This window comes from Fischerella thermalis PCC 7521 (assembly GCF_000317225.1).
GTDB classification, from domain to species: Bacteria; Cyanobacteriota; Cyanobacteriia; order Cyanobacteriales; family Nostocaceae; genus Fischerella; species Fischerella thermalis.
Window position 1 is genome coordinate 1 of the sequence record NZ_AJLL01000034.1, and the last position, 55480, is coordinate 55480.

General features: G+C 41.3%; 54 protein-coding genes and 2 pseudogenes. 33 read left to right on the top strand and 23 right to left on the bottom strand.

What is annotated here, in order from left to right; genetic code table 11:
• Positions 1-25 precede the first annotated feature (25 nt).
• The gene (locus UYK_RS0107905; RefSeq protein WP_009460263.1) at positions 26-688 is read left to right on the top strand and encodes an HD domain-containing protein; all 663 of its coding nucleotides are present in this window, start codon (positions 26-28) and stop codon (positions 686-688) included.
• On the opposite strand, the gene UYK_RS0107910 is transcribed toward UYK_RS0107905, so the two are convergent.
• Positions 648-1271, bottom strand: coding sequence for a TetR/AcrR family transcriptional regulator (locus UYK_RS0107910; protein WP_016871220.1), 624 nt, complete (start codon positions 1269-1271; stop codon positions 648-650). The genes UYK_RS0107905 and UYK_RS0107910 overlap by 41 nt on opposite strands.
• 472 nt (positions 1272-1743) lie before the next feature.
• On the opposite strand from UYK_RS0107910, the gene UYK_RS0107915 reads away from it, so the two are divergent.
• The 3 genes from UYK_RS0107915 to UYK_RS0107925 all read left to right on the top strand — a co-directional run bounded on the left by UYK_RS0107915 (position 1744) and on the right by UYK_RS0107925 (position 5104).
• Positions 1744-3048, top strand: coding sequence for an ABC exporter membrane fusion protein (locus UYK_RS0107915; RefSeq protein ID WP_009460267.1), 1305 nt, complete (start codon positions 1744-1746; stop codon positions 3046-3048).
• 96 nt (positions 3049-3144) lie between these two features.
• Positions 3145-4326 carry an ABC transporter permease DevC gene (gene devC / locus UYK_RS0107920; protein WP_009460268.1) on the top strand — a complete coding sequence of 394 codons (1182 nt, stop codon included), beginning with the start codon at positions 3145-3147 and terminating at the stop codon, positions 4324-4326.
• Between the two features lie 94 nt (positions 4327-4420).
• On the top strand, positions 4421-5104 hold the full coding sequence (locus tag UYK_RS0107925) for a DevA family ABC transporter ATP-binding protein (protein WP_009460269.1): 684 nt from the start codon (positions 4421-4423) through the stop codon (positions 5102-5104).
• A gap of 249 nt (positions 5105-5353) precedes the next feature.
• On the opposite strand, the gene UYK_RS0107935 is transcribed toward UYK_RS0107925, so the two are convergent.
• A complete protein-coding gene (locus UYK_RS0107935; protein ID WP_026086400.1) occupies positions 5354-5848 on the bottom strand; it encodes an ureidoglycolate lyase in 495 nt (164 codons plus the stop codon).
• Positions 5849-6031: 183 nt separating this feature from the next.
• On the bottom strand, positions 6032-6157 hold the full coding sequence (locus UYK_RS27545; RefSeq protein WP_009460272.1) for a hypothetical protein: 126 nt from the start codon (positions 6155-6157) through the stop codon (positions 6032-6034).
• Between the two features lie 684 nt (positions 6158-6841).
• Between UYK_RS27545 and sodB the strand changes: the two genes are divergently transcribed.
• The 9 genes from sodB to UYK_RS0107985 all read left to right on the top strand — a co-directional run bounded on the left by sodB (position 6842) and on the right by UYK_RS0107985 (position 13052).
• A complete protein-coding gene (gene sodB, locus UYK_RS0107950; RefSeq protein ID WP_009460274.1) occupies positions 6842-7444 on the top strand; it encodes a superoxide dismutase [Fe] in 603 nt (200 codons plus the stop codon).
• A 209-nt stretch (positions 7445-7653) separates the two neighbouring features.
• Positions 7654-7860 carry a hypothetical protein gene (locus tag UYK_RS0107955; RefSeq protein WP_009460275.1) on the top strand — a complete coding sequence of 69 codons (207 nt, stop codon included), beginning with the start codon at positions 7654-7656 and terminating at the stop codon, positions 7858-7860.
• Between the two features lie 144 nt (positions 7861-8004).
• A complete protein-coding gene (gene purM, locus UYK_RS0107960) occupies positions 8005-9033 on the top strand; it encodes a phosphoribosylformylglycinamidine cyclo-ligase (RefSeq protein ID WP_009460276.1) in 1029 nt (342 codons plus the stop codon).
• A 498-nt stretch (positions 9034-9531) separates the two neighbouring features.
• A complete protein-coding gene (locus UYK_RS0107965; protein ID WP_009460277.1) occupies positions 9532-10221 on the top strand; it encodes a PHP domain-containing protein in 690 nt (229 codons plus the stop codon).
• 75 nt (positions 10222-10296) lie between these two features.
• Positions 10297-10449, top strand: coding sequence for a hypothetical protein (locus tag UYK_RS27180; protein ID WP_180962806.1), 153 nt, complete (start codon positions 10297-10299; stop codon positions 10447-10449).
• A gap of 148 nt (positions 10450-10597) precedes the next feature.
• Positions 10598-11086 (top strand): hypothetical protein, encoded by a 489-nt coding sequence (locus UYK_RS0107970; RefSeq protein ID WP_009460278.1) that lies wholly within the window; start codon positions 10598-10600, stop codon positions 11084-11086.
• Between the two features lie 191 nt (positions 11087-11277).
• On the top strand, positions 11278-12045 hold the full coding sequence (gene cysE / locus UYK_RS0107975; RefSeq protein WP_009460279.1) for a serine O-acetyltransferase: 768 nt from the start codon (positions 11278-11280) through the stop codon (positions 12043-12045).
• Positions 12046-12495: 450 nt separating this feature from the next.
• A complete protein-coding gene (locus tag UYK_RS24110; RefSeq protein WP_016871221.1) occupies positions 12496-12753 on the top strand; it encodes a hypothetical protein in 258 nt (85 codons plus the stop codon).
• Between the two features lie 2 nt (positions 12754-12755).
• Positions 12756-13052 (top strand): methyl-accepting chemotaxis protein, encoded by a 297-nt coding sequence (locus UYK_RS0107985; protein ID WP_009460281.1) that lies wholly within the window; start codon positions 12756-12758, stop codon positions 13050-13052.
• 58 nt (positions 13053-13110) lie between these two features.
• Here UYK_RS0107985 and UYK_RS0107990 read toward each other — a convergent pair whose 3' ends face one another.
• Together UYK_RS0107990 and UYK_RS0107995 are read right to left on the bottom strand one after the other, a co-directional pair.
• Entirely contained in the window at positions 13111-13701 is a 591-nt protein-coding gene (locus tag UYK_RS0107990; protein WP_009460282.1) for an Npun_F5749 family FMN-dependent PPOX-type flavoprotein, read from the bottom strand.
• A gap of 3 nt (positions 13702-13704) precedes the next feature.
• Positions 13705-14568 carry an alpha/beta fold hydrolase gene (locus UYK_RS0107995; protein WP_026086401.1) on the bottom strand — a complete coding sequence of 288 codons (864 nt, stop codon included), beginning with the start codon at positions 14566-14568 and terminating at the stop codon, positions 13705-13707.
• Positions 14569-15135: 567 nt separating this feature from the next.
• Between UYK_RS0107995 and UYK_RS0108000 the strand changes: the two genes are divergently transcribed.
• The 6 genes from UYK_RS0108000 (at position 15136) to UYK_RS0108030 (ending at position 22261) form a co-directional block, all read left to right on the top strand.
• Positions 15136-16290 carry a glycoside hydrolase family 10-like protein gene (locus UYK_RS0108000; protein ID WP_009460285.1) on the top strand — a complete coding sequence of 385 codons (1155 nt, stop codon included), beginning with the start codon at positions 15136-15138 and terminating at the stop codon, positions 16288-16290.
• An 11-nt stretch (positions 16291-16301) separates the two neighbouring features.
• Entirely contained in the window at positions 16302-16733 is a 432-nt protein-coding gene (locus UYK_RS0108005) for a C6orf136 family protein (protein ID WP_009460286.1), read from the top strand.
• Between the two features lie 200 nt (positions 16734-16933).
• Positions 16934-18901, top strand: a complete 1968-nt coding sequence (locus tag UYK_RS0108010; protein ID WP_009460287.1) for a BamA/OMP85 family outer membrane protein — start codon at positions 16934-16936, stop codon at positions 18899-18901.
• 254 nt (positions 18902-19155) lie between these two features.
• Positions 19156-20826, top strand: coding sequence for a serine/threonine protein kinase (locus UYK_RS0108015; RefSeq protein ID WP_009460288.1), 1671 nt, complete (start codon positions 19156-19158; stop codon positions 20824-20826).
• A 783-nt stretch (positions 20827-21609) separates the two neighbouring features.
• The gene (locus UYK_RS0108025; RefSeq protein ID WP_009460289.1) at positions 21610-21795 is read left to right on the top strand and encodes a hypothetical protein; all 186 of its coding nucleotides are present in this window, start codon (positions 21610-21612) and stop codon (positions 21793-21795) included.
• Positions 21796-21871: 76 nt separating this feature from the next.
• Positions 21872-22261, top strand: a complete 390-nt coding sequence (locus tag UYK_RS0108030; protein ID WP_009460290.1) for a hypothetical protein — start codon at positions 21872-21874, stop codon at positions 22259-22261.
• Positions 22262-22429: 168 nt separating this feature from the next.
• Here UYK_RS0108030 and UYK_RS27755 read toward each other — a convergent pair.
• Positions 22430-22525, bottom strand: a pseudogene (locus tag UYK_RS27755) (alcohol dehydrogenase catalytic domain-containing protein); the annotation flags it as partial.
• 104 nt (positions 22526-22629) lie between these two features.
• Positions 22630-23415, bottom strand: coding sequence for a hypothetical protein (locus UYK_RS0108040; RefSeq protein WP_026086402.1), 786 nt, complete (start codon positions 23413-23415; stop codon positions 22630-22632).
• A gap of 159 nt (positions 23416-23574) precedes the next feature.
• Here UYK_RS0108040 and UYK_RS0108045 point away from each other — a divergent pair, with 159 nt between their 5' ends.
• A complete protein-coding gene (locus tag UYK_RS0108045) occupies positions 23575-24360 on the top strand; it encodes an HAD family hydrolase (protein WP_009460292.1) in 786 nt (261 codons plus the stop codon).
• A gap of 54 nt (positions 24361-24414) precedes the next feature.
• Here UYK_RS0108045 and mutS read toward each other — a convergent pair whose 3' ends face one another.
• The 3 genes from mutS to UYK_RS27185 all read right to left on the bottom strand — a co-directional run bounded on the left by mutS (position 24415) and on the right by UYK_RS27185 (position 28873).
• The gene (gene mutS, locus UYK_RS0108050; RefSeq protein ID WP_009460293.1) at positions 24415-27036 is read right to left on the bottom strand and encodes a DNA mismatch repair protein MutS; all 2622 of its coding nucleotides are present in this window, start codon (positions 27034-27036) and stop codon (positions 24415-24417) included.
• Between the two features lie 191 nt (positions 27037-27227).
• Positions 27228-28466, bottom strand: coding sequence for a protein kinase domain-containing protein (locus tag UYK_RS24655; RefSeq protein ID WP_308412312.1), 1239 nt, complete (start codon positions 28464-28466; stop codon positions 27228-27230).
• Between the two features lie 131 nt (positions 28467-28597).
• Positions 28598-28873 carry a serine/threonine protein kinase gene (locus UYK_RS27185; RefSeq protein WP_009460295.1) on the bottom strand — a complete coding sequence of 92 codons (276 nt, stop codon included), beginning with the start codon at positions 28871-28873 and terminating at the stop codon, positions 28598-28600.
• A gap of 172 nt (positions 28874-29045) precedes the next feature.
• Between UYK_RS27185 and urtA the strand changes: the two genes are divergently transcribed.
• The 5 genes from urtA (at position 29046) to urtE (ending at position 34355) form a co-directional block, all read left to right on the top strand.
• Positions 29046-30359, top strand: a complete 1314-nt coding sequence (gene urtA, locus UYK_RS0108060) for an urea ABC transporter substrate-binding protein (protein ID WP_009460296.1) — start codon at positions 29046-29048, stop codon at positions 30357-30359.
• Positions 30360-30461: 102 nt separating this feature from the next.
• Complete coding sequence (locus UYK_RS0108065) at positions 30462-31622, top strand: ABC transporter permease subunit (protein ID WP_016871226.1); 1161 nt, start codon at positions 30462-30464, stop codon at positions 31620-31622.
• A 47-nt stretch (positions 31623-31669) separates the two neighbouring features.
• Positions 31670-32791: an urea ABC transporter permease subunit UrtC gene (gene urtC / locus UYK_RS0108070; protein WP_009460298.1), complete on the top strand. Its 1122-nt coding sequence runs from the start codon at positions 31670-31672 to the stop codon at positions 32789-32791.
• Positions 32766-33515: an urea ABC transporter ATP-binding protein UrtD gene (urtD, locus tag UYK_RS0108075; RefSeq protein ID WP_009460299.1), complete on the top strand. Its 750-nt coding sequence runs from the start codon at positions 32766-32768 to the stop codon at positions 33513-33515. The genes urtC and urtD overlap by 26 nt, the downstream gene beginning before the upstream one ends.
• 141 nt (positions 33516-33656) lie before the next feature.
• On the top strand, positions 33657-34355 hold the full coding sequence (gene urtE, locus UYK_RS0108080) for an urea ABC transporter ATP-binding subunit UrtE (protein ID WP_009460300.1): 699 nt from the start codon (positions 33657-33659) through the stop codon (positions 34353-34355).
• Here the strand turns inward: urtE and UYK_RS0108085 are convergent.
• The 3 genes from UYK_RS0108085 to UYK_RS0108095 all read right to left on the bottom strand — a co-directional run bounded on the left by UYK_RS0108085 (position 34334) and on the right by UYK_RS0108095 (position 36363).
• Entirely contained in the window at positions 34334-35425 is a 1092-nt protein-coding gene (locus UYK_RS0108085; protein WP_009460301.1) for an AI-2E family transporter, read from the bottom strand. The two genes, urtE and UYK_RS0108085, sit on opposite strands and share 22 nt — an antisense overlap.
• 129 nt (positions 35426-35554) lie before the next feature.
• Complete coding sequence (locus UYK_RS0108090) at positions 35555-35998, bottom strand: NUDIX hydrolase (RefSeq protein WP_009460302.1); 444 nt, start codon at positions 35996-35998, stop codon at positions 35555-35557.
• 23 nt (positions 35999-36021) lie between these two features.
• On the bottom strand, positions 36022-36363 hold the full coding sequence (locus UYK_RS0108095) for a hypothetical protein (protein ID WP_235182312.1): 342 nt from the start codon (positions 36361-36363) through the stop codon (positions 36022-36024).
• A gap of 450 nt (positions 36364-36813) precedes the next feature.
• On the opposite strand from UYK_RS0108095, the gene folD reads away from it, so the two are divergent.
• The 3 genes from folD (at position 36814) to UYK_RS0108110 (ending at position 39362) form a co-directional block, all read left to right on the top strand.
• Positions 36814-37698: a bifunctional methylenetetrahydrofolate dehydrogenase/methenyltetrahydrofolate cyclohydrolase FolD gene (gene folD / locus UYK_RS0108100; RefSeq protein ID WP_009460304.1), complete on the top strand. Its 885-nt coding sequence runs from the start codon at positions 36814-36816 to the stop codon at positions 37696-37698.
• A gap of 126 nt (positions 37699-37824) precedes the next feature.
• Entirely contained in the window at positions 37825-38751 is a 927-nt protein-coding gene (crtE, locus tag UYK_RS0108105) for a geranylgeranyl diphosphate synthase CrtE (protein ID WP_009460305.1), read from the top strand.
• 152 nt (positions 38752-38903) lie between these two features.
• Positions 38904-39362 carry a divergent PAP2 family protein gene (locus tag UYK_RS0108110; protein ID WP_009460306.1) on the top strand — a complete coding sequence of 153 codons (459 nt, stop codon included), beginning with the start codon at positions 38904-38906 and terminating at the stop codon, positions 39360-39362.
• Positions 39363-39452: 90 nt separating this feature from the next.
• On the opposite strand, the gene UYK_RS0108115 is transcribed toward UYK_RS0108110, so the two are convergent.
• From UYK_RS0108115 to UYK_RS0108140, 6 genes and pseudogenes are all read right to left on the bottom strand, one after another.
• Positions 39453-40139: a hypothetical protein gene (locus tag UYK_RS0108115; protein ID WP_009460307.1), complete on the bottom strand. Its 687-nt coding sequence runs from the start codon at positions 40137-40139 to the stop codon at positions 39453-39455.
• A gap of 169 nt (positions 40140-40308) precedes the next feature.
• On the bottom strand, positions 40309-40638 hold the full coding sequence (locus UYK_RS0108120) for an MgPME-cyclase complex family protein (RefSeq protein ID WP_009460308.1): 330 nt from the start codon (positions 40636-40638) through the stop codon (positions 40309-40311).
• A gap of 133 nt (positions 40639-40771) precedes the next feature.
• A pseudogene (locus UYK_RS0108125) lies at positions 40772-41419 on the bottom strand (SnoaL-like polyketide cyclase); the annotation flags it as partial.
• Positions 41420-41574: 155 nt separating this feature from the next.
• Complete coding sequence (locus tag UYK_RS0108130; RefSeq protein WP_009460310.1) at positions 41575-42297, bottom strand: pyridoxine 5'-phosphate synthase; 723 nt, start codon at positions 42295-42297, stop codon at positions 41575-41577.
• A gap of 136 nt (positions 42298-42433) precedes the next feature.
• Positions 42434-43435, bottom strand: coding sequence for a HEAT repeat domain-containing protein (locus UYK_RS0108135; RefSeq protein WP_009460311.1), 1002 nt, complete (start codon positions 43433-43435; stop codon positions 42434-42436).
• A gap of 301 nt (positions 43436-43736) precedes the next feature.
• Positions 43737-44267, bottom strand: a complete 531-nt coding sequence (locus tag UYK_RS0108140; RefSeq protein WP_009460312.1) for a hypothetical protein — start codon at positions 44265-44267, stop codon at positions 43737-43739.
• A gap of 99 nt (positions 44268-44366) precedes the next feature.
• Here UYK_RS0108140 and UYK_RS26525 point away from each other — a divergent pair, with 99 nt between their 5' ends.
• The gene (locus tag UYK_RS26525; RefSeq protein WP_009460313.1) at positions 44367-44567 is read left to right on the top strand and encodes a hypothetical protein; all 201 of its coding nucleotides are present in this window, start codon (positions 44367-44369) and stop codon (positions 44565-44567) included.
• 197 nt (positions 44568-44764) lie between these two features.
• Positions 44765-46450, top strand: coding sequence for a dipeptide ABC transporter ATP-binding protein (locus UYK_RS0108145; protein ID WP_009460314.1), 1686 nt, complete (start codon positions 44765-44767; stop codon positions 46448-46450).
• Between the two features lie 68 nt (positions 46451-46518).
• Here the strand turns inward: UYK_RS0108145 and glsA are convergent, their stop codons facing one another.
• Positions 46519-47487 (bottom strand): glutaminase A, encoded by a 969-nt coding sequence (glsA, locus tag UYK_RS0108150; RefSeq protein ID WP_009460315.1) that lies wholly within the window; start codon positions 47485-47487, stop codon positions 46519-46521.
• A 987-nt stretch (positions 47488-48474) separates the two neighbouring features.
• Between glsA and UYK_RS0108155 the strand changes: the two genes are divergently transcribed.
• The 3 genes from UYK_RS0108155 to UYK_RS0108165 all read left to right on the top strand — a co-directional run bounded on the left by UYK_RS0108155 (position 48475) and on the right by UYK_RS0108165 (position 51876).
• On the top strand, positions 48475-49581 hold the full coding sequence (locus tag UYK_RS0108155; protein ID WP_026086403.1) for a septal ring lytic transglycosylase RlpA family protein: 1107 nt from the start codon (positions 48475-48477) through the stop codon (positions 49579-49581).
• A gap of 169 nt (positions 49582-49750) precedes the next feature.
• Positions 49751-51355, top strand: coding sequence for a bifunctional pantoate--beta-alanine ligase/(d)CMP kinase (locus tag UYK_RS0108160; protein ID WP_009460317.1), 1605 nt, complete (start codon positions 49751-49753; stop codon positions 51353-51355).
• Positions 51356-51504: 149 nt separating this feature from the next.
• On the top strand, positions 51505-51876 hold the full coding sequence (locus tag UYK_RS0108165; RefSeq protein ID WP_009460318.1) for a hypothetical protein: 372 nt from the start codon (positions 51505-51507) through the stop codon (positions 51874-51876).
• Positions 51877-51939: 63 nt separating this feature from the next.
• Here UYK_RS0108165 and UYK_RS0108170 read toward each other — a convergent pair whose 3' ends face one another.
• The 3 genes from UYK_RS0108170 to UYK_RS0108180 form a co-directional block, all read right to left on the bottom strand.
• Entirely contained in the window at positions 51940-53118 is a 1179-nt protein-coding gene (locus UYK_RS0108170; protein WP_009460319.1) for a response regulator, read from the bottom strand.
• A 640-nt stretch (positions 53119-53758) separates the two neighbouring features.
• A complete protein-coding gene (murQ, locus tag UYK_RS0108175; protein WP_016871232.1) occupies positions 53759-54685 on the bottom strand; it encodes an N-acetylmuramic acid 6-phosphate etherase in 927 nt (308 codons plus the stop codon).
• Positions 54686-54930: 245 nt separating this feature from the next.
• The gene (locus tag UYK_RS0108180) at positions 54931-55323 is read right to left on the bottom strand and encodes a DUF3110 domain-containing protein (protein WP_016870173.1); all 393 of its coding nucleotides are present in this window, start codon (positions 55321-55323) and stop codon (positions 54931-54933) included.
• Between the last annotated feature and the right edge of the window lie 157 nt (positions 55324-55480).

A 55480-nucleotide genomic window follows, 5' to 3' on the forward strand; every position in this document is an offset into this window, starting at 1 on the left:
ATAATTCACCGTAATTTTACTAGTAGTGGGAAAAATTTATCATGAATTGCTTACTAAGTGGTGGCAGTTGCTCCAATCTTTTCCAGTAGAACAAACTGCTGCTGAGGACGTCTTTTGGCAACTAGTTGCAGCTTATTCGACTCCTGGTCGCTATTATCACACCCTAGAACACATCTACCATGTACTCTCTGCTATAAAGACATTACAAAACCAGGCTCAAGATTTACCTGCTATTCAATTTGCTGCCTGGTTTCATGATGTTGTATATGATACTCAGGCACAAGATAATGAACAACAGAGCGCTAGCTATGCTGTTGAAATTTTAAGTTGGCTGCAAATTCCTCACAGTATTATTGCTAGAGTCGCAAGTCTAATTTTAGGCACAAAGCATCATCAAGTTGAACCAGATGATTTTGATGCTCAGGTGTTCTTGGATGCAGATTTAGAAATTCTAGGTAGCAATCCCCAACGCTACCATCAATATGCACTTTCGATTCGTCAAGAATATTTGTGGATGCCAAATGTAGAGTATGTTACAGGAAGAAAGCAAGTTTTGCACCAGTTTTTACACAGAGATCGCATTTACTTAACAAATTTGATGTTTCATAAATTTGAATCATCTGCTCGCCAAAACCTGCAAGCAGAAATTATGAGGCTCGAACAGATTTCTCCAGCAAATCAATCATAGTATCAATAATGCGATCGCCTTTCATTGGTATAATATTTTCACCATGCAGCACTTCCTGCGTAATATGGAAATGCACTAAAGATCCAAGTAAAATTCTCGCCATTGCCTCTGGATCTCTTATTTTCAGTTCTGGATGAGACGCTAAATATTTCTTGAGAGCCACCAGGGTTGGTTTGATCATGGAATTGACACAAATTTGAGCTAACTCTGGAAAGCGACCAGATTCCCCAATTAACACGCGCATAAATGCAGAATGTTCTTGGTCAGTACTCATCTGTTCTAAAGCTCTAGTTCCTACCTGGCGCAAAACTTGCAGTGGCTCGCCTTCCAAAGGTTCGCTACCAAATATCAACTGAAACTTCTTGCGTGCTAGTCGCTCGATTAATGCTTTAAATAGCCCCTCTTTATCTGCAAAGTGGCTGTAAACAGTAGCTTTAGAAACACCTGCTGCTGCTGCTACCCTATCCATACTTGTACCAGCAAAGCCATGCGCCAGAAACTCCTGCATTGCTCCTTGGAGAATTTGTTCTACTTTCTCAGGTGAACTCTCACGCTCCATTTCATTTGTTTTTGCACGTATCATTTTTGCTGATTCCTGCTATCTACCAGAAGTATTGGGGTAGGGGTAAAGGGTAGTCTAAAGGAAAATTTCATTCCTGTTACGTGCATCCTGACTTCTGTAAGAGACACTATGAACAGAGTTCACAATCAAGAAGCAAGATTTCTCTTCCCCTACACCCTTACACTCTTTCTTCCTTATATCTTTACACCCTAAACCCTTCGTACCTTATTTTTTCTATAAGTTTTTGTCTATAGATTGTAATGCTCAAAGAGAGAAACACGCACACGACAATATTATTTCTGGAGAAGCCAGAGGTTAGCCCTTAACTTTTCCCTAAATATTTGCCGTGCCGTGTTTGTCAAGAAACTGCAAGGAATATAACTAAACGATACAGTTTAGTTTATTTACATTATAGTGCTTGCCAAACTAAACTGTTCGGTTTAGTTTAGTTATATCATAAAACTAAACAGTTTAGTTTTTGAGCAAGGGTACTATGCTGCAAAACTTCAAAGAGAGTTCTTTCTTACCACAATCGATATTTCGTCCGTCAATTGCGATCGCAGCAGTTGTAACTTTTACTGTGGGTGGGATCAGTGTTTACGCGCTTCAGCAGTCTCGGAGTGCTGAACAACAGAAAGCACAACAACAGCTAGTGCAACTACCAGAAGTCAAAACAGTCACAGCCTTGGGTAGACTGGAGCCAAAAGGAGAAGTGATCAAACTGTCTGCACCTGCTTCCTCAGAAGGAAGTCGGGTAGAACAACTGTTGGTGAAAGAGGGAGATACAGTCAAAGCAGGACAAGTAGTGGCAATTTTAGATAGTCGCGATCGCCTAGCAGCTGCGTTGGAAGAAGCCAAAGAAGCAGTACAAGTAGCCCAAGCAAAGCTACAGCAAGTTAAAGCAGGCGCAAAGCAAGGTGAAATAGCAGCCCAGACAGCAGAGATTGATCGCCTGCAAGTAGAAAGAGAAACCCAAATCACAGCCCAAAAAGCCACGATCGCCCGTTTGGAAGCAGAAAAAAACACGCAAATCGAAGCCCAAAAAGCCACAATTGCACAGTTGCAAGCACAGCTAGATAATGCCCAAGCCGAATATCAACGCCATCAAAGTTTGTATCAACAGGGAGCGATTTCGGCATCCTCCCAGGATAGCAAACGCCTGACTTTGCAAACAGCCCAACAACAACTAGCACAGGCCAAAGCCAACCTCAAGCGCATAGAAGAATCGTTACAAGAACAATTAGCAGAAGCAAGAGCAAACCTGACACGCATTCAAGCATCTGGAGAAAAACAAATCGAATCAGGTAAAGCTACCCTCAATCGCATCGCCGAAGTTCGTCCTGTGGATATAGCAGCCGCCCAAGCGGAAGTCAACAAAGCGATCGCATCCATGAAAAGAGCAGAAGCCAACTTAAAACAAGCTTACGTGCGATCGCCCCAAGACGGTCAAGTTTTCAAACTATATACCCGTCCGGGTGAATTAATATCTAATGACGGCATTGCCGAAATAGGACAAACAAACCAAATGTATGCAGTAATAGAAGTTTACCAAAGTGATATCAGTAAAGTACATCCCGGGCAAAAAGTCCGCTTAGAGAGTGACTCCATCCCTGGTCAATTGTACGCAACCGTAGAAAGAATAGGCTGGCAAATCCAACGGCAAAACGTCATCAACAGCGATCCCTCCAGCAATATCGACGCCAGAGTCGTAGAAGTCCACGCCCAGTTAGACAAAGCCTCTAGTCAGAAAGCAGCAAAATTTACCAACCTGCAAGTCAAAGCAGTCATCGAACAATAAACTAAAAATGCACCTCGATAAACCCATCCGTGTTATCCGTGTTCATCCGTGTGCATCGGTGTTCGATATTAATTAATGACTTAAAGCAAAGCAATCATGATTGGATTTATTCAGCAATTACAGCGACGCACACCCTTAGGATGGCTGCAACTCAACCGTCATAAAAGTCGTTTTCTAGTAGCATTATCAGGCATTGCCTTCGCGGATCTGTTAATTTTCATGCAAACAGGCTTCCAAGCAGCCTTATACAACAGTAATACCAGATTACATCGCAGCTTAGAAGCAGACATTGTCTTAATTAATCCCCAAGCGCGTAACATCGCCAACTTATCAACATTTACCCGACGGCGACTATTCCAAACAATGGACGTACCAGGGGTGAAGTCAGCAGAACCGATGTACATTAACACCGTCTCTTGGAAGAATCCCCAAACTCGCAAAGAGACAATGGTTTTGGTGATCGGCTTCAATCCAGATAAACCAGCATTTAATTTACCAGAAGTCAATAGCCAACTAGACAAAATTAAATTACCAGATACCGTCTTATTTGATCGTGGTTCTAGGGGAGACTACCAAGAAGCGATCACGCAAATTGAACAAGGTAAAACCGTCACTACTGAAATCGAACGCCGGACAATAACCGTCAGCGGGTTATTTAAAATCGGTGCTTCCTTCATCGCTGATGGTAGTTTAATTACTAGCGACCAGAACTTTTTGCGGTTATTTCCGAGACGAGAACCAGGTAGCGTTAATTTAGGATTAATTCAAGTTCAACCAGGCTACGACCCGCAACAAGTAGCGACAGCTTTGCAAAAACATCTAGCTAATGAGCAAGACGTCAAAGTTTTAACTAAAGAAGAATTTGTCAAATTTGAGGAACATTACTGGCAAACCAACACTGCGATCGGCTTTATCTTCAGTTTGGGTGTATCAATGGGATTTATTGTCGGGGTGATTATCGTTTATCAAGTCCTGTCTACCGACGTCAACGCCCATATGAAAGAATACGCCACCTTCAGAGCTATGGGTTATCAAAATAGATACTTGTTGAGTGTGGTATTTGAAGAAGCCATCATTATGGCAATGTTCGGTTTTTTACCTGGATTTGCCATATCTACAGGACTTTATGCCCTCACCCGGAGCGCGACAAATTTGCCACTATACATGACTTTAGCCAGAGCAGTACAAGTATTAATTATGACAATAATTATGTGTATGATTTCGGGGGCGATCGCTACTCGTAAAGTCTTAGCTGCTGACCCCGCAGATATGTTTTAACTTAATTTGTTGTTTGGAGAAACAACCAACTAATGTACAGACGTGCCATGGCGCGTCTCTAAAACCAACAATCAACCACCAACCACCAACAATTATGGTTATTTCTGTTAAAAATCTGAATCACTACTTTGGTAAAGGACAACTCCGCAAACAAGCGTTATTTGATATTAATTTAGAGATTAACGCTGGTGAAATTGTGATCATGACAGGTCCTTCTGGTTCTGGCAAAACTACCCTACTAACCTTAGTTGGTGGGTTGCGTTCTGCTCAAGAAGGGAGTTTGCGGGTGTTGGGAAGAGAACTGTGCGGTGCAAATGACAAAGCACTGACGCTGGCGCGACGTAATAATGGTTATATCTTCCAAGCGCATAATTTGCATGGTAGTTTGACAGCTGTGCAGAACGTCAAGATGGGTTTAGAACTGCACAATGGACTTTCCCCAAAAGCAATGTACACTCGCGCCGTCGAGATGTTAGAGATGGTAGGATTGGGTAATCGTCTGAATTATTACCCCGATGATTTATCGGGAGGACAAAAACAACGAGTAGCGATCGCTCGTGCTTTAGTGAGTCATCCGAAAATAGTCCTTGCGGATGAACCTACAGCAGCCTTGGATAGTAAATCTGGTCGAGATGTGGTTAATCTAATGCAGAAGCTAGCCAAAGAGCAGGGTTGTACTATTGTTTTAGTAACTCACGACAACCGGATTTTAGACATAGCTGATCGCATTGTTTATATGGAAGATGGCAGGTTAGCAAATGCTCCTGTGGCAGCATGAATTGTAGATTTAGAGGGTAAACCAAAAAGAGGATTGGCGTTGCATGTTTACGCATCACGACGTTTGGGAAAATGGTAGAAGTCCTGAAGTTGCAACTAGTGAGAACAGGGAAAAAGCAGGTCAGCCAAAGTTAAGCGTGGAAGACCTGGTGCGTGATAGCAAAGCCATAACGTACCCTTCCCAATTTCCCAATTTTTAGAGACACGCTGTTTGAAGCGTCTCTACATATGTGCTGACTTACTTAAATCCCTAAACAATCTCAAACTCTATCTGTCGACTCGTCAAAAAATCATGAGTGAAATGATCCACTACATTCGTATCACTCAATTCTAAATTGTAAAAATCCACACTCTCATGCTCAAAATATGGCCCTGCGTGCCAAGTTCCCACTTCTAACTTGATAAAACAATTCCCCGGAATACGGAAAGCTGCAATGTTTTCTAAATCTGGTTCATTCATATCATTATTAGGAGGACAAACCGCAATTAACCAGTCTTTACCTTCTAATGAACCCAGACATTGAGTGCATTGGAGGTGGCGAGTGATTTTGTGAAATTTCCGTCCGCGACCTTCCAAATGCATAATGTAAAAACGAGGTGTGCCTTGATCTAGTTTTAATTGAGCATCTTCTGTGTCGAAGGTTTTACCATCTTGACTAGGAAAAATTACCTGTCCATAACGGGCAAAGTTTTCTGGTGTTATCAATTGGGCTTGTAATTGTTTTACTATTTTTGATGTATTCATATCCATGATAAAAATACTATTTAAGTCTCCGAATCCAAGCTCTAAATTCTTTCATAGTCCTATTTCTGCCAAAAGTTTTACTTCTGTTTAAATAGTCAGGAATTATTTCATTAATTGGCAAGTTAGGAAAAATAAGACTCGTATCTGATTCAATATATTTATTATCAATAAGTAGATTAATTTCTAGTTTTTTACCATTTCAATGCCATAGCTCAGGTACTCCTTGCGTTTATATGTTTGCCAAGAGACATCTTTGATTAATAATTGATGTCCAGGAGGAATAATTAATTGTTGGAGTGCTAGCTGCATGTTTACAACTCCTGCTAATGATGAAGTTGATTTAACCCGAGTATGACTTAGTTTTGATAGCGATCGCTGTCTATAACTCTGCTCTTTTTTTTGATATTAAAACAAGTTACTTTTCCTGAGTTGCATATACATATATCGATTCAAATGTCTTTGTACTTAAAAAATACTAGTAAAAATAATTACATTGACATTATGGATTTTACTATTGAGTCATAAGAATAACTAATACATTTCATAGCAAAGCTCTCTGCTAGCGAGATTCACATCTGCTGAGTTTGCTAGCTAATGTTTGCTCTGGGTTTAAAATCAAACCTACGATAGATGTTTTAGTATTAATACCCAAATACAAATTTTTTGGTAGCATTTTCGTCATTATGTTACCTGAGATTAACGCTTCCATTACCACGTTTGCTAGTAGAATCGAGTTATTAAGTTTTATTGCCTGTTTTCAGCAATCTAAATCAGTAAACAGTGAACAGTTATTAATGAACAGGCATATCGTGACGCTTAGATAAGCGCTACCAACGCTTTCGACCAATTGGTCAGGGACTTAAACCCAAGCGAAGATGTGTCCTTCACAGATAACTGACAACTGTTACAAGCAGCTGAACACTTAGTTATTTATTTTCCGAAGCTTCAGCAGAAGCTCTAAACTGGATAACGGTAAAGAGAGGATTTCACAAAATGGCATTTACACAGCCCCCCCTTCCTTTTGCATTTGATGCTTTAGAGCCATACGGTATGAAAGCTGAAACTTTCGAGTACCACTATGGTAAGCATCACAAAGCTTATGTAGATAACCTCAACAAACTCACTGAAGGTACAGAGCTTGCTGATAAGTCCTTGGAAGAAGTAATCCAGCTTTCTTTTAAAGATTCCTCCAAAACAGGCGTTTTTAACAATGCTGCCCAAGTTTGGAATCATACCTTTTTCTGGAACTGTCTGAAGCCAGCAGGTGGCGGCGCACCTACAGGTGATTTAGCTACCAAAATTGAAAAAGATTTTGGTAGCTTTGATAAGTTCAAAGAAGAGTTTTCTAATGCCGCAGCGACTCAATTCGGTAGCGGTTGGGCTTGGTTAATCGATGATGGTGGCACCTTGAAGGTGATGAAGACACCCAATGCTGAGAATCCTCTTGCTCACGGTAAGAAGGCACTCTTAACCCTAGATGTTTGGGAACATGCCTACTACATCGATTTTCGCAATGCTCGTCCAGCATTTATCAAGAACTTTTTGGATCAATTGGTGAACTGGGACTTTGTAGCTGAACAATACGCTACGGCTTAAATCAGTGTAGACACGTAGCGGCTTGCCGCAGGCTACAGTTATCAGTTAAAAGTGTCAAAAACTATAACTGACAACTGATAACTAATTAATTGCCGAAATATCAATTGGTTCACTAAAACTTAAGACAGTCACGATCGGAATCGTGACTGTTTTTGATTCATCATTGTATTAAAGCAACTTATATATTCAACAATTGAGAAACAAAAGACATGGATAGCAAAGACTTAGCCCAGTACATGGAAGCAACTGACAGCATTGCCAAACCCTGGTTGATGGTACAACTGCGACTGAAGAAACTGCAAGAACTGCGCGAAGCACTTTCAGAAAATGAATACGCTGATACATTGGCTGATATTCACCAAGATTTAATGAATTTAGGTGAATGGTGGCGTGGTAGAGAAGATGAGGTGTTTTAACTTAGTCATTGGTCATTGGTCATTGATTAATAGTTAGCACTCATTACAAATGACAAACAACAAAGGACTAATGACTAGTGATCACACAAGGCGTCCAACGTGATAATCTAGGTGGTTGGGGCATTGATAACGGTGTTGTAAGTAATGGATTATAAAGAGGCAGGAGTTGATGTTGAGGCTGGCCGAGCTTTTGTAACTCAGATTCGGAATTTGGTTCATAGCACTTTTAGACCAGAAGTGTTGGGTGGATTGGGAGGCTTTAGTGGCTACTTTCAGTTACCAACTAGTTTGCAGGAACCAGTTTTAGTTTCTGGTACTGATGGTGTAGGTACAAAACTTAAAATTGCTCACACTCTCAACATCCATGACACCGTTGGGGTCGATTTGGTAGCGATGTGCGTTAATGATGTGTTGACATCTGGCGCGGAACCACTATTTTTTTTGGATTATCTGGCAACTGGTAAGTTAGAGAAAGAGCAGTTAACCCAAGTCGTGGCGGGTATAGCTTCTGGTTGTAAACAAGCTGGTTGTGCTTTATTGGGGGGAGAAACAGCAGAAATGCCTGGTTTCTACCAAACAGGTGAATATGACTTGGCTGGTTTTTGTGTGGGAGTTGTAGAAAAAAGCCAACTACTTGATGGTTCGCAAGTACAAGTAGGAGATGTGGCGATCGCACTCGCTAGTGCAGGTGTCCATAGTAATGGCTATAGTTTGGTTAGGAAGATTATCTCTGATCGTGGGTTGGCTTGGGAGCAGCGCCCAGAATTACTTGGTGGGAAAACTTTAGGAGAAATTTTCCTTACACCTACCCGCATCTATGTCAAACCTGTTCTCGCTGCACGCCAAGCGGGTTTAGAAATTCACGGTATGGCTCATATTACTGGTGGTGGTTTACCAGAAAATTTACCTAGATGCTTAGGACAAGGACAAGCAATTAAAATTAACCCTGACGGTTGGTCTATTCCTCCTGTATTTCAATGGTTAGCCCAGATTGGTTCAGTCAGTCCTCAAGTGATGTATAACACTTTTAACATGGGTATAGGTTTTGTCTTACTTGTACCTCCGCAACAAGCTCAACAAGCAATACATCATTTTGAGTCACAAAATATTGCAACCTATACGATTGGTGAAGTCATTACTGGCTCCGGTGAATTATTAGGTTTACCAGAGTAAATGACAAAATTAATACATTTGAGTATCCCGCCAATGAATAAATTCCAAGGCTAATAACACAAGTCCGTTTCAACGAACTCAAAGACTTTCTTAGTCAGATTTATCTGACTTTAACTATTAGCCAATAAATAAATTTATTGGCGCTGTGAAAATCTCGTGCAAGATATCAGATTACCAATTACCAATCACCAATGATATGAATGTTCGAGTGGACATGAGATGACTCAATAAGTATCTTAATCGTTATTTCTATATCTACTCTTGTGGGAAAAACTGAGATTTTGAGCAATATTTATTACTTTTATTGAGGTTGGCAATCGAAAATACTCATGACCGACTGCGTTTGAATTTGCTAACGTAGTCTTAACATTTTGAAAAATATTACTAACCAAGCTTACAAAAAGTCTGCTAGCACTATATAGAAGTGTTGGTATTTTCAGAGCTATAGATAGTTGTGTTGGAGTGTTAACTATCACTCATGACAAAAAAGAGGGGGTTATGACTGTCAATTTTATTCGGACTGCTTTTGCCTCTAGAGAATTCTTAGAAGAAGTATTTCAAAACATCAATGCTCAAAGTTGTCCGAAGTGCTTCAACTTTCACATGCACACCGTCTACTCTGATGGGAAATTGCATCCTTGTGGGTTAATGGAACAGGCGATCGCTATCGGTTTAGAAGGGCTAGCCATTACCGATCATCATAGTATATCTGGCTACCAAGTAGCAAAACAGTGGTTGGAAGATTGGCAATGGAGCAATCCAGGTGTACGTATTCCTCATCTGTGGAGTGGTGTAGAAATTAATGCCAACCTCCTGGGTATAGAAGTTCATATTTTGGCTTATGCCTTTGATACTACACATCCAAGTATCAAGCCATACATTCAAAGAAGAGTTACCACAGGTGAAGAATATCAAGCAGCTAACGTCATTACTGCTATCCAAAAAGCAGGTGGATTAGCTGTACTTGCTCACCCAGCACGTTATAGAAAATCCCATTTAGAATTGATTCCTGCTGCTGCTGAACTAGGTATTAATGGTGTGGAAACTTTCTACGCCTACAACAACCCAAAGCCTTGGCAACCTAGTATGACAGAATCACAACAAATCCAACAGTTAGCTGCTGAATACGGACTCTATAACACCTGTGGTACTGATACTCATGGTTTAAGTCTATTACAGCGATTGTAAACACAGGAAAAATTGTGAATTCTGAATTCTGAAATTTCCAGCATTCATCATTTTGTACTTACCCTATATCCCGTTGTGAGAATAAATTCTCGACAAGTCTGTTTAAACGAACTCAAAGACTTTCCTAGTCAGATTTATCTGACTTTTGCTATGAGCCAAGAAATTTATTTCTTGGCGGTACGAAAAGTTGGTGCAAGATATGAACTGACACCCCTACTCTGTTCCTAATGAATTTTGAATTTTTAATTGCTTTCTCCCAATCTCCCCATCCCTTGTGTCACCTTCCAATGTGGCACAGCACCGAAATGACTACAAGGTGATTGTTGCTACCATTGTGCATACAATATAACTATAATTTCTGCGTTGGAGGGCTTCTATGGATAAACGTTGCCCCCGACTTCTCTTAAGAGGGGGTTGGATTTTAGCTATACTGTTATTTATTTCCCCCGCACTTATATCAGCAAATACATCTAACTTTGGTAAAATTACTTTATCACCCAACTTTGAAGCAGCAGAAGGGACAGTAACAGGTTATACAGGTGGCTCTTATTCTCTATCAGCAATTAGCAATCGCGATCGCCACAAAAATGCCTGTATTGGCTTTGCCGATCCAACTCCAGATCACATCTTAATTTTGAAAGAAAACTTTCCCCGCCTGAAAATAATCGTCAACAGTGGCGGTTACGATACCACTCTACTCATTCAAGGGCCAGACAATAACACTATTCGCTGTGGTGATGATACAGGTAACAGTAAAGATGCCAGTATTGACGACAAAGACTGGAAAGCAGGAACTTATAAAGTTTGGGTAGCAACCTTTAACTCTCAAGTCAAAAAGAACTACACACTTTCTGTTGAGGAGTAGGGATCGGGGTGGCGAAAGGGGAAAGGGAAAAATACTAACCACTAACGACTAACTACTAACAACTAACAAACAACAACCAACAAATATAAATACTAACCACTAACGACTAACTACTAACAACTAACAAACAACAACCAACAAATATTAAGATAGAGTGTAGCTTGTTTGGCAAAACAGAGGGTACATAGAGCGTGCTGTCTACACTCCTTGCTGATTTTCGCATTATTTTTGAACGTGACCCAGCTGCCCGTAACTGGTTGGAAGTATTGTTTTGCTACCCTGGTTTACAAGCTTTGCTATTTCATCGGCTGGCTCATTGGCTGCATCATGTTGGTATCCCCTTTATTCCCCGTTTGATCTCCCATTTTGCCCGGTTTTTGACCGGAATCGAAATTCACCCCGGTGCTGTGATTGGTAAAAGTGTATTTATTGATCATGGGATGGGGGTAGTAATTGGCGAAACAGCGATTGTGGGAGATTATGCGCTGATTTATCAAGGCGTTACTCTGGGTGGTACTGGTAAAGAAAGCGGTAAACGCCACCCGACTTTGGGTGAAAATGTTGTAGTTGGTGCAGGTGCAAAAGTATTAGGTAATATCCAAATTGGTAATAATGTTCGTATTGGTGCTGGCTCAGTTGTTTTGAGGGATGTACCTTCTAATTGCACTGTTGTTGGTATACCCGGTCGCATTATTTATCGTTCTGGTGTGCGAGTCGCTCCATTGGAACACAATAATTTACCAGACTCGGAAGCAGAAGTAATTCGCGCTTTAGTAGACCGAATTGAATTGTTAGAACAACAAATACAAAGCCTACAGCAGAATCAATCTGACACCAAAACTCTTGTTTTTGTAAATCAATTGCCCGCTAATAAAGAAAGTGAAAAATTACAAGATGGTCTGTCTTGCAATCTCAGAGATAAGGCTATTCAAGAGTTTCTGGATGGAGCTGGAATTTGAGACTTTGTTGGTAGTTGAAAAGATTATTCCATTAGTCTACTTAAAGTAGTCAGGACTTACGCAAAACATAACTAGTACTGAACCATATTGATTTTCATAGGCTGTCAAATCCCCGACTTTTAAAAAAAGTCGGGGATCTTGCTTAATTCGATAATATTTATCAAATTCATACCAATTTGGAAAAAGAATGCAACACATGAATAGTATCAGACCCCTCCCCAACCCTAAGCGAGAGCGAGGAGGGTGGCGTCAGGCGGGTGGGGTTATCTGTTGCAAACATTTTTGGAATTAGCATCACATTAAATTATGGACATATAGTTGACATACTCACCGACGTTCAACGTCGGTGAGTATGTCAATTCCACCTGATCTCTTGCCACTGATCCAAGAAATTTTACCAGGGTGCGGCGATGCAGTTTTAGACCTCCAAGCCATTATTCATTGCCCTCTATGGAAAAAACATCAGGAGAGAGAGACGTAAATTCTCCAATTGCACGATTCATGAGGCAACTCATGAAAAATAATACCCAAGATAACCAAGAAATTACTGAGCACTCAGAAAGTTTAGCCCTGGATGTCAACTCACTAGATGCATATCAAATAGACGACGTAAATCAAAATGCAACTATGCAGAACTTAGAGCAATCTGAATCAAGATTCAATCCTGTTATTTTTGGTAACTCATCATTTATGAAGTGGGAACAGTAGTGATGGCGGGGGATGCAGCCATTGATCGCACCGTTGATGAGATGGAAGACATCCGAGAAACAGTCATGGAAACCAACCAGCGACTGCTGCGCCTTTGTGAATCTTCCCAGAAGATTTCCAGAGTCGTCAACTTGATTAGCAACTTTACGACCCAAACCCAACTTTTGGCTTTAAATGCATCGATAGAAGCCACACGCGCCGGAGAATTTGGACGTGGTTTTGGCGTTGTAGCCGATGAAGTGCGATCGCTTGCTCGTCAGTCTGCCAATGCAGCCACGGATTTATTTTTTGCCCGTTAGTGTATTTTCATCCAGAATGAGTATAAAGTTTTTAAACCCAGAGGAACGCAGAGTTTCGCTAGGGATTGATAGCTTGGATGAACCACTCTTTTTGTTGATCATCGTAACAATAAAGCCAGCGATTTTGCGGTTCACCACGCAATTCTAAGTGGTCTACCTTAACCGGATCGAGTAGCAACAAACAAAAATTTGCTAATGGCTGCATCGGATCAGGTTGGGGAAGAATAAAGGTTTTTTGTTCTTCCATTCTCCTGGGTTTACCAGGATGAGGCCAAGCAAACTGTATGCGTGCAGCATCACTAAGTTCTTGCCATGTTGTAGTGCGGGATTGTTGTAACACTGGGTCAAAATTATCCCATCCCACCAGAGTCAAGCAGCCACTGATGCGGAATTGTTCACGTGTACTAGGAAAATACCAACAAACTTCCGCCCAAGGTTGTTGTTGAATTTGGTCAACTTTTTCACTACGATCATCAGTAATGAATTTGAGCTTATTGGTATCTTCTAAAAAGCCACGGAATACCACGGTACGATTAGCAGGACGACCATTACTTCTTACCGTTGCCAGTTGTAAGTAACGAGCATAAACAAGGCTACGGTTACGATGAAGAGCGCGAGCGATCGCATTTCGCCAAGGAGCAATAGACATAGTTTAAAGCCCCAAATAATCCTGGATATACTGATTTACTAATTCTGGTTGTTCCTGCTGTACCCAGTGGCTACAATCGGGAATATATTTAATTTGTAAATCTCTCACATAAGCTTCTGTACCGTAAGTGAGTTCTTTTCCCAATGCAGTATCTTTTTCACCCCAAATCATTAATGTTGGAACTTCTAAGATTCCCCAACTTTTATTAAACATTTTATCTTGAAAAATATTCCGGTAATAATTCAACATTGCTGTCAATGCTCCGCGTTTGGCAGCAGCATTTTTATAAGCTTCAATATCAGCTTGACTAAAAGCATTTTTATTCACAGCCATGCCTTTAAAAGCATTTTCAAGTAGTTGATAATCCAACGATTGCATCAATAATTCTGGTAGCCAGGGCAGTTGGAATAAAAACATGTAAGAACTTTTGAGTAATTGTCCGGGTGTACGTAACCCTTCACTAAACTTAGCTGGATGAGGGATATTTAATATAATTAATCGCTCTACCATTTCTGGATGAGCATAAGCAAAACACCAAGCGATCGCACCACCCCAATCATGACCAACCAAAATACACTTTTCGTATTCTAATCCCTTAATTAAGCCCTGAATGTCTTTCATAAATTCATCCATTACATAGGCAGATTTCTCTTGAGGTTTTTCGCTGTCATTGTACCCACGCAAATCTACAGCCACAACTTTAAAATATTTGGCAAATTCTGGAATTTGATGCCGCCACGAATACCAAAACTCAGGAAAGCCATGCAGCATCAACATCAATGCTCCTTCTCCTTGAGTGACATAATGCAGCTTAATTCCATTAGTAGTAATATAATCGTGCTTCCAGCTAGTCTCTATCACAGATATGACTCCTAAAAAATAGTTATTAAATTGCAGTTATTACTAATTATTTCAATTCACCAATAGTGAATTTTTCAACTAAAAATCTCAAAACAACAATCAAATCGTCTAAATATAATAATATCTCGACTAAATTTAAAACTAACTATATTTCATCTAGTGTAACATAATGTTCTTGATTAAGTAAACATCTTAAAATGCAAACTAAAATCTATCTTTCCTTAGCGCTCTTGGCATCTTGGCGGTTCGTTAAAACAGCAAAAATCTGATTTTATCAGCAACTATATTAAACTAATAAATCAACCACTTAAAAATATGCAATTCTCCTTGAGATGGATAAAAAACATAGCTATATCCTGCTAGAAACATAGCTATGAATATATTCAAAAACTATGACACAGCAACTCATACACCATCTAGCAGCGAATTAAGTAGAAGGCAGACGCAAAAGGATCCCGATGGAACTCGTTTCACCGCTAGGCATGAAACAACCTCACAAGAACAACCCCTTTCCTTTGCTTATTGCCTATTCCTTGTTACCTATTCCCTGTTCACTATTCCCCATTCCCTAAGATGACTATCATTGAAACTCGAGGCGTTTGGCTGACTACTACCGATAGCGAGGTTCTTCGTTCTCAAGAACGCATTGCTTCAGCAATGGACTTTTTAGCCGAGACAGGGTTTAATGTTGTCTTTCCAGTTGTCTGGGGTAAGGGAGCAACGCTATACCCTAGTCAGGTTATGCAACAGACTTTTGGTATAGAAATAGACCCATCATTTCTGGGACGTGATCCGCTAGCAGAAGTAGTTGCTGTTGCGCATCGAGTGGGTTTAAAAGTCATCCCTTGGTTTGAATACGGATTTGCTAGTTCCTACAACATGAATGGGGGACAACTGTTAGCAAAAAAACCAGAATGGGCTGCCCGTGATTGCAAGGGTAATTTACTCAAAAAGAACGGCTTTGAGTGGTTGAACTCTCTCAACCCAGAAGTTCAGAATTTTATGTTGAGTTTGATACTAGAAGTTGCGCGAAATTACGAGGTTGATGGTATTCAAGGTGATGACCGCTTGCCCGCATTACCTTGTGAAGGCGGTTATGATCAAATTACTGTAGAACGTTATCGCCAGCAGGTTGGTAAGCATCCCCCACAAAATTACAAAGACTATCAGTGGTTAAAGTGGCGTGCTGACATTCTCACAGAATTTCTTGCCCGTTTGTATCAATCAGTCAAAGCCATAAATCCCAATTTAATAGTATCAATGGCTCCTAATATTCCTGGCTGGGGATTTCAAGAGTATCTGCAAGACTCGCGGACTTGGTTGGAACGAGGGTTAGTAGATATTTTGCATCCACAGATATATCGTCGTAACATCTTTAGTTATCGATGTACACTTGAGCAGCTGCTTCACAAGGAATTAGCAGGTATAGAATTAGCAAGATTAGCGCCAGGAATTTTAATGAAAATTGGTTCCTATCAAATCAGTGGTAACGAACTTGTACAGGCAATTGAGTTTAATCGTGCTTGTGGTATTTCAGGAGAAGTATTCTTTTTCTACGAAGGTTTACGAGAAAATAATAATGCTCTAGCGAAGGTGTTACAAAGAGGCCCTTATGCTCAAGCAGCGACTTTCCCCTCTGTTGCGGATTTGAATAGATTAAGTGAAAATCGAATAGGATTATCTTCTATTTGGCAAAGATTAATAAGACTTTTTCACACTATTTTTTAGAGGTTATAGGCGTGGATTATAAAACGCAAATTGTTCAAGTTATAGAAACTCTTAAACGCGATTTACCCACACTTTTTGTCAAGGATATTTCCTACAATATTTATACACAAGATATATATTTTAAAGACCCTGTTAATAAATTTAAAGGTAAAATAAATTATCGCATCATTTTTTGGACTTTGCGTTTTCACGCCCGCTTATTTTTCACAGATATTCATTTCGATTTACACGATGTTTATCAGTCAGCTGAAGATATCATCACAGCAACATGGACTGTGCGTGGTGTATTACGTGTTCCTTGGCAAGCACACATATTGTTTAATGGATATTCTACCTATAAACTCAACCAAGATGGTTTGATATATGAACATATCGACACTTGGGATCGAAAACCTGGGGAAATTTTACAGCAGTTTTTTCGCAAGGGAAAAGCCCATAAATAATGTGTTCGTAATCAGCGCTTTAGCGCTTCTTTAAAAACTCAAGAAACAAAAAATTACCTCTGGCTGTCTTTAGGGGCAAGAGGTATAAATGGCGTATCTATCCGAAATAATTGGAGGGGACTGGTAGTTAGTGTTATTGCCATTGCCTAACCTCGGTAAACAAGTACAAACTAACTTCCTGTCAATCAGGCTCTATAATTATGCGAATTTCTTCTGCTGCAATTTTTACTTTAGCTACTTTAGCCACTGGCAATGTGACTCAGCAAGCAACAGCTGCGCCTGCCAATAATTCTACTCAAAATCAAAAAACAGCAAATGTAGTAATACCAGTAACTGAAGTTACACCTGCACAGGTAAATACGATCGCATCACCGGAAACAGTTGTCGTTTCCCAATTTTCCCAAAACAAAGACACAGCTAAAGAAGTTACTGACAGTAACTTAATTGTGACTGCGACAGATGTACAAATTGTTGGTGCAACACCAGAATTGCAGCAGATTGTGAGCAAGATTATCAAAACTCAAGTTGGTGGCGAAACTAGCCAAACTCAATTACAAAAAGATGTGGCGGCAATTTTAGACACTGGTTTATTTGCTAATGCCAGCGTTAATAGCAGCAGTACCAAAGCAGGATTCAATGTAGTTTATCAAGTGCAACCTGTCGTAGTGCGATCGCTACAATTTTCTGGTGCAAAAGCCCTTAACTATCAGCAAGCCTTAAAACCATTTCAATCTCAAATCGGGAAGCCAATTAGCCCTGCAAACTTGCAGCAAGCAGTACAGCAAATCAATCAATGGTACGCTGACAGCGGTTACAAAGTAGCCCGGGTATTATCAATCACACCTAGTCGTGAAGGAATTTTAACTGTCGATGTCGCAGAAGGATTAGTAGGTGATATTAAGTTTCGTTTTGTCAACGACCAAGGTCAAACAGTAGATGAACAAGGTAAACCAATAGCAGGGCGGACGAAAACAGATTTTCTTCGACAACAAATAAAACTTAAGCCTGGTGAACTTTTCCAAGAAAATTTAGTTAAACAAGACTTACAAAATTTATATAAATTAGGACTATTTGACAGCGTCAATGTCGCCCTAGAAGGCGATGCAAACAAGCTAGACGTCATTTACCAACTCCAGGAACGGGGCGCACGTTCTGTAAATGTCGGGGGCAATTATAACGCTGACCAAGGTTTAGTAGGTAGTCTTTCCTTTCAAGACCAAAACGTCGGTGGTGTGAACAACTCTTTTGGCGCTAATCTACAAATAGGCGCCCGTGACCTCCAGTTTAATACTAAGTTTACTAACCCCTATCGCAGCAATAACCCTGATGCCCTTGGTTACAGTGTAGGTGCTTTCCGTAATCGGGAGTTGTCAAATACCTTTGATGATGAAATTAAATTAGCCAATGGCGATAAAGTCCGGGAAGGACAATTTGGTGGTAGTTTAACATTCCAGCGACCAATTGAAGGCTGGGATACCAGCTTAGGATTTAATTACAGCCGTACTAGCATCCGCGATAGCGACGGTAAAATTACCCCTGTAGATGCCCAAGGTAATCCTTTATCTTTTAGTGGTACAGGCATTGACGACTTGACAACTGTATCTTTTACTGCTGTCAAAGACAATCGCGATAATCCCGCTAACCCAACTCAAGGATCTGTTTTAGGTTTGAAAACAGAACAATCAATTCCCATTGGTCAGGGTGAAATTTCGATGAATCGCCTGGAGGCGAACTATAGTCAATTTGTGCCAATTAAATTATTTGACTCTCAACAGCCACAGGTATTTGCTGTGAATTTGCAAGCTGGAACCGTGATTGGTGATTTGCCACCCTATCAAACATTTAACTTGGGCGGGCCAAATTCTGTACGTGGTTATGATTCTGGCCAGCTTGGTAGTGGTCGGAGTTACGTATTAGCTTCAGCAGAATACCGCTTTCCTGTGTGGCAAAATTTCGGTGGCGTTGTGTTTGGTGACTTCGCTTCTGATTTGGGTTCTGGTGACACTGTACTTGGCAACCCGGCGGGAGTGCGTGGTAAACCAGGTATTGGTTTTGGTTATGGGGCAGGTATACGCTTTAATTCACCCTTAGGCTTAATTCGTGCTGACTACGGTATCAATGACCAAGGTGAAGGTAAATTTCACTTTGGTATCGGTCAGCGTTTTTGATTTTTAAGGGATTGGGGACAAGGAGGACAAGGGGGGACAAGGGGGAATTGGTTACTATGTTATTCTCCTCACACTGTCCACCACCCCATTGCCCCTAATTCCCACCAGGGGCTCCGAGTTCCCCATCTCCAACCCCCGATTCTGATCGAGATTTTCAGTTTCGGATTTTAGATTATTAGGATAATATTTGACGCTAATCTAAAATCTAAAAATGGATGCCCAGATCTAAATCTCAAATCCCACATCAAAACACTATGCTAGCTGGTACAAAATTGCAGGGTGGAAAGTATACCTTAGACCAGGAAATTGGTCGGGGTGGCTTTGGCATTACTTTCAAAGCTACTCATCACTTTTTAAACCATGTAGTAGTGATTAAAACCCTGAATGAAAAGCTAAGACAACATCCTGATTTTGCCAAGTTTGAGCGTCAGTTTCAGGATGAGGCCAGGCGCTTGGCTACATGTGTCCACCCCAATATTGTCCGGGTCAGCGACTTTTTTGTCGAGAATGGGCTGCCATACATGGTGATGGAGTACATTCCAGGTGAAACTTTAGGGGAAGCATACGTTTTACCAGGAATTCCTCTACCAGAGGCGACAGCAATTCATTATATTCGGCAAATCGGGGCTGCTTTACAAGTAGTGCATCAAAATGGTCTGCTGCACCGAGATGTCAAACCTGATAATATAATTCTCCGCCAAGGAACTCAGGAAGTAGTACTGATTGATTTTGGTATTGCCCGCGAATTTAATAGTGGGGTGAGGCAGACTCATACAGGTATGGTGTCTGAAGGTTATTCACCAATTGAACAATATTTATCGCAAGCACCACGCACACCTGCAACGGATGTTTACGGCTTAGCAGCGACGTTATATTCATTTTTGACAGGGCAAGTACCCATGCCCGCATTATTGCGCGATCGCGAACAAATGCCCACACCCCGCGAATTGCAACCCCATTTAAGTGCAGCAGTGAATCAAGCTGTGATGCGCGGTATGGCAATTGAAGCCAAGTTCCGCCCCCAAACAGTGGCAGAATGGTTGAAGCTACTACCAGGAGAAGGAATAAATCAGATACCAGTGCCCGTGGTTACGCAAACAGTGCCAACTATTGATTTATCTGCCCAGTTGCACCAAGAAAACTTACCTAAACAAAAAATAGCCAATCAAAAAATTTTTTTATCACTGTTTGCCAAGCTTAATTCTGCTAGTAAAAAACTGCGATCGCCAAAGTTACTTTTGGGTAGTGGTGTAGCTGTGATTGCTGCCACAGCAGGTTTCAGTATAACCACCATGTTTAACAAGCCACAGCAACCAACTCCTAAACCAGTTTTTCAACAACCTAATCAAACTACTTCAGCCGAAATACAATCCACCGATACACCCTCGCCGACACCCTCTGAGACTTCCGTCAGCTCTGCGCCCGTCTCTACTACTTCCAGGCGACGCAGCAAGCGTAATCGGCGTTATCCCCAACCAGAAACTTCAAATCGGAACTCCACAGAAGAATCAACTAGAAATAATTCTCAAACTGAGGATTTACAACAGGGGCAATCTTCAGAACAAGTATCATCACCCACCACGCCCAGTACTTCTTCTTCACCATCTCTAGTGGAAAAACTGCGAGAAATACGTAACTCTCGTCAAAATTCTCCTTCTCCATCTCCAGTAAATCAGTTAGTACCACCACCATCTTCAGTTAAAATCAAGCTTTCTCCACCACCGCCATCAACAAATGATTCTAGTTCAGTTGTTGTGCCAATCTTGCCCAACAGAGGGTCAAAACAGTCAAATCCCCCAGAGGTAGTAGTTCCAACCCAGGAAGTCAAGCAAAATTTTAACTTTGATAGTCAATCAGGACAAAAGCCACAAAAGGAAGTTAAACAAGAAAATAGTGAGGAAACGACACAAACTGACGATAATTAGTTCTCGACCATATTAATTTTGACGGGTGAATCGGATGTTCAATTTCTCTTGTTTTGTTTTTACTTCCTGGTCTACCCTGCGGGTACTCTACCTTAAGCCTATAAGCGCGTCTAGGTGACCGGAAGCGGAGCTACTGCGTTGGACGGGTTTCCCGGCTTGTAGCACGTGGCGTCCAAGACTGCGACCCCTTCACCGCTGTTGCGTCTAATGCGTCCATTGTGGTTCGTTACTTTACCCATCAAATTGAGGTTAACTCACCTGAGTTGCACCTCGCCCTGAGTACGTCTTGAACTGATTCAACCCTCATAGCCCAAGTCCGTTAAAACGGACTCAAATGTATATCCAGTAAGCTTTAGCTTACTTGAGCTTTGAGACTCGTGATCTGAGTACTTACTAGGGAACAGCGATCGCACTCGCGCAATTCTTAGCCGCCTTGCAGATCATAAAAATTCTTATCCCTTCAGCCTTATCAACAACAAAGGACGCTCAAAAAATTTAACCTGTGGCTGTAGAGAAGCTCAAATATAAAATATAGTACTATGTTCAATTGACAGCATCATATTCGTTCCAGAAGCAGTGGATTTAAAAGCGGGTGAATATAGAGCCTCTGGAAGAACAGCCAAAATAATTTTTGCACAAGCAAAGCAGTTGATCAGCTTGTTTGACCGTGATTTTGCTGAGTTTGGCTAAGACTCAGTGTAAATTTGCACACAATACTTTGTGGTAGTAAGTTACTTGCTATCACTTTGTTGTTATCCAATTGCAAAGCGCGGAATTTGAGATATGAGCAATAGAAAAGAAAGTGAAAGTAACGGAAAAGCCCATGAAAGGAATATTGGTGAGAAATTTACTCCTTTAGGAGGCGGAGAATATATGGAAGAAAGTTCAGGTAATCCGGTGGAGAGGGAAGAAATCGTGAAAGAAGATAAAGACGAAAAGGGTAATGGCTCTGGTAAAAGTAAGTCCTAACTAACTGAATATTTATCCCCACGCCTAATCTTAGCCCTTGTGGGGGTAATACAAAAAGACTGCTTGAGAGGCAACTATGGAAGAAGAATTCACTCAAAGGTATCAAATCATCAATTCATCTGAGGAGCTAAAAAAAATACCTACTAGACAATCTTATACTAGACCACTTCATATAGTGACATATTGGAGAAAAGATAATGATTTTTTAATTGAAAAAACTACATTAACTTTAGGAAAATCTTTGAAGCAATCAGAAATTGAAGCAGCGAAATTGATGCATGATGCTGTTGAAGAACATTTTGGATTAACAAGAAAAGAAATTTTTAGCATATTATTAGAGCTTTATGGCGGACAACAGGGTTACTATGTTGTTGATTTAAAAAATCGCCAATACTTCTACTATAAAAACTACGAAGATATGATAGTAAAGCTGGAAGAATTAGGCTGTAAACCTGTTGATTACTAACGTAATGTAATTTTTTCTCTACATGGGCAATGTTTTGGTAATGAGTAATGAGAAATAAAAAAACTACCAAAAGTTGTCACGAATTAACTTGAATCACCAATTTTCCAAAGTGAGCCGCACTTTGCAAGAATTTTTCTGGCAGGTGAGTTGACCGTAAATCCAGTCTTAAAAGAAAATGCCAGCGACGCGATCGCCTACTTTAACTCGTGTCACACCTTCTGCCAATGCTACGACTTCACCCGCACCATCAGGCATGGGAATGAGTCGATTTTAAATTTTGACTGTGGAATAAATCTAACATCCAAAATCGAATGACTTGGATAGATGCATCCTGAAGGCATGATGATTTCCTATCAAAGCTTGATGTTTTACTTTTTGGGAGTACTTGGCTGGCGGCTAGTGCGGAAAGTCACATTCACACCTTCATTGGACTGTTCTAGAACCAGTAAAGGCGTCGGTTTAGCCTTCTGATCCCAATGCATATAAGCAACTCGACCTTGAATGGTAGGTTGCCAGTTATCCTCCTCATCTGCGGGCCCGAGATAATTTTCAATACAGTCAATAATCTGGCTAATCGTGGCTGAAGTTGCTTGTGTTGGTAACTTCATCAGGCGAATTTGAATGCGAAATAGCACTCGCTTAGTAATATTTGGTGGAGTACCAGTCTCATACTCAACATCAAAGATTTCATCGACTTGGCGTCCTGTACTGCTGGCAATTCCCACTACTCCTTGTTGGGCTTGATTGGGTCTTAGTGCTTGAGAAATTTTATCCTTAACTTTGATTTTAATTTGATTGAGGATTGCAAAATGAAAAACCTCCTCTGACATGCGCATCCGCAGATAATCTAGGTTAAATTCCCGTGAGTTAATCAAGTCAGGGTTAGTTTCCATTTTGCGAATCGTGTCCAAAGCGAGTTTAAACTTTTTGTCTAGTTCTTGCGTGCGGAATTTTTCAAACTTAAGCTTTTTCTGTAGCTGATTCATTTGGATTTTGCCATAGACAATTAAAGCAATCACAACTAGGGCTAATCCTCCACAAGTAGCTACTAATAATGGTGGTGTTTGTGGATCGCTAGCGGCGGCTTGTTGAGATTGAGATACGTTTTTAGTTTTTGTCCCAGAAGATTGGGCAATAAACATAGAAGTTGACATGGTAAGCAAACATTAATGCTGGACTCCTGATGTATAGGATGCCCAAATCCTGGATGTCATTTTGCGGTATTAATGGTATTTTTTATTGGAAGTGGTTAGTAGTGGATAATTATTTCTCTACTCCCTCACTTCCCCTACTCCCCATCTCCCCAATCCCCTATGTCCAAACTCCTGACCTTATCTCAAATTTCATTAGGCGATCGCTTCAGTAATATTCGTCTAGTTGCGACAGATATGGATGGGACTTTGACTGTGGCAGGTAAGTTTACCAGCCAACTTTTGCAAGCTTTTGAGAATTTAGCAATGACTGGAATCAAAGTGCTGATTGTGACTGGACGTAGTGGCGGTTGGGTAAGTGGACTGGCAGCTTATTTACCAATTGTCGGGGCTATAGCCGAGAATGGTGGTTTGTTCTATCCAGGCGACAGCGAAAAACCCGTAGTCCTAACACCCATTGCTGATTTAGTTACTCATCGTCAGCAATTAGCTGTGGCTTTTGCAAAATTACAAACCGAATTTCCCCATCTGCAAGAATCATCAGATAATCGTTTCCGTATTACTGACTGGACGTTTGATGTTGCGGGATTAAGTACAGAGGAAATCCGCACCTTAAGCAATCTTTGTCAACAAATGGGTTGGGGATTTACTTACAGCAGTGTGCAGTGTCACATCAAACCTTGGGGACAAGATAAAGCAGCTGGGTTATTGCAAGTGTTGCAAAAGTACCTTCCCCAATTTGCACCCCAAGAAATCATGACTGTTGGTGATAGTCCCAATGATGAAAATTTATTTGATGACCGTTGTTTTCCTATTTCTGTGGGTGTCGCTAATGTATTGGAGTATGCACAACAGTTGCAGTATCAGCCTGTTTATGTCACCACGGCTGCGGAAGGCGAAGGATTTTGTGAATTGATACAATATTTGATTTCGCCTTCATCTATATAAGGCTTATAAAATGTGCAAGTTAGGAGCGTAGAATAGTTCGTCAAACTCCTCAAGCTAAGGGCGATCGCTTGACTCCAAACTCTGCAATCCAATGGCAATCTTACTGTGCTTCTCAATTTGTCCCATCACTTGTTTTGCTCGTTGAATTACCACCCCAGGTAAACCCGCCAATCTTCCTGCTTCAATACCGTAAGACTTATCCGCACCCCCAGGCTGCACCTGATGCAAAAAGATAATTTGGTCTGGTAACTCCTTCACCGTCACCTGATAATTAGCCACATTCGGTAACAGTGACGCCAACTCATTCAACTCATGATAATGGGTCGCAAAAATCGTCCGCGCCCCAATCTCCGCCGCTAAATATTCCGCCACCGCCCAAGCGATCGCCAGCCCGTCAAAAGTTGCCGTCCCCCGCCCAATCTCATCCAACAACACCAGCGATCGCGACGTAGCATGATTGAGAATATTCGCCGTCTCATTCATCTCCACCATAAACGTAGATTGGCCCGTCGCCAAATCATCCACCGCACCCACACGGGTAAAAATGCGATCGCACACACTCAACTTCGCATACCTAGCAGGCACAAAACTACCAATTTGCGCCATCAACTGAATTAACCCCACCTGTCTCAAATAACAACTCTTACCACTCGCATTCGGACCCGTAAGGATAATCAAATCCGGAGAAACCCTCTCCTCCTCTTCTTCCTTGGCGTCCTTGGCGTCATGGCGGTTCATTCCTCCTAATTGCGTAGAATTCGGCACAAAAAACCCCATTGGTAAAGACTGTTCCACCACTGGATGACGCCCATCCACAACATAAATCTCTCGTCCCTCCACCATTTCGGGGCGACAGTAACCTTGATAAACAGCCAACTCCGCCAAACCACATAACACATCCACCGCCGCCACAGCCCGCGAAAGATTGCGAATCACCTCCGCCTGCGCCGCTACCTCCTCCCGTAACGCCACGAAAATTTCATACTCCATCTGGTTCAAATCATCCCGCGCCGTTAGAATCCGGGCTTCCCGTTCCTTCAACTCTGGAGTAATGTAACGTTCTTCATTCGTCAAAGTTTGCTTGCGTATATAATTTGACGGTACTTGGTCAACTTTAGCCCGGGAAATACTGATGTAATAACCAAAAGTTTTATTAAATCCCACCTTCAGCGTTTGAATACCCGTCCTCGCCCGTTCCTCAACCTCCAAATTTGCAATCCATTTTTGGTCTTCTTCCACTAAAGCCCGTCTTGCATCTAACTGGGGATTAACTCCCTGACGAATCAATCCACCTTCTTTAATATGTATTGGTGGTGACTCCACAATATAACTACGAATTTTTTGTCCTAACTCCTCCAAGCCAGGAGGTACCTTCTGTAAGGCTTTGAGGAAAGGAGAAGCAGTATCCATCACTAGTAGCGCTAATTCCGGCAACTTGGATACAGAGTCTGCCAAAGCCACCAAATCTTTGGCATTGGCTCTACCAGAACCAGCCCTTCCTGTCAACCGTTCCAAGTCATAAATTTGCCGTAACAACTGCCGCAAATCTTGACGCAGAGGTGTATTTTCTACCAATTCTTGAATTGTATCTTGCCGCGCCCGGATACCTTTGATATCAAGTAGCGGTTGTAATAACCAGCGTCTTAAAGCCCGACTACCCATCGCCGTAGAAGTTCTATCCAAAGCCCACAGTAAGGAGCCGTGAAAACTACCATCGCGGACAGTTTGCGTAATTTCCAGGTTACGGCGAGTTTGATGATCTACAATCATGTAGTCAGTGATTGTATAGGTGCGAAGCAGTTGTAGTGGGATAGAATTTTCTTTTTGTGTATCTTCCAAATATTCTAAAAGACCACCAGCCGCCCGGACTGCTAGGGGGAGGTGTTCGCAACCCAAACCTTCGAGCGATCGCACTTTAAATTTCTGCAATAATCTAGATCTCGCTTCCCCGGCTGAAAAAGGTAGTTGCGATCGCAGTGCATAACAAAACGCTGGTGGTAAACATTCCGGTAAATGGTCAGACTTTTCTCCTGGACGCAGTAAACTTCCCAAATCAGGTGCATTCGTAGGAACTAATACTTCCGCAGGCTGCAACCGCATTAATTCTTGCGTCAAATGTTCACTGCTGCTACCTTGGGTAGTGAGGAATTCCCCAGTAGAAATATCTGCATAAGCCAAACCCCAATGCTCCCCAGCAATTACCACAGCCGCCAGATAATTATTGCGACTGGCTTTCAACATTCCTTCTTCTAGGAGAGTACCGGGAGTGAGAATCCGCGTCACTTCTCGCCGTACCAATCTACCAACAGCTTCCGCAGCATCTTCAACTTGATCGCAAATTACCACCGCATACCCTTTTTCTACCAACACAGTAGCGTGACGTTCCCAAGCGTGATGTGGGACACCACTCATTGATACCCTTCCCACTTCTCCTACTGGCTTACTCGTGAGGTAGAGTTCTAATTCCTGCGCCAGAATTACAGCATCTTCAAAGTAACATTCAAAAAAGTCTCCCACCCGATACAGCAACACCGCATGGGGATACTTCTCCTTCGTTTCCACATAATGCTGAAACATTTGAGTCAGCTTACTGCGATCCACCAGTCGATGGTCAGTAATAAATGTGTTCGCATTGTTGCTAGCGTTTGGCTGGGATGCAGAGTAAGAAGCGGTCATGGACGTTTAGGGATACACATTTTTGACATGCCAATAACCGATGATAGCGCGTCATCAGCGCTACCAAGAAATTGCTCAAGGTTTATTTATTTTTTCTTCATCAAGGGATTGGGGATTAGGGACAAGTTTTGTAGGATGCGTTATTTATGGACGGAACGTCCTAACGCACCGAAAACCACTCCTTTTGATGCTTATCCTCTAAGCTTAATTAAACTAACATTTTTGTTTAACAATTCTTGTGGTTGTCGAAGTGGGATATATGCTCTACTTCGTTCCCCTGTACTCCATTCTGATGTAGGTGGGTCGAATCGAACATAATCCAATGTTGTAATAACTTGAACTCCCTCTGAGTCAAAATATTGAACATTGAAGAAGTCTGAGGTAGCAGATCCCTGTTTTGCTTCGACAGAAAAAGCTATTGCACCGCCTTCCCACAAAGTATTCTGAAATTTATCTGGAAGCGATTCTTTTTTTAGTACTCTAATATTCCAAATTTTAAAGTTATCTGGCAAAGAACCAAAATCAACTTTAATTTGCCTCCCTTGACACATAAGATATTCACTTTCATAATATTCACAACTATTGTTAGACCTCAATCTTGTAGGTGGTAAAAACTCAGTAATAGATGTTGATACTTTTGGAGTAGGTGTTGTTTCTTCTACTGAGGTTCCTCTTTCAGTATTTGCTAGATTTGTTGGTATTACTGGTGGATTTAATGTTCCAGGGTTCGGTGTATTTGTTGGTGGCTGTCCTATTCTTATTGTTGACATTGGTGTAGGTTCAGGTTTTGATTTACTGATATCTTGGAGTATTGAAATTACATTTGGAATCAGCCATATTGCAGTTGGAGTTCCTACCAGCAATAAAACAGCACCAATCTCCCAAAACTTAGTTTTTGATTGTTTCGGTCTGGTAGTCTTATTAGTACTACTAACATTCCTACCTAAAACTTGCTGCGATGACTGAAATTGCTGGTTTTGATGTGAGCTAGGCGAAACTCTTCTAGAATTGGGAATTGGAGTAGGAATAAGTGCTTGCAATGCTTCTGATGCATTCTGATAACGCTGACTAAAATGGTCGCTCACCATTACACTGAGAACATCTGCAAGGCGATCGCTTACTTGTGCATAGTTACGCCAGATAATTTCACCAGTATTAGGATCTTCAGACAGTTGATAAGGTTGCATCCCTGTGAGAGCTTGAATACCAATTATTCCCACTGCGTAGATATCACTGGCTAATTTGGGTTTACCCTTAGCTTGCTCACTTGGTATATATCCTGGAGAACCAATTCCCGCTGTTAAACTGGTTTGTCCCTGATGGTTGACTGTTAAAACACTAATTTGTTTGACTGCACCAAAATCAATTAACACTAATTTTCCATCTTTTTGCCGTCGTCTGATATTCGCAGGTTTAATATCACGATGAATAACATTTTGTTAATGAACTACTGTTAAAAATTCTAAAATTTCTTGTAAGAGTTTCACAGTTTTTTGTTCGCTCCAGGGTTGACCAAAAATGATTTCTTGACTTAAATCATGTCCATCAATAAATTCTTCAACTAGAAAAAATCATCACCTTCCTCAAAATGTGCGTAGAGACGTGGTATCTGATCATGTTCGCCAAGGTGATAAAGAGTTTCTGCTTCTCTTTCAAACAAAGCTTTAGCGATAGGGAAAACTTCTGGTCTGGGGTCTTTAGGCTTGAGTTGCTTGACAACACAGGGGTGATTATTGGGTAAAGCCAGGTCAATAGCTTTGTAGGTGTCTCCAAAACCACCACTACCCAATGTTGAAGTAATTTTGTAGCGATTGAGAAGAATTTTACCAATAAACATAATGTTTATAGGGATGTGCCATGTAAAGTGTTAACCACCCTAAAAACTTATTTAACTAATTATTAACCTTTGATAACAAACAGTATCAAAATAGACTGTTTCCTAGTTAAATGTAACACTAACATGCTTGCAAAAGTTTTAAGCTAATTCATTTGAGCAAAACAATTTAAATATGAGACGGCGTAAGTTTATAGTCTATGGTTCCGCCTCCTTGGGAGGAAGCTTGATATTAAAGGGTTGTGCCAACAATTCTTCAACTAATACCGCAGAAAGTCCAGCCTCAGGTACATCACCAGCGGCTTCTCCTGTTAGTGCTGCTGCTAATGGAAACACAATTAAAGTCGGAATTTTACATTCCTTAAGCGGCACAATGGCTATTAGTGAAAAAAGCGTTGTTGATGCCGAAAAACTAGCAATTAAAGAAATAAACGCTGCTGGAGGAGTCTTAGGCAAAAAAATTGAAGCAATTGTCGAAGATGGTGCTTCCAACTGGGATACCTTTAGGGAAAAAGCCACAAAACTAATTGATCAAGATAAAGTTGCAGTCGTTTTTGGTTGTTGGACTTCTGCTAGCCGCAAGAATGTCAAGCCAGTATTTGAAAGCAAAAACCATATGCTTTGGTATCCAGTGCAGTACGAAGGACAAGAGTGTTCTCAAAACATTTTCTACACTGGCGCTGCTCCCAATCAACAAATAGAACCTGCTGTTGACTGGCTACTCAAAAATAAAGGCAAAGAATTCTTCTTAGTAGGTTCCGACTACGTTTTCCCGCGAACAGCGAACACAATTATTAAAGCGCAGTTACAAGCTCAAGGCGGTAAAACAGTCGGCGAGGATTACTTACCACTAGGTAACACAGAAGTAACGCCCATTATCACTAAAATTAAACAAACTTTACCTAACGGTGGCGTAATTTTCAACACCCTGAATGGTGATAGCAACGTCGCATTCTTCAAACAATTGCAAGGTGCGGGATTAACCCCAGATAAATATCCCACCATGTCTGTAAGTATTGCAGAAGAAGAAGTCAAAGCGATCGGTGTAGATTACCTTAAAGGACACTACGCCGCTTGGAACTACTTCATGACAGTTGATACTCCCGAAAATAAGAAATTTGTTGAAGCTTTTAAAAAAGAATATGGAAATGATCGCGTCACAAATGACCCGATGGAAGCAGCCTATATCGGAGTTTATTTGTGGAAACAAGCAGTAGAAAAAGCCAAGACTACCGATATCGCCAAAGTACGCGCCGCAGCCTACGGTCAGACCTTGAATGCTCCCGAAGGTAAAGTCACAATGGAAGCTAATCATCACATATCAAAAATAGTGCGAATTGGTGAAGTGAGAGATGATGGTTTATTTAATATTGTCTATGCTACTCCCGCACCAGTGGAACCAATTCCTTGGAATCAGTTTGTCAAAGAAACTAAGGGATTTGCTTGTGATTGGTCAGATCCAAACAAAGGTGGTAAATACAAAGTTTAACCGATGAATTTTCCTTGGTGTCTTAGTGTCTTGGTGGTTGAAACACAAAGACGCAAAGACACTAAGAAGATTAAATTGGATTAATAGCTGCTTGGGGGAAATGTGTTAGCAGGGTTTTTAGATGCCATATTTAATGGCATTAGTATTGGTGCTGTTTTGCTAATTGCAGCACTAGGTCTTGCCATTGTTTTTGGACTGATGGGTGTCATTAATATGGCCCATGGCGAGTTGATGATGTTGGGAGCATACACTACATTTGTGGTGCAAAATTTTAGCAAACAACTCGGTGGATTATGGTTTGAAAGTTATATATTTTTTGCTCTGATTTTTGCATTTTTAATCACAGCAATTGTTGGATTATTTCTAGAACAGGGTGTGGTGCGTTATCTCTACAATCGTCCCCTAGAAACTCTGTTGGCAACTTGGGGTGTGAGTTTGATTTTGCAGCAGTTTGTTCGCAGTGTAAATTGGGTTTTGGTAATTGGTGTTGCTCTATTTTGTCTATTATTTTTTGGTGGTTTATGGATTTTGAATTCCCGCGCCAATTTTGGACGGGTGCGGAATTGGATTGTGACTGTAATTTTGCTACTTTCTTTGGGGGTGACAATCGCAGTCAGTAATTTTTTAAGTGCGACTTATCAATTAGCTGTTACTCAACCTTGGTTTGGGGCGCAAAATGTCGATGTGACTCCACCTGGTTGGCTACGAGGTGGTATGTCTTTGGGTGGCGTGCAATTACCTTTTGCTAGGTTATTTATTATTGCTTTGACTGTGATTTGTGTGGTGGGTATTTACCTATTTTTGCAGCGTTCTAATTGGGGATTAAGGATTCGCGCAGTGACACAAAATCGCAGCATGAGTGCTTGTTTGGGTATCCCGACACAGAAAGTTGATGCGATGACATTTGCACTGGGTTCGGGATTAGCTGGTGTGGCTGGGTGTGCGATTAGTTTACTCGGTTCTGTGGGGCCAAATACAGGACAAAATTATATTATTGATACTTTTATGGTTGTGGTTGTGGGTGGTGTGGGAAACCTGGTAGGTAGTATTGTGGCTGCGTTGGCGATTGGGACGGTAAATTTTTTGATCGGTTCTGGGACTTTGGCTTTGTTGTTGACTCCTGTTCAGCCTTTGGCAGATTTGTTTACGTTTTTTGCGACAACGAGTATGGCGAGGGTAATGGTGTTTGCATTAATTATTGCGTTTTTACAGTGGAAGCCTGCTGGTATTTTTCCACAGAAGGGTCGTACTGTTGATGTTTAGGTTGAAACAAACCGCCAAGACGCCAAGGACGCCAAGGACGCCAAGTTATGAGAAGGAATAGAAAAAGGCTGATTTTATTTGAGGTGGGGGTGGTGGTGGCGATCGCACTCATCCTGATTTTGATTATGCCTGTTGTTTTGTCTAGCTTTCGGCTGAATTTGCTGGGACGATTTTTATCGCTGGCAATTGTGGCTTTAGGTATAGATTTAATTTGGGGTTATACGGGGTTGTTGAGTTTGGGACATGGGATTTTCTTTGGCTTGGGTGGATATGCGATCGCTATGTACCTGAAACTGCAAGTTCCCCAAGGTGAGTTACCTGATTTTATGGGATTGTACGGGGTGACGGAATTACCCTGGTTTTGGCAACCTTTTTATTCGTTTCCTGTTGCGGTTGTTGCTGTGGTAGTGATTCCCGCAGTATTGGCGGGTTTATTAGGATATTTGGTGTTTCGTAACCGCATCAAGGGAGTATATTTTTCGATTTTGACGCAAGCGGCGACAATTGTTTTTTTCAATTTTTTTAATGGTCAACAAAAATTATTTAATGGTACGAATGGGTTGATAGATTTTACAACTTTATTTGGTGCGACGGTTAGTGATACAAAAACCCAGTTTGTTTTCTACATTCTCACAATATTGTTTCTTGTTGCTACCTATGCTCTTTGTCGCTGGCTAACAAGTGGACGTTTCGGTAGGTTGCTTATCGCAATTCGTGATGATGAAAGTCGAGTGCGTTTTTCTGGTTACAATCCTACAGAGTTTAAAGTATTAGTTTTTGCTATTTCAGGAGCAATAGCCGGAATCGCCGGAGCATTTTACACTCTGCAAAGTGGTTCTGTATCACCAAGAGCAATGGATATTGCTTTTTCGATTGAAATGGTAATTTGGGTTGCAGTCGGGGGACGCGCCACTTTAGTAGGAGCAATTTTAGGCGCTTTACTTGTTAACTATGCTCGTGTTTTCTTGAGCGAACAATTTTCTGAAATCTGGCTATTTTTTCAGGGGGCGCTATTCTTAATTGTCGTCACAGTCCTACCGGATGGTATAGTTGGATGGCTGCGTCAGCAAAAATTTTCTCTTTTACAACGTCCTGCTCAAATTGCCACTTATCCCAGTTTAGAACAAGACCCCGAAGTGCAGCATGAACGCCAAAATCTTGGAAACTGAAAACCTCACTGTTACTTTTGATGGGTTTCAGGCATTAAATCAGTTGAACTTTAGCATGGATGTGGGAGAATTACGAGTAGTAATTGGCCCGAATGGTGCTGGTAAAACAACCTTTCTTGATGTGATTACAGGTAAGGTGCAACCAACAAAGGGACGAGTTTTATTTAAAGGTAAAAATCTCCGTTTTCTCAAAGAACATCAAATCGCCCGTTTAGGAATTGGTCGCAAATTTCAAACACCTCGAATATACCTTAATTTAACACCTCGTGAAAATTTGGAACTTGCTAGCAACCGCAATAAAAATGTATTTTTGACTTTGTTCGGACATCCTAGTAATGCGGAAAAAAATAGCATCAAAGGATTACTAGAAACAATTGGTTTAAGAAATAAAGCAGATATTCCAGCAGGTTTACTTTCTCATGGCGAAAAACAACGTTTAGAAATAGGGATGTTGGTAGCACAGTCTCCTGATTTATTACTCGTTGATGAACCTGTGGCTGGGTTAACTGATGAAGAAACTTATAATGTCGGGGAATTACTTTTGGCGTTAGCACAGAATCATTCAATTTTAGTGATTGAACATGATATGGAGTTTGTGCGCCAAATAGCCAGAAAAGTTACAGTTCTCCATCAAGGTTCCGTGCTGTGTGAAGGTAGTATCGAAGAAGTGCAAAATGATCCCCGCGTGATTGAAGTTTATTTAGGACAACCGCAAGATAGTTAATAGGGTTTGATATGAATGTAAGCGTTGACAACAGTCGTGTTTTTTAGTCGAACACAGATGAACACAGATACACACGGATAGCTTATCGGTGTTCATCTGTGTGCATCTGTGTTCGTTTCTTCTTCCTATAAATACAAAATTATGTTGCAAATATCTAACCTTGATGTCTTCTACGGCGAAAGTCACATTCTTCGTAATGTCGATCTGAGTGTTCCAGATGGACAAATGGTTTGTCTCATCGGACGTAATGGTGTAGGGAAAACTACTCTCCTCAAAACAATTGTGGGTTTACTCAAACACCGTAGCGGTAAAATTGCCTTGAATGAAACAATTATAAATTCCAAGTCTCCCGATCAAAGAGCAAAAATGGGAATTGGTTATGTCCCCCAAGGACGGGAAATCATACCGCGTTTAACGGTGAAAGAAAATCTGTTATTGGGTTTAGAAGCGAGAAAAAAACCAGCGAAAAATCAAGAAATACCCGAAGAAATTTTAACGCTATTTCCTGTGTTGAAAACTATGCTTTCCCGTATGGGTGGTGATTTGAGTGGTGGACAGCAACAACAATTAGCGATCGCACGTGCTTTAATGGGACAACCCCAATTACTTTTATTAGACGAACCCACAGAAGGAATTCAACCCTCGATTATTCTAGAAATTGAAGCCGCAATCCGCCGGATTGTCGCAACTACAGGTATTTCTGTTTTATTAGTAGAACAACACCTACACTTTGTCCGCCAAGCCGATTACTATTACGCTATGCAAAAAGGTGGTATTGTCGCCTCTGGTTCTACCAGCGAACTCAGTCAGGAAGTAATTCAAAGGTTTTTGGCTGTCTGAATTTCGGAACTATATTTAACATCCTCGTTGGTTGCGGGAGTGAATTTCCCTTCACGCCAATTATCGCCAACACTTTTGATAAAACTTCCTAAAGGAATAGCAACTAAAAGTCCTAATAATCCTCCTAATTTTGCACCTATCAATAAAGAAATTACCACCCAAACAGGGTTTAAACCAGTTAAGTTACTCAGAATGCGAGGCGCAACAAAATTGTAGTTAAATTGGTCGATCGCTACTGCTACAATTAAAACTTCTACTCCTAACCAAAAATTACTTAATGCGACTAAAGAACTGACTATAGTAATACCTATCCCTGTCCCAAAAGGAAACAAAGCAAAAAAACCAATTACTAATCCAAAAAGTAAACTCAAAGGAACTCGCAGCGCCAAAAAAGCTAGAGTAATCCCTGATGCCAAAATAGTAGCTAATGTTACCTGACCGATAAAATAATTTTGAAAATCTTCTCGTAATGAGTGACGCACTTGTAAGCCAACATGAGATGGAAACCACAGAAAGATACCATCCCACAAGCGCTCTCCATTTAAAACTAAGTAGAAAGTCAGTACTACTGTTAACAAAACATTAACTAAGCTACCAATAGTATCTAAAGCAAAGCCTAATATCCTACCCGTAAAATTTTGAATTTGATTGGATATTCTGTCGAGAATTTGAGGTATTAAACCACTTAAATGAACTGGTAATTGTTCAGTTGTTGCCCAATTTTGTAAAGCTTGTAGTTGTTGGCTACCAGAATCTATCCATGTCGGCAAAATATTAGCAAGTTCGTTGAGTTGTTGTATAATCAGCGGTACTAAAGTAATACCTACAGCTACTAATATTAGTACAGCCAACAGTAGTACTCCAGCAATAGCAAGATTACGTTTCACCCCTCTTCCTTGCACAAATCGAATTGGATAATCCAGAATAAAAGCTAATAAAATAGCAGCAACAACAATGCTGACTAAAGGTTGAAAATAATTAATTACCTGAAGCAAAACCCAACCATTGAGAATGATCAAGGGAAATGCTAAGGCTATATTTAACCATCGCGGAAGTTGATTTGCTGACATTGGGAATTGTTATATTAGTTGTTGGTTGTTAGTGGCTAATGACTTACTACTCCCCATCTCCCCATCTCCCCACACCCTTACACCCATCTTCAAGTTAGTTGTTAGTGATTTATTGTTGATCTTTTACCACTAACCATTGAAGATTCCCTTTTTCATAAAATCTAACAAAATTCGCTGATGCACTGGTCCAAGAGGACGGACTTCTCCTGCGATTTGGGAATAACATTGTCCTTGATGAATTTCATCTGATGTTACTAAACCCATATCCCAACCTTCGTTAAGAACAAGTTGATTTAATTCCACTAACAGTGGCGCTTGGAAAACGTGACGTACCACAGAGTCATCACCATAACAACCAAACTCAGACACTGTTGGAGGTAGATTGTAGCCAATTTCTTCTAAAATTTCTCGCTTCACTGCTACATCTGGGGTTTCACCAAGTTCGATATGTCCGCCAAATAGTCCCCAGTAACCAGGGTAGAGAATATTGGGAATGTTATCACGCAGTTGCATGAGAAATTTGTCTTTTTGGTAGAGAATAGCGATCGCTACATGCACTGGTTGCTGACTCATAAATTTTCCTTGGGACAGAATCATTACTTTTCTTCTACATACACTTCCCCATATTCTCTGTTTGCAATCGGAATACTCCGGTAGCGAATTTGACCTTTGATTACTACTTGATCTCCAACTCGCAAATTTGTTTGATTGGTGATGACCCAAATTTTACCTGTCTCGTCCCTTACCAAATACGCTCGTCGTTTCAAGAGGGGAGCTATTTTTTCCACCTTGCCTTGGATGTATACTGTTGTATTACTATCTGGTTGCGATCGCAGTTCTCGAATTGGAGTCACATTTGCACCAAGAGCGTTGATCCCAAAAAAGCTGAAATTACTGCAACTTACTAATCCAGCTGTGAGAAAGTAAGTTAATCCCAAATAAAAAACTGTGGAAGGAAGGTAATACGATTTTGGCTTTTGGATTTTGGATTTTGAATTGGGAATCTTTTTAGAAATCTGAGTTTTGTCAACCCATTTATGACATTCTTTTTTGAAATTAATGTAAAATTTATGTGCCTGTAGCATATAAAGATACCCTTTGGGGAAATTTTGGCATCAGTGGTTGCTTTGTCGCTATTTACAATGAGTCAGTTCCCCTTCAGTTTACCCATGTTCTTCACTTCTCAAAATACACTCTCAGTTGCAGCAACCAATCTGAGAAAATGGGTAATAGGTAATGGGTAATAGGTAATGGAATGGTTAGTGGTTATTAATCATCTTCCCCGACCCTGTTCCCTCTTTCCCCTTTCCTATGGCAAATGCTGTTTGAAAAGCGCTACAGCATGAGACAGCGACACCAAAAAAAAGAGCGTATTTTTGTTAGTTCTGATGGAAACAAACACTGCTAAACTGCTTGATGGTAAAGCCCTAGCTACAAAAATTCAGCAAGAATTGTCTGCTACTATTACCAGATTACAACCCCACATAGGACGCCCACCTGGTTTAGCAGTACTAATGGTGGGGGATAACCCAGCCTCAGCTGCTTATGTCCGCGGGAAAGAAAGAGCCTGTACAAAAATCGGTATGGCTTCTTTTGGTAAGCATTTTCCCACACAAACCACCCAAGCCGAACTAGAAGAAGTTATTCATCACCTAAACCAGGATGAACGGGTGGATGGTATTCTTGTGCAATTGCCCCTACCCAATCATCTAGATGCTATTTCCTTATTGCATCAAATTGATCCTGGCAAAGACGCCGATGGATTACACCCAGTGAATTTAGGCAAACTCCTGCGGAGTGAACCTGGTTTGCGTAGCTGTACGCCGGCGGGAGTTATGCGTCTGTTGCAAGAATATGAAATTTCCTTGCGCTCTAAACAAGCAGTAGTGGTAGGACGTAGTATTTTGGTGGGTAAGCCATTGGCATTAATGCTCTTACAGGCTGATGCAACAGTGACAATTGCCCATTCGCGATCGCACAATCTCCCAGCCATAACCAAAAACGCTGATATCTTAATTGCAGCTGTTGGTCGTCCAGAACTAATTACGGCCCAGATGGTTAAACCAGGCGCTGTTGTGGTAGATGTGGGGATAAATCGTGTCACCGATGACAATGGCAATAGCCGCTTAGTCGGCGATGTCCAATTTGAATCAGTTGCTAATGTGGCAGAATTCCTCACCCCAGTACCTGGCGGTGTTGGACCTATGACTGTGGCTATGTTATTGCAAAATACAGTGGATAGCTACAGCCAACGCTTAAAAACTAAAGAGTGATAATTGTTGTTTGTTTGTTGTTGGTTGTTTAAAATACCTAACCCCACTAACCACCAACTACCAACTAATCATGACTCTTTCCCTTGAAATTGTTACTTAAATAACATAAATTTAAGGAAATTAAGGATGGTAACAACGGATAACCTGAAACAAACTCCAGGAAAAGCAACTTTTGACCTCATTACCTATTTAAAAGAACGACAAAAGCTATGTGAAGTAGCTTTAGAACAGGCTATTTCCGTACGTTATCCAGAAAAAATTTATGAAGCAATGCGCTACTCGCTTTTAGCTGGAGGTAAGCGCCTGCGCCCCATTATTTGCCTTGCTACTTGTGAAATGACGGGTGGAAACATCGCCATAGCTATGCCAACAGCGTGTGCATTGGAGATGATTCACACTATGTCTTTAATTCACGATGATTTGCCAGCAATGGATAATGATGATTATCGTCGCGGTAAACTCACCAATCACAAGGTATACGGTGAAGATATCGCTATTTTGGCTGGAGATGGCTTGTTAGCTTACGCTTTTGAATATGTGGCTGTGAATACCGAAGACGTGCCAGCAGAGCGGTTATTGCGAGTAGTCGCCCATCTAGGGCGTGCAGTAGGTGCGGCTGGTTTGGTGGGTGGTCAAGTACTCGATTTAGAATCAGAAGGGAAATCAGATATTTGTTCAGAAACATTGGATTTTATTCATCACCACAAAACAGGAGCGCTTTTAGAAGCTAGTGTAGTTTGTGGTGGAATTTTGGCAGGAACATCAGAAGACAATTTAAAAAGACTCTCTTGCTACGCCAAGAATATTGGGCTAGCCTTCCAGATTATTGATGACATCTTAGATATCACCTCTACACAAGAGCAGCTAGGAAAAACTGTAGGCAAAGATCAAAAAGCCAAGAAAGTAACCTATCCAAGCCTCTGGGGAATTGAAAAATCTCAAAAACAAGCCCAACAGCTAATTGAGTCTGCTTGTGCAGAATTAGAACCCTTTGGGAAAGCGGCAGAACCATTAGTGGCACTAGCTCACTTTATCACCAGTCGTAGTCACTAAGCAGTTATCAGTTAACAGTTATCAGTAACTGGTGGACTGTTTACTGATTTTCTGATGTACAGTACTGGGTTAATTGTGGATTTTTGGTTGCATCTATTACTTTCTCACACACACAACATGCTGCTCATTGTTATTAACCTGACCAAAATACCATGCAGGATATAGGTAATATTTTAGACAACCGGGTGTTGGTGGTCGCTCTAGTAGCTTGTTTGATGGCTCAAGCTTTGAAGCTCATCATTGAACTAGTCAAGAATCGAAAATTAAATGTAAGTGTCTTAGTCACAACCGGAGGTATGCCCAGCGCTCATTCAGCTCTAGTTACGGCTTTAGCAGTTGGCGTGGGGCAAACTCATGGCTGGGCTTCTGCTGAATTTGCCCTTGCCACAGTTTTTGCGATTATTGTCATGTACGATGCAGCTGGAGTCCGTCAAGCTGCTGGCAAACAAGCTCGTATTCTCAACCAAATGATTGATGAATTGTTTCACGAACACCCAGAGTTTACAGGCGATCGCCTTAAGGAATTGTTAGGACATACACCATTTCAGGTGATAGCAGGCTCAGCATTAGGTATCACCATCTCGTGGTTAGCTAGTTATGCTTATAATTGAAAGATTTGTTATTGGTTAGTGGTTAGTGGTTAGTAGTTAGTAGTTAGTAGTTGTTGACCAATTACCAATTACCAATTACCAATTACCAATTTAATTTTGTGGTATATTCACTGCCGATCGCAACAGCATCACCTTACTACTGTCCACAATCACAGCAAAAAAACCTCGTTCTGAGAGTTTTTTTAATATGCTGTATGCATCTTTTTGATTAGTTGTATAGGATGCTAGCAAGTAATGGCGCTGTCCATAAGCTACAAAACCGACATCGCCCCCCACTGTTTGTTTAACTTGATTTGCCAGTTCTGGACGGTTGAAATAATCTACTAAGACGGCGAAACCGTTTCCCAAACGTTGAGGTTGAAAGCTAGGTGTCTGACTTGGTGCTACTGCTACGTCTGCTGGTCGAGTGGTAATAATAGCAGACAAACCCGCGATGCTATTGATATACCTAGCCCAACGGTTGGCATCATCAATTCTAGTAAATCCGCCGATTCTAGTGACTGTATCGTTGAGATATCTACAGTTTGTAGTCTTAAGCTCAGACGGTAAGGCCCGATGCAATTGATTGCGACTATCCTGTGTTGGACTGATTATCAACAATACATATTCGCCAGGATTGGGAGGTTGACAAACGGGAGTTTTTTGTTGTTGAGCAACAGCAGTATTGACACCAGCGACCAAAGAGGAAAAGTAAACAAACGAGGCGATCGCTAGTGTGAAACTACCTAAAAAAATATTTGGTTGATCCTGAAATTTATACACCGCTGGTTTATACATAAAAGTAAATTCACAGTATTATCCACCATCTTTGATAAAAAATACATATATTTGTTCCATATATTTTAGTTAGGTAATGGGTAATGGGTAATGGGTAATGGGTGATGGGTAATGGGTATGGAATAGTTAGTGGTTATTAATTCTCATCCCCGTTCCCCTATCCCCAACACTAAGACACACTGGCAAGAGAAGCCAAAGGATCGGGGATACTTTCACTAGGGGCTTGAAATTCTCCTGTAAGGACGTATTCTAAGCGCAGTTTTAACCAAGTAATAAATTGGGGATTGGTAGAAATGATCGCTGCTGCTGGTTGCGGACACTTTGCCTTAACTTGTGCCATCCGGGGAGATTCCAGAAAAGCAGGTTGTTTCACTACCCAAAAATCAATTTCCTTTTCTTGTTCGTGGTAGTGACGGGTACGTTCCCGCAACACTTCTTCCATCGGTTCTTCTTCTAGTAAAAAGCGTTGGCTTGCTAAAACGTAATAGTATGTTTTCATTTTTGTTCTTTACTAAACAGCTAAGGTAAGGACATAGTATTATCTACTATGTCCTTGAAAATTATCTCAGCTTTAGCCTCTTTAACTACGACCCGAAAGGACAACTATAAGCTGATTGTTCATCACTAGCCTATTTACCGCCACTTGTGAGCTTGTTAAAAAATTGACTGTTGTCAAAATAATGCTCAACAGAGAGAATTTTCAAGTCATCAGTAACACGAGCAACACTCATGCCCACTATCTCCACCGTTTCCCCTGTGGGTGCATGGTCTTTATATGGACCATTAAAAGTCCCCCAATGACGCCACTTAAATGTAACGTTGGGTGGCCCTGAATAAACCTCCAGCACTTCCCACAAAAATCCTTTTGGAAAGGCAGTCTTAAAAAGCTGACCTGAAGATTCAAAACTTTCCTCAGAAGCTTTGTAATTATCTATATCACCGATGAATAGATTATAAGTTCCAGATGCAAACACATCTTCGGCTGTGTAGGACTGACCTCCATTACTACTCATGCGAAACTTGTATTGTACAACAGATAACCACTCTTGGGGATTACTTTTAAAAGAAACCTCCATCTCAAAAGTTCTGACCAAGTTTTGCACGATCGCTTCTAGAGAACCTTCTATATGGCGGCATTTGCTCTCCTGGGCTAGACCTGCTTTTGAATCGGAATAATCAGGAGGGGCGCCGTATCGCCATTGGGCATTTTTGCTTTGTGCAATTACTGTATCCCGGTCTTGTACCCAAAGCGGAAGGTCTTGAGATTGTGTTGCGCTCATAAAATTCCTTGGTTTCAAAGTTGACTTGCCGTAACCGTAAATACCACTAAAATTTTAGATTTCGCAGAGACTTTTTCTTCTAGCTTTTCGGTGATCGATTATTAGTGATTACTGAACAAGTATTAGCTAAAGATTAACTGATAACTGTTCACTGTTTACAGATTACCGCGCATAGCTAATTTCATCTCCTGAACTGCCCTTTCCATACCTACTAATACAGCCCGGCTGATGATGGTATGACCTATATTGAGTTCTTCCATACCAGGAAGACAAGCAACGGGGTAAACGTTCCAGTAGGTGAGTCCATGACCAGCGTTTATTCGCAATCCGGCTTTGATTGCTTGTTCACATCCTGCTGCCAACAGGTCTAGCTCCTGTTGACGACTAGTTTCATTTTTCGCTTCAGCATATCGACCAGTGTGCAATTCAATAAAATTTGCCCGTACCGTCCGAGATGCTTGTATTTGTGCCGATTCTGCATCAATAAACAGACTCACTGGAATGTCAGCACCCTGTAGTTTATCAACAACCTCTCCAATTCTATCAATCTGACCTGCGACATCCAATCCACCTTCCGTAGTCACTTCTTCCCGTCGTTCAGGAACTAAAGTCACATAGTCTGGTTTGATCTCGAGGGCTATGGCAACCATTTCATCTGTCGCCGCCATTTCCAAATTCAAATGTGTTCTGACTGTCTGTCGCAATAAACGCACATCCCGTTCTTGGATATGCCGTCTATCTTCTCGCAGATGGGCAGTAATACCATCTGCACCACCCAATTCTGCCAATATTGCCCCTGCTATTGGGTCTGGTTCCACCGTCCGTCGCGCTTGCCGGATAGTGGCGATATGGTCAATGTTTACACCAAGTGTCGGCAACCCTAGTTTCTCCCTAATCCACAATCCAGAGATGATTTTAGCGGAAATACTGGTTCGGTAGTCAATTGTTGGTTAGTGGTTAGTAGTTGTTCACTACCCCTCACACTCCCCATTGCCCCTAATCCCCACCACCACGCTACGGTATTCTTGGTGAATTATCAGATAGGCTGTCACCAGAAGGCAAACTTCGTATCCGATTCATTTGTGCAAGGGCGTATCGTGCTGTTGCTTGGACATCAGGATCGGAATCTTGCACTGCATGACATAAAATCTGGCTAATTTGAGCCATCATGTCATAAACACGAGTCAGGTCACGGATAGCATTTTGCCGTACTTGTGGGCTTTGATCTCGTAGAGAGATAGCCAAAGCGTTATTCATCGGTTTAAGTGTGCTGATGCCAATTTCTGCTAAAGCAGCCAAGATTAGGCTCCGCTGTTGTGAATCTGCATCAATCATTAAATCTACTAACGGTTGAATCGCCCGTGAGTCTCCTTGTTGACCTAAACTCCAAATTGCTTTGCGTCGCTTGATAGGATCAGGACTGTTTAAATCTTGAATTAATTCTTCAACAATATTGACTTTAGTTAGGCGGGAGGTGCTTTGTGTTGGTGATGGTGGCAGTAATTTTACTGTTTGTGATGTGGTAGATACTTGTAGACTGTTATCTAATTCTTCGGGAGGCTGTGTCTGTTGTTGGGAATCTATATCACTGGAGTCTTCCAAAGATAAAGTATCACTTTTGCTAGGTATAACTTTTTTGCTTGTGCCCAATAATTTTATAAAAAATAACAATGCACCACTAGCTCCCAAAATCGCGATCGCCACTACTAACCACCAGATCAAGTCGTAATCTTTTGATTGCTTGTTAGTTTTAGTGGATTCTGGGTTGGGGCTGGCAAGAATATTTTTAGACCAAGTTGTGTTAAAATGCAACACTTCAAGCGATGGGCTGGGGTGGTGAAGTGAAGTCTTTTTCGCCATCTCCCTATTGTCCCTAATTCCCGCTTCCAGGGAGGAGTAAGGCTCCCGAGTTCCCCATCTCTCAAGGTTTTGTGTTGCTGTACTTGGGGAACTATAGCCCAAACTCAGGTAAGTAAAACAGATAGTCAGCGCAATTGAATAACGGCATAGCCTCATATACTAAATTTTAGTCAGAATATATGTGGAATTCATGGATACCACGATAACTTCAGACAGAACTAAATGTTAATTATTATTTTGAAAATTTTTTACATCAGTATTTTCAATATGGTTGGTAACGGTGGTCTATTGTTGGGAATAAGCTTTTTCTCTTAAGGTTGAGCGATTAACCTCACAGGATTAAAGAATACAGAAAATGTATCATCTACTACTATTGCTAACCACTGTAGATAAGCTTTTGTACTTAGGCGATAGGGTAAAATATTTTTCCCATCTCCCCCTGCTTCAATTAATATTTTTAGCCTTTTGTCTGTTTTTCCAGATACTGACGTACTCCTTCACTCATTTGGAATAGATTCGGTTCAACTTTTTTGCTGAGAAAATCTTCAACTATGTTTGCGACTTTGGTTGCGATGAACCAGGGTACACCTTTGATTTGCTTGGGGTCAATTATCAGTTCGCCACGACTCTTAATCAGTGTGGCATCACCATCTGCAATAAAGCGGTTCTTACCTGCACAGTGAACCGCTTCGGTAAAAGCGTGAGTTTTAATCTGCCACTCCACCACAAACTCAGCCTCGTTCCAAGTATTGTATTCAGTCCAAGAGAGCATATCTTCACTGAGTATGGCTCTTGCTGCCAATGGAATGTCTCCACCTCCATGCCATTCGTTAATACTGTAAACTCGTTTATCTTCCTCTTGACGAGATTTCACCTCAATTTGACGCACGTTTGGCATGTAGGGAACAAGTTCAATTAGCTTATCCCGATAGGTAGCGTAGACTAGGGAGAGTGGAAAAGAAATCCGCGTATCAGCAGATATGAGCATTTGTTAATTGATTTTGGTTGAGATTTTTAATAAAAGACAGTTTTAAAGTGAACTGGGACTTTTATATTACCAATATCACTAGAAAGTTATGTTAGCTGGATGTGTGATCGCCCTGTTGGATGTAGAAATTTCCGTAACTGGCAAAAAGCACCAAAACAGTTAAATGAAGATGAAGCGGATTTAATTATCGGGCATTGCCTACAGTATTCGTCTTGGCATCAAAGACAAACACCATATCAAGAAAACTTGGATTGTGTTGTTAGCGTGAGTTGCGCTCATGCTCCAGTGGCTCTTCACTAGTGTATCTCTTGTTGCCGCAAACGGTTCATAATGGGTAATTGGTGAGACTACTTGCCGTCTTGGCTTGATGCCAGATGGCAAAGTAGTAAACCCGAAGGGTAATTAAGATACTGATGATTTTTCCCATGCTCAATGCCCTCTGCCTTTCTCTGTCAGCACTGAGCCTAACTTGATATTACTGGTGATAGCTAAATCATATGAGTGATACTTTATTCTCTATTGAAAATTTGCGGGTTGCCTATCCTCACCGTAGTGATGAAAAGACTCAATGGGCTGTTGATGATGTGTCTTTCAGTCTTCGACCAGGTGAAAAAATAGGATTGGTAGGAGAGTCTGGGTGTGGTAAGTCAACTTTGGGGAGGGCAGCAATGCGATTGCTACCACCATCCACTCGGATTGAGGGACAGGTAAAATTTCAAGGACGGTCAGTGTTTGATTTGACACCCGTAGAGATGCGAAAATTTCGGGGGGAAGCAGTGGCATTGATCTTTCAAGATCCAATGACGCGCCTCGATCCATTGATGACCATCGGCAACCACTGTATTGAAACGCTCAAGGCACACTCACCCCAATTGTCAGCAAAAGCAGCAAAAGAAAAAGCGATCGCCACTTTAGAAAAGGTTAATATACCTGCTACTCGCTGGCATCAGTATCCCCATGAGTTTAGCGGTGGAATGCGGCAACGGGTTGCAATTGCTTTAGCTTTGTTGTTGCAACCAAAGCTGATAGTTGCCGATGAACCCACCACCAGCCTAGATGTCACTGTCTCGGCTCAGATTTTGCAGGAACTCACACGCCTGTGTGCCGAAGAAAATATGGCCCTGTTGCTGATTTCCCATGATTTGGCAATGGTAGCAGAGTATTGCGATCGCATTGGCGTGATGTATAACGGCAAAATGGTAGAGATGGGTGCTACAGAAACCGTATTTCGGCATCCTCAACACGAATACACGCGATCGCTCTTACAAGCAGCTTTGCATATTCAGGCGGTGGAGGACAAAGAAGATGGGGAGAAGAATTCACTCAATCACCCCACCACCCCACCACCCCACCACCCCATCTCGGAAGCCCGATCCCCTATTCTGCGTGTTGTAGATCTAAAACAGCACTACACCATTGAGCCGAATTTTGTTGAGCGCATATTTAAAGGCCCAGGTCAAACTATTAAAGCAGTTGACGGCATCAACCTAGAACTTTATCCGGGAGAGATTTTAGGATTAGTCGGAGAGTCTGGTTGTGGCAAAAGTACCTTATCGCGAACAATTTTGCAACTAATTCGTCCTAGCGCTGGCAAAGTAGAGTTTCTTGGTAAAGACATTACTAACCTATCTCGGCAAGAAATTCGTCTGCAACGGCGGCAAATGCAAATGGTCTTTCAAGATCCCCATGCTTGCCTCAATCCTGCGATGACGGTAGGACAAAGTATAGCTGACCCTTTATTAATTCACCAACTGGCAACTCCTGAAGAAGCAAAACAGCAGGTTTTGCAGATGTTAGAAAAAGTTGGGTTACAACCACCGGAAGTTTATTATCAGCGTTATCCCTCGGATTTATCAGGAGGACAGCAGCAACGAGTCGCAATTGCTCGTGCTTTAATCACTCACCCCAAACTTTTGATTTGTGATGAACCCGTGAGCATGTTAGATGCTAGCGTACAGTCACAAGTATTGGATTTGATGCTGGAGTTGAAGGAAGAATTTGATTTAACGTATTTGTTTATAACTCATGATTTATGGTTGGCAAGGTTCTTGTGCGATCGCATTGCCGTTATGAACGGTGGCAAGATTGTTGAAATGGGCCCCACTAAAGAGATTTTTGCCAATCCCCAACATCCCTATACGCAAACTCTCCTTGCTGCTGCGCCTTTGTTAGCAAGAGCATAAGTAATTCAGTGATCGCTGATCAGTTATCAACCACTAACCACTAACCACCAACAACCAACAATTAACTATTAAATATTGACTAACGGCGAACACTCAAACAAATGTAAACCTAAATGTTGAGACAGTTCCTCGCACACCTTGACTCCCCGGACGCTGTTACTGCGTGCATCTAAGCGGGGTGAGAATACTGCAATTCCCATCTTGTTGGGTACTACGGCAATAATTCCACCAGAGACACCACTTTTGGCAGGAATACCAACTTTGTAAGCCCATTCACCAGCAAAGTTATACATCCCACAGGTGTACATGACACTCAGAATGTCTTTGACATAACAGCTTTTTATAGCTTGTTCATTGGTGATGGGATTGACACCCTTGTTAGCTAATGTCGCCGCCATTACTGCTAAATCATGGCAATTGACCATCACAGCACACTGCTGGAAGTACAGATCCAACGCTTCATCAATGGGTTTGTCAATCATGCCAAAGTTGAGCATGAGATGGGCCATCGCCCGGTTACGGTGTCCGGTGGTGCGTTCTGAGGTGAATACTGAGATATCAACAAATACATCACGTCCGATGTATTTCTGAAACATATCTAACATCCGGTTTAAACGTTCGGTTGCGTCTGACCCTTTGATCAAGCTAGTGGTGGCGATCGCTCCTGCATTGACCATTGGGTTGTAAGGTCGTTTGGATTGTTCGTCAAGGACTATGGCGTTAAACGCGTCCCCTGTTGGCTCTACACCTACTCTGGTCAATATATAATCTCGCCCGTGATCCATAAGAGCGAGTCCGTATGCGAACACCTTTGATATGGATTGAATTGTAAACAGCTGCTGATAATCTCCAACTTCGTAAATTTCACCGTTAACATTGACGATGCTAATGGCAAACAACTCTGGGTCTACCTTGGCCAATTCTGGAATGTAGTTCGCAACTACTCCATCCTGTAATGACTCGTATTTAGAATACAAGTCATCAATATAAGCTTGTAGTGAAGATGGATTTCTTGCTAGTTCTTCTTGGTTTGTCATGAAGTTGAGTCAAAAAGTCTGAAGGATGAAATTAGAAGAAAATCGGATAAAACACTTTTATTTTTCGATGGACATATATGAAGTATATAGACCAAAACTGTTTATTGTTCGGCTATTTTTTCATCCTTCACCCTTCTATTAACAACTCAGTTTGAAAAATAACTCGTTCTCAACTACCCAAAGCAAAATATTAAGTTTCTTTGCCGTAGTTACAAATTATTCGTATAACACCAGCAAATCTGGTTAATTTTTGAAAAAAATATTTTTTGTTCTATTGTAAAAAATGTTCCATGCAACTGGAATTACTTTCCAGTTCTATATTCCAGATATATGTAAATTAATTTACTACATATCTGCTGTGTTGGGTTAATTCAGTGTATCCAGACACTTGTTGCCAGAATCACATTTATAAAAAGATAATCAATATCGAAATCACTGCAAAGCTAATTTTGTATATCGACTTTATAATCAGCGATCCCCTAATTGCTATCTTTGATGAACTATTGGCAAATTCTACGGAAAAATTGTTATAAATATAACTTAAAGTTTATGACTAATGATAATTTCTTATCTTGAGTATATCTACTTATTATAAGTATATTTATGGGAAAGTCAAATTTTTGAGAAACTAAATAACATTAATGAGCTTTTTAGGCAAGCCCATATGCAATTTCATTGATTTGAATACCAAATCGTGTCAAGTTTTCTTAATAAAATTTCTAAACAATAAAAAAAACTGTTACATCGTCAAAATCCGCTTTTGAGAAAGGTTTTGACCTTGAAATACTCATTTAATTTTGATAAATTTACCGAGTCTTACGCTAAAACCCTGATCCCCAAGTTCAGAGGTTCGTGTTAATCTGTTGCAGTTAATAGCAAAAAGTGAAAGCGGAACGAGTTCGATTGTTGGAGAAGGTAATTTTCATGAAATACCTAACCCACGAACTGTCAAACATCCGTTCTTCAGTAGCTTTAATATTCGGACGCATGAATCAAAAACATTTGTGGACTGTTGTCGCTGTGTGTAGCACTGTTTTGGGGATGCCCTTAGTTGGACGTACAGAAACAGCTAAGAAAACTGCTCCAAGCTCACCACTTCTGCCTTCAGGTGATGTGGAAAAAGTAGGAGAATACCAATCCCCAACAGCAAATCCTGTTGCAGGTGGTGCGATCGCCAAGATTCACACACACCAAGTAGCAGGTCGCCCAGTGGCAACGCTCTATATCCGCGATATTCCCGTTCTCAGCTTTTTAGGACAAAAGTCAGTTGCCAATCAAGAAACAAAAGTTGGTGAAATTGGTAACTTCAACGGGATATCCAAAGCTCTTGATAGCAGCAGTTCCACTCAAATAGCAGCAACCAATGGAACAGGCATAAGTTTGACAAGTCAGACTAGCTCGGCAACAGAAGACCCAATTCAAAGGGCAAGTGTAGTAGCAGCAAAAATTAACCAGCTAGTTCTAGATAAAGTAGACGCCAGTAAAATCATCGTCAGCTGGAAAGCACCAAACGCATCTACAACATCCAAGCAAGACCAGAAAAAAGGATTAAATGCTCAACAAAAAGCTGGCGATCGCTTCGTTATCAAAGTCAACAATCAAGAACTGGTAGAGATTGATCAAAACACAAAACTAGCGGATACAACCAACGATCCAGTTCAGGATGCATTGCAAGTGACCAACCGCTTGCGCCGACTCATAGGCAACGCATCGCCTATAAACCAGATCGCTAACTTACCTGCCAGTTCATTAGAATCACTACCAGCTAAGCTACCACATAAGCTTGCCGTTAAAGTTCAAGATACTTTCAAAGGCATAGCTTCCTACTACGGCTACGATTTTTCCGGCAATAAAACCGCCACAGGCGAGAGGTTCAATCCACATGGAATGACAGCAGCTCACCGCAGCTTGCCTTTTGGTACAAGGGTGCGTGTAACCAATACCCGCAATGGTCGGTCTGTGACTGTGCGCATCAATGACAGAGGTCCATACATTCGTGGTCGGGTTATTGACCTCTCTCTAGGTGCAGCGCGCGTTTTAGGTATGATAGGTAGCGGCATAGCGCCTGTGCGAATTGAAGTTTTGGGAAGGTAGTTAGTAGTTGGTAGTTAGTAGTTGGTTGTTGGCTGTTGGCATTTAAGTACCACTAACCAATAACCACTAACGACTAAAAAATCTTCTTGTTCCCCTAGACTAGCCTCTTGCCTCACTTTCGGATATAAACTAACGGGGGAGAGCTAGATTCAAGACTAGGGGTATTTTTGTGCGCCTGTTGACAACTACTGTGGCATTACGCTGCTATTTAAATCAGCGCCGTTCGGAAAATCAGCTTATAGAGCAAGAACGGCCATCAGAATTTGAGGTGACTGGCAGACCCTTGACGGCTGTTGGTCTAGTCCCCACCATGGGAGCCTTACACAAAGGTCATTTAAGTTTAATTCAACGGGCGCGGCAAGAAAATGCTACGGTTATTGTCAGTATTTTCGTCAATCCTTTGCAATTTGGCCCCAATGAGGATTTTCACCGTTATCCCCGCACTTTAGACCAAGACCTGCAACTGTGCGAGCAAGCAGGGGTGGATATAGTTTTTGCGCCGACTCCAGAAGAAATGGGAGTTGACCTGAAAAATATACAAGAATCAAAGGTTACACAAGTCAACCCGCCATCTGCTATGATATCTGGCTTGTGTGGTCGCTATCGGCCTGGTCACTTTCAGGGTGTGGCTACGATCATGACCAAACTTTTCAATTTGGTACAGCCTGATCGAGCTTATTTTGGTCAAAAAGATGGTCAGCAGCTGGCTATGATCAAACAGCTGGTAGTTGATTTGAATTTTTTGATCGAAATTGTTGCTTGTGCAACGGTGCGAGAAACATCTGGTTTAGCCATCAGTTCTCGTAACCAATATTTGACTACCACAGAAAAACAGCAAGCAGCTGTGTTGTATAGTGGCTTGCAAAAAGCCCAAGCAGCTTTTCGTGCTGGAGAACGCAATGCTAACAAGCTCATTGCAGCAGTTCAGCAAGAAATAGCAATGGTCAGTTCTGTATCTGTGGAATATATTGAATTGGTTGAACCAAATACTTTAATGCCAATAGAAACAGTTCAGGAGGAAGGAATGCTCGCGATCGCTGCTCGTCTTGGTTCTACACGTTTGATTGATAACACCATTTTGCGCGATCGCCAGGCAATTATTGCTATTGACGGGCCAGCCGGAGCTGGCAAATCTACCGTTGCTCGGCAGGTAGCAGCAAAACTAGGTCTAGTATATCTGGATACAGGAGCCATGTACCGTGCTGTCACTTGGTTGGTACTGCATGAAGGAATCGCCCTAGATGATGAGTGTGCGATCGCAGAATTAGCTAGTGGGTGTGTGATTGAACTGGCTCCGGGGCAGGACTTACAATCTCCAGTACAAGTGTGGATTAACCATCATGATGTTACCCAAGCAATTCGCTCAATTGCGGTGACATCCAATGTTTCGGCTATAGCTGCACAAAGTGCTGTGCGTCAAGCATTAGTCAAACAACAACAAAGGTGGGGCAAAAAAGGTGGCTTAGTTGCAGAAGGACGGGATATCGGTTCCCATGTTTTCCCTGATGCAGAAGTAAAAATCTTTTTAACCGCCTCTGTGCAAGAACGCGCCCGTCGCCGCCTACGTGACTTTCAAAAACAAGGTCAAAGTGACATATCTTTAGAACAGCTAGAAAAAGATATCGCCGAACGTGACTGGAAAGATAGCACCCGCAAAGTTTCTCCTTTAAAGAAAGCGCCAGATGCGGTTGAAATTAGCACAGATGGTTTGTCAGTAACCGAAGTCACAGAAAAAATTGTTGACTATTACCAGCAACGCTTATCTCAGTTTTAGTAGTCATTGGTCATTGGTCAATGGTCATTTGTAAAAACTCTGGACAATTGACTATTGACTTCACAAAGCAGAAGTTAATTTACATTAAGTCAATGAATCTGAGAATAAACTCGCTATCCTAGAGGAAGAGCAGGACGATACTTTAACAAATGAGCTTTAAAAACTTTCAGTTAAGTCTGTATCAACTCCGCCCTTGGCTTACCCTCGTAGTAATTGCGTGGTTACTAGGATCATTAGGCTTGGGCTGGTTGGTAAATTCGTTGCTGATAATCGTTGGGCTACTTTTGCTTACGCCTATTCTGGCGTTTTTTGGGTTTCGTTGGTGGTTGCAACGTAACTTAGTTACTGATCGCTGTCCCGTTTGTAGATACGAATTTACGGGTTTGAATCAGACTCAGTTGCAGTGTCCTAATTGTGGAGAACTGTTGTCAGTGCAACAGGGCCATTTTCAGCGCATTACACCCGATGGAACTATTGACGTGACAGCCGTTGAAGTACCAGCACAATCACTCGAAGATTAGTTATTGGTCATCATTGGTCATTGGTCATTAGTAAACAAACAACAAATGACAAATGACTGATGACTATTTAGTATTGATAAATTCTGAAGTGGTTTGTGTGTATTTACGTACTATAGCCATCACCTTTTCAGGTGATACAGGTTTGGCGAGCAAATCTGTAGAACCTACAACTTTAGCTCGAACTCTGCCTAAAAGATTATCGCTGTCTGTTAAGATAACTATCGGCGTATTAGCAAATAGGGAAACACGCCTGAGTTGAGCGCAGATTTCATAACCACTAGTAACTGGCGACACCAAATTCAAAAAAATCAGGTTTGGTCTATGTTCAATGAGGATTGATAGGGCATGAATGCTATCTTGAACATTAATAAATCTAAACCCATTTGAGATAATAATATCCTCTAGTGTTTGACTAACCGAAGGGTTATTATTAACATAAGCAATCAGTGGACTATTGTCAGTTGTGATTTTTTGAATCAAAGACTTATTATTAACTTCAACAACTCGTAAAGGCAAGTCAAAAACTTCTACTAATTCAACTGTTCCTTTGGATATATAAGGAAGCAAAGAATGGGTAACTTTAAGTACGCTTTGCTTCATTTTTACGGCTAAATCCCATAAAGTGTATTTGCCATTAATTAAAGTCAGAAAATTCTTGTAGACTGCTGAACTTACCTGTTTGTGAAGTTGATCTGGTTTTCTTACTGTTGGGGCTAAATTAGGTGATATATTCGTCAAACCAGCTTCTGACCAATTTTTCCAAGACTCTTGCATCAGTTTGAAAGACATATCTGCACCTGCGATACTGATTGCTGCTTCTAAGATAGTTTCTTGGTTGCGATCGCAACTTATGGAGTAAAAATTTGCTTGTTGATTGATATCAAATAATAACTCTGCAATGGTGTTTTCTATCACAGAAATCATTTGTTCACGCTTAATTTTTTGTTGCTTGTATAGAGAAGTTAGCAGAGAATAATCCCAATAATCAAGAGATGCTTCTTGAGAGTGCAAAGATATCTTATCAACATCTATACTAGGGCAGTTTTGGGCGATTTGTCGACGCCAACGCCGGAAGGGATGAGTACCTCCTGTTGCCCAAATTATTCTGCCAAAATAATAATATAAAATCCATTTTTGACCATTGGCACTTTTTATATTTAATCTGCCACTGTATTGTGATTGATTACAAAGTTTCAATTCATTAATTAATTTATCTGCTACCATCATTGGCGCATGGTTCATATTTTTTTCCTTGATTAATATCATGGGTAAATTATTTTGATTATGTCGATTTTTATCGACACATTATTAATTAACTATATTTTTATGGTTCAAATTAAATGAGTCTTTTTCCCACACCAAGGAAGGTTTAGAGAAAGTTGCACCTCGCCCTGAGTGCGCTTGAACAGAAGTTCAACCCTCATAGCCCAAGTCCGTGAAAACGGACTCAAATGTATATCTAGTAAGCTTGAGCTTTGAGCCAATAAATTTATTTCTTGGCAGGCGAAAAAGTAGGTGCAAGATCCAAGTTGATTAGTTTGAAAACAGCTGTATTTTTATGTGTTGGTATACAGATTTCCTAAGTTCAAAATCAAACTTTTCTAGGAATTATATATACATAGTATACTTTTGAACTTAAGTTTGTATCCGTATTAATTCTGATTTTATTGTTATGTTAATTTGTAGAAATAGGTGGTTTGTCGCTGAGAATATTGTGGAGAAATCGCTTCGTAGTAAGCAATTCAATTTCATGGAGTATACCTGCGCTCACTACAAAGCCGACTAAACTAACACGGCATCTCAAAATTTATGTTTATACTAAATAAAATAATTGATACCAAAACCCTACTTAGTAGAAAAGCTAAAAGCCATACTCCGACTTCTAGAACTTGTTGTAGTTTTTACCGCTAGCGATCGCTGCTCTGAGATTACCTTGATTTTCAGAAAGCAGTTGTAGACTTTGTTCTTTGTCCAAGCCAGTCCAGTGCATTAGGAGTGCTAACTTTACCCATTTACCGCTGCGTTCTAATAAAAAATCTGATGCTTCACGACTCAAGCCCGTCAGGTCTTGCAAGATTCTTAAAGCGCGATCGCGTAATTTGTTATTCGTTACCGCAACATCTACCATGCGATTTCCGTAGACTTTGCCTAAGCGTACCATCACACCCGTAGACAAAATATTCAAAGCTAGCTTAGTTGCGGTTCCAGCTTTGAGGCGAGTAGAGCCAGCAAGTACCTCTGGACCTGTTAAGAGGCGAATATCAATATCTGCTTCTATACTCACTTGCTCAGCGGGTACACAGGCGATAAAAATTGTAGTTGCTCCCCGTTGACGAGCAGCATTGATGGCGCCATGAACATAAGGTGTTGTCCCACCAGCTGTAATACCAACTACTACATCTAGTTGGGTTATTTGTCGTTCTTGTATCGCCGTTTCTCCATCTTGAAAGCGGTCTTCTAAGTCTTCAGAACTACGTACTAGCGCCGCAGCACCACCAGCAATAATTCCTTGTACGAGTTCTGGAGGGGTACAAAAAGTTGGTGGACACTCAGCAGCATCTAATACTCCCAATCTCCCACTCGTTCCTGCACCAACGTAAAATAGCCGTCCTCCCTTTTGCAAGCACTCGGCGGTATGTTCAATTGCTTGAGCTAACTGGATCTTTGCAGCAGCAACCGCAGCCACTGCTTTTTCGTCCTCGCGATTAAAAATTTCTACCAACTCTAAACAACTGAGTTGGTCTAGGTTCTGACTATTAGGGTTAACTTGTTCTGTGAGCAGATGTCCGCGTTCGTGTAAATCAGTCATATCAAGTCCGGCTAATTACTTACGATATCATTTTGATGCAGTTGGGCATTGGGCAAGAGATTTTTCCCATTACCCATTATCAATTACCAATTACCGGTCTTCACAGATATGATAAGTCTTTAAACGGACATGATATCGTTTGTTTGTTGTCCTTGAACCACTATGTGGAGTCAAGTGTCAATTGTCCAGAGTCAAGAGTTTTTTAACCATTGACCATTGACAATTGACCATTGACTAATGACTATTTATAGTAATCCTTCTAATCGGCGGCGAATACTATCTAGTTCCGAATCAGACAATTCTGCTTCTGGTGGTGATTCTTGGGTATCAGTGTCTGGTTTCCAGTCGGTTTCTTCTACATTGATTTCTGGGGGAACCACCAAACCACTATTTTCTGTGACGATTTCCCAATCATAGCCAGCACTTTGACAAAACTCTTTGATCTCTTCAGCATCAATTGGCTCGACTGCGGGTGTAGGGAAATCTTGGGCTTCTAGCATCAAAGCAAAGCGCGTGGCGTCGTCTTCTGACTCAAACATGAGAATTTTATTGCGATCGCCTTCTCGAACTGTGTGGATTCCTTCGTTGTCTGTGCCAGCATTGAAGATTAACACAAAAACACGCATGGGTGTAATCATCTTTCCTTTTTTTGGGTCTATTCTTAATTAAAGTTCTAGCTGGTGTCCAAAGAAAAGATTATGAAGCTAAAGGTGAGAGCTGGTTGGGGTGTGTGGCGATCGCGGTTTCGTGGCTTCTGACTTGAAAGCAACCTCACCCCGTCCTGTCAGACACCCC

Bases quoted from the DNA above. Each gene is read 5' to 3' on its own strand.
- UYK_RS0108010 (WP_009460287.1), top strand. From the start codon at position 16,934: ATGCGAATTTCTTCTGCTGCAATTTTTACTTTAGCTACTTTAGCCACT.
- UYK_RS0108015 (WP_009460288.1), top strand. From the start codon at position 19,156: ATGCTAGCTGGTACAAAATTGCAGGGTGGAAAGTATACCTTAGACCAG.
- UYK_RS0108085 (WP_009460301.1), bottom strand. From the start codon at position 35,425: ATGTCAGCAAATCAACTTCCGCGATGGTTAAATATAGCCTTAGCATTT.
- UYK_RS0107965 (WP_009460277.1), top strand. From the start codon at position 9,532: ATGACTGTCAATTTTATTCGGACTGCTTTTGCCTCTAGAGAATTCTTA.
- UYK_RS0108140 (WP_009460312.1), bottom strand. From the start codon at position 44,267: ATGCTCATATCTGCTGATACGCGGATTTCTTTTCCACTCTCCCTAGTC.
- UYK_RS0107985 (WP_009460281.1), top strand. From the start codon at position 12,756: ATGGCGGGGGATGCAGCCATTGATCGCACCGTTGATGAGATGGAAGAC.
- UYK_RS0108030 (WP_009460290.1), top strand. From the start codon at position 21,872: ATGGAAGAAGAATTCACTCAAAGGTATCAAATCATCAATTCATCTGAG.
- crtE (WP_009460305.1), top strand. From the start codon at position 37,825: ATGGTAACAACGGATAACCTGAAACAAACTCCAGGAAAAGCAACTTTT.
- urtD (WP_009460299.1), top strand. From the start codon at position 32,766: ATGAACGCCAAAATCTTGGAAACTGAAAACCTCACTGTTACTTTTGAT.
- glsA (WP_009460315.1), bottom strand. From the start codon at position 47,487: ATGACAAACCAAGAAGAACTAGCAAGAAATCCATCTTCACTACAAGCT.
- UYK_RS0108145 (WP_009460314.1), top strand. From the start codon at position 44,765: ATGAGTGATACTTTATTCTCTATTGAAAATTTGCGGGTTGCCTATCCT.
- UYK_RS27545 (WP_009460272.1), bottom strand. From the start codon at position 6,157: ATGCAGCTAGCACTCCAACAATTAATTATTCCTCCTGGACATCAATTA.
- UYK_RS0107910 (WP_016871220.1), bottom strand. From the start codon at position 1,271: ATGATACGTGCAAAAACAAATGAAATGGAGCGTGAGAGTTCACCTGAG.
- UYK_RS0108110 (WP_009460306.1), top strand. From the start codon at position 38,904: ATGCAGGATATAGGTAATATTTTAGACAACCGGGTGTTGGTGGTCGCT.
- urtA (WP_009460296.1), top strand. From the start codon at position 29,046: ATGAGACGGCGTAAGTTTATAGTCTATGGTTCCGCCTCCTTGGGAGGA.
- UYK_RS0108090 (WP_009460302.1), bottom strand. From the start codon at position 35,998: ATGAGTCAGCAACCAGTGCATGTAGCGATCGCTATTCTCTACCAAAAA.
- UYK_RS27185 (WP_009460295.1), bottom strand. From the start codon at position 28,873: ATGTTTATTGGTAAAATTCTTCTCAATCGCTACAAAATTACTTCAACA.
- UYK_RS0107915 (WP_009460267.1), top strand. From the start codon at position 1,744: ATGCTGCAAAACTTCAAAGAGAGTTCTTTCTTACCACAATCGATATTT.
- urtE (WP_009460300.1), top strand. From the start codon at position 33,657: ATGTTGCAAATATCTAACCTTGATGTCTTCTACGGCGAAAGTCACATT.
- UYK_RS0108120 (WP_009460308.1), bottom strand. From the start codon at position 40,638: ATGAAAACATACTATTACGTTTTAGCAAGCCAACGCTTTTTACTAGAA.
- UYK_RS0107970 (WP_009460278.1), top strand. From the start codon at position 10,598: ATGGATAAACGTTGCCCCCGACTTCTCTTAAGAGGGGGTTGGATTTTA.
- UYK_RS0107990 (WP_009460282.1), bottom strand. From the start codon at position 13,701: ATGTCTATTGCTCCTTGGCGAAATGCGATCGCTCGCGCTCTTCATCGT.
- folD (WP_009460304.1), top strand. From the start codon at position 36,814: ATGGAAACAAACACTGCTAAACTGCTTGATGGTAAAGCCCTAGCTACA.
- UYK_RS0108170 (WP_009460319.1), bottom strand. From the start codon at position 53,118: ATGAACCATGCGCCAATGATGGTAGCAGATAAATTAATTAATGAATTG.
- UYK_RS0108045 (WP_009460292.1), top strand. From the start codon at position 23,575: ATGTCCAAACTCCTGACCTTATCTCAAATTTCATTAGGCGATCGCTTC.
- UYK_RS24110 (WP_016871221.1), top strand. From the start codon at position 12,496: ATGGAAAAAACATCAGGAGAGAGAGACGTAAATTCTCCAATTGCACGA.
- devC (WP_009460268.1), top strand. From the start codon at position 3,145: ATGATTGGATTTATTCAGCAATTACAGCGACGCACACCCTTAGGATGG.
- murQ (WP_016871232.1), bottom strand. From the start codon at position 54,685: ATGACTGATTTACACGAACGCGGACATCTGCTCACAGAACAAGTTAAC.
- UYK_RS0108025 (WP_009460289.1), top strand. From the start codon at position 21,610: ATGAGCAATAGAAAAGAAAGTGAAAGTAACGGAAAAGCCCATGAAAGG.
- UYK_RS0108000 (WP_009460285.1), top strand. From the start codon at position 15,136: ATGACTATCATTGAAACTCGAGGCGTTTGGCTGACTACTACCGATAGC.
- UYK_RS0108165 (WP_009460318.1), top strand. From the start codon at position 51,505: ATGAGCTTTAAAAACTTTCAGTTAAGTCTGTATCAACTCCGCCCTTGG.
- UYK_RS26525 (WP_009460313.1), top strand. From the start codon at position 44,367: ATGTGTGATCGCCCTGTTGGATGTAGAAATTTCCGTAACTGGCAAAAA.
- UYK_RS0107925 (WP_009460269.1), top strand. From the start codon at position 4,421: ATGGTTATTTCTGTTAAAAATCTGAATCACTACTTTGGTAAAGGACAA.
- UYK_RS0108040 (WP_026086402.1), bottom strand. From the start codon at position 23,415: ATGTCAACTTCTATGTTTATTGCCCAATCTTCTGGGACAAAAACTAAA.
- UYK_RS0108155 (WP_026086403.1), top strand. From the start codon at position 48,475: ATGAATCAAAAACATTTGTGGACTGTTGTCGCTGTGTGTAGCACTGTT.
- urtC (WP_009460298.1), top strand. From the start codon at position 31,670: ATGAGAAGGAATAGAAAAAGGCTGATTTTATTTGAGGTGGGGGTGGTG.
- sodB (WP_009460274.1), top strand. From the start codon at position 6,842: ATGGCATTTACACAGCCCCCCCTTCCTTTTGCATTTGATGCTTTAGAG.
- UYK_RS0108135 (WP_009460311.1), bottom strand. From the start codon at position 43,435: ATGAGGCTATGCCGTTATTCAATTGCGCTGACTATCTGTTTTACTTAC.
- mutS (WP_009460293.1), bottom strand. From the start codon at position 27,036: ATGACCGCTTCTTACTCTGCATCCCAGCCAAACGCTAGCAACAATGCG.
- UYK_RS0107935 (WP_026086400.1), bottom strand. From the start codon at position 5,848: ATGAATACATCAAAAATAGTAAAACAATTACAAGCCCAATTGATAACA.
- UYK_RS0108180 (WP_016870173.1), bottom strand. From the start codon at position 55,323: ATGATTACACCCATGCGTGTTTTTGTGTTAATCTTCAATGCTGGCACA.
- UYK_RS0108115 (WP_009460307.1), bottom strand. From the start codon at position 40,139: ATGTATAAACCAGCGGTGTATAAATTTCAGGATCAACCAAATATTTTT.
- UYK_RS0107955 (WP_009460275.1), top strand. From the start codon at position 7,654: ATGGATAGCAAAGACTTAGCCCAGTACATGGAAGCAACTGACAGCATT.
- purM (WP_009460276.1), top strand. From the start codon at position 8,005: ATGGATTATAAAGAGGCAGGAGTTGATGTTGAGGCTGGCCGAGCTTTT.